The organism is Bradyrhizobium sp. USDA 4504, from assembly GCF_054063995.1.
This window is the reverse complement of record NZ_JBSSGV010000001.1, coordinates 2,393,806-2,450,941: the sequence shown is the minus strand read 5'-3', so window position 1 is coordinate 2,450,941 and position 57,136 is coordinate 2,393,806. Positions and strand designations below refer to the sequence as shown.

Here is a 57,136-nt window from a genome sequence, read left to right as displayed (position 1 = left end):
ATGCGAAAAATTCCGACCAATTCTCGGGAGCCCGCGGCGCGCAAGGCCGAGCTGCCGCTCGATCTCGCCGGCCCGCACGTCACCCCCGGCGCGGCCTCGCAGCAGCGGCTCTATCAGGCGCTGTGCCACGCGATCGTCGGCGGCCTCGTCAAGCCGGGCGAGCCGCTGCCGCCGTCGCGCGCGCTCGCCAAGCAGACCGGCTTCCGCCGCAACGCGGTCACCACGGCCTATGAGCGGCTGATCGCCGACGGCTTTGCGGTGGCAACCACGGGCTCCGGAACTTTCGTCGCGGCGCGCATTCCGGCGCAGGCCGCCGCACCGCGCCGCGCAAGGATCGCGATCGAGCCGCCGCAGCACAATGCGCTGTCGCTCGGCTGCACCCATATCGACGAGCGCGCATTGCAGCGCTTCCGCGCCTTCGCCGGCCGCAGGCTGCGCGCCTTCGGGTCCGAGCATCTGCATTACGGTGATCCCCGCGGCAGCAGCGAGCTGCGCGCGGCGATATCGGACCATCTGCTGTCGGCGCGCGGGCTGCGCTGCGACCCCGACCAAATCATGCTGGCGTCCGGCACGCTGCATGCCCTGCGCATCGTGCTCGGGGCGATCCTCAAGCCCGGCGACCAGGTCTGGTGCGAAGACCCTGGCTATCCGGCGGCGCGGCGCGCGATCGAGCATTGCGGCTATCGTCCGGTGTCGGTGCCGGTCGACATGTCGGGCATGCGCATCGACAAGGGGCGCGCGTCCGCGCCGCAAGCGCGCGCTGCCTATGTCACGCCCTCGCACCAGTTTCCGCTCGGCGTGCAGATGTCGATGCCGCGCCGGCTCGAGCTGCTCGACTGGGCACGGGATGCCGGCGCCTTCGTGTTCGAGGACGACTACGACAGCGAGTTCCGCTACGACGGCGCGCCGCTGTTGTCGCTGGCCGGCATCGATCATCTCCGCCGCGTGATCTACATGGGCACGTTCGCGAAGACGCTGTTTCCCGGATTGCGGATCGGCTATTGCGCCCTGCCCGAAGCCTTGATCGGCCCGGTGACGGCGGCGCGCGCCGCGCTCGACCGCTTTCCCGCCACGTTGATGGAAGGCGCGGTCGCCGACATGCTGAACTCCGGCGCCTTTGCGGCTAACTTACGCAAATCGCGCAAACTCTATCGCGAGGCGCGCGACATCCTGGCGTCGACGCTTGTGAGCGCATCCGAAGGCGAGCTCACAGTTCCCGTGCCCTCGCAGGGCCTGCACCTCGTGGCGCGGCTCGATCCCGCGACCGATCCGCTGATTGCCGCGCAGGCAAAGGCTAATGCCGGCGTCGGCGGCTGGCTGCTCGCCGAGACCTATCATCGCGCGCCGCCTCTGCCCGGCTTCGTGCTGGGATTTTCCGGCCATCCGGTTCCGCAACTCGTTGCATCGGCGGAACGATTGGCGAAGACAACGCTCGCCGCGCTGCGCGCGACGCGCAAGACATCGGTCAAGCCATCCGCCAAGCCGCAGCGCTCTAGGAGAATCGCAGTCACCTGACTAAGGTCGCCCGCGTTCAGTCAGTGTCCGCTTACGGAGATACCGGATGCCAAATCGCAACGTCCTGTATCTCGTGATCGCCGCGCTGGTCGTGATCGCAGGCATGCTCGGCTACAATCTTTATCAGGCGAACAAGCAGCCCGAAGGCCTTCAGATCAATGTCGGCCCCGACGGGCTCAAGATCCAGAACAAGTAAAGGAGGCTGCGATGCTGCGCTTGGGATTCGTCGCGCTGGTCAGCGTCGCAGCTCTTGGCGCGATGACTCAATCCGCCGCAGCAGAGCAGTCCTACATGCGCGAGGGCGACATCGTCGATCTGCGGGTCGGCCAGCGCGTCCTTGTCGATGACGGCTCGTGCCCGGCCGGGCAGATCAAGCAGGTGGTCGGCTCCAGGCTGAGCCAGAACGGCGTGGTGCGGACCAGCAGCTGCGTGCCCCGCCTCGCCAAAAAGTAAAACGCCCCGCTGTCGCGAGGCGCTGCGGTCCTCATTGCTTTGATGCGCGGCTCAGTTCGAGACCGGCTCGAACATGCATTGCAGGGTCGGCTTGGCGATCTTGGTGAAGGTCGGGCCGATCTCACCCTGCTTGGACGGCGGCACCCAATCGGTCTCGATGGTCGGCACGCCGGTCTCGCTGATACCGCGCAGCAGCGCCTGGCGCAGGTCGGGATCGTCCACGGTCGCGGCGGCGTGGTCGTGCAGGCAGCCGCACACCGCCTCGGGATGCGCCCAGCGGCCGAGCATATGCGGCGCGCATTGCCGCACGAACTCGTCGCGCGGTTCAGGCACGCGGTACAGTGAGCGGATCTGCATCGATTCGAGGGGGAGCTGGGATTGGGCCTGCGCGGCGCCCGCCAAAGGCCCCATCAGGACGAGCGATGCCAACATCGCGGCGGAACAGATACGGAGCAGCATGGGGAGCCTTTACCGGCAGTTCTATTTTTTGCGTCGCGCTCAGTTTGCCTGCGCCAGCACCATCGGGGCCGGGGTGACCACCGGCGAGCCGTTATAGGAGAAGGTGCCGATACCGGGCAAACCGCTGTCCGGGGAGCCTGCCATCGACGAACCGGCCATCACAAAGGCGAAGGTGAGGATCAGGCTCATGGTTCGCATCTGACAGTCTCCGTTATTCCGCTCGGCATCCGGCGCCGTTATGTGACGGTCTGATAACGATCTGCCGTTTCCGGAGTTCTGCGGAACAAGCCGAAAATGGTTTCGTCGGAACTCGAATTGTTTCGTCGACCAGCGGTCCACGAAACATTCGGCGGAAAACACCAATGATTTCATCGGCAGGAGCGTGGCTGAAAGGCTGTTGAAAACTTCGCACGACAATGCCGGACCCCGGCCACTGCCGGAGCGACGGCCAATTATGCGTGCAAACTGAACGAGCTAGCGCGCTTTGTTAACTTTCCTTTGCTGAGAGGAGAAGCAGCACAGCAAGGGCGGCGGTGAACCGGGCGGCGGTTTCGTCGACTCATGTCTGGGCGCCGTGCAACCATCTTCGCGGTGGCACGTTGTCGTAATCCCTCCCGATCCAACGAAGGATGTCAGTCGTGGGCAATGGCAACATCGGTGTTGGCAATGAATCCGCGGCGAGCAAATCCGGCCAGCAGCAGATGACGGCCGCGATGCCGCAGCAAGGCGCCTACGTGATGGGCGACAATGAGTGCGCGCCGCAGAAGCTGGTCCGCCTCGTCGGCTGCCGCGACTCGAAGGTCAAATCGGGCCTTGGCATCAGCGCGAAGCAGTTCGGGCAAACCGAGCGCTAGCTCGCCCACCGCCTCAGCCGCCTGGGCCAAGCCCCTGCTCCAGCTATTGAATGAACTCGCCGCACTTCTGCACGGCAGCATCGGCCGCGCCCCACGGCATGATCGGCACCGACGACGTCGAGTTCTTTGGCGAGCCCTCGATCAGGCGGTCCGAATAGACCATGTAGACCAGCACGTTGCGCTTGGCGTCGCAGCCGCGCACGATCTGCATCTTCTTGAAGAACAGCGACCGGCGCTTGCTGAACATGTCATCGCCCTGCCCGAGCTTGGTCTTGAAGCGGATCGGCCCGATCTGCCGGCAAGCCAGCGAGATATCGGAGACTTCCTCGGCAAGGCCAAGCCAGCCCTTGAAGCCGCCCCTCTCCGGCACCGTGAAGTGACAGGCGACGCCCTCGACCTCGGGATCGTCGACGCCATAGGTCGCGAGCTTGTCGTTGGGGCTCACCCATTTGAACACGGTGGAGCGGCGAAAGATCAGGTCCGGCTCGTCGGCCGCGACCGCAGGACCCGCCTGCCCCAAAGCCAGCAACATCAGCAGCACCGCGCATCCCCATCGAGACAACCGTCGCAGGTCACACAAGCTCACAGTTCTCGATGTCATTGAGGTCTCCGCGGGGTGGGTCCCGCCTATGTAGTGCGCAAACGCCGCACAGGAAGGCGCTGACAGTTCGGTGATCGAACGCGGCGCTTTAACCTCTTGTGAGGCTTTTTTGTTACTCTTTCGTCGAAAATACCGCCCTCACGGAAGGGTTAGATCGCTTGCGCTGGTGAACGCTTTGTGCGTCTGCGACAACCAACATGTAGTTTGGACTGGGATTCGGAATATGCGCGCAGGTGGACGGCGGATTTCGGTTTTTGACTTCGCGAATGAGCGGTTCTGGCAGCTGGCAATTCTGACGACCGCCGGCACCGTCGCCGCCTCCACGCAGGCCGATGCAGCGCTCTATTACTGGAACCGCGACTCCGCCTTCTACGGCGACTACGAGCCGATGCCGCAGCCGCACCGGCAAAAGCCGAAGCGCAACACAGCCAAGAAGAATCCGGCGATCGAGAAGGAGGCCGGCAGCAAGCCGCAAGGTCCCCTGATCATCTCGGTCTCGATCGACCAGCAGCGGGTCAGCCTCTACGACGCCAACGGCCTCTATGCCGAGAGCCCGGTGTCGACTGGCATGAAGGGGCATTCGACCCCGATGGGTGTCTTCAGCGTCATCCAGAAGCAGAAGTATCACCAGTCCAACATCTACAGCGGCGCGCCGATGCCGTATATGCAACGCATCACCTGGTCGGGCATCGCCATGCACGCCGGCGTGCTGCCCGGCTATCCGGCGTCCCACGGCTGCATCCGCATGCCGATGTCGTTCGCGGTCAAGATGTACAATTGGACGCGGATGGGCGCCCGCGTCTTCGTCACGCCGGGCACGATCTCGCCGGAAAGTTTCTCGCACCCGCTGCTGGTCACGCAAAAGGTGGCGCCGCAGCAGCCGGTCGCCGACGACATTCTGAAGATGGATGCGCCGCTCGGCGTGAAGAGCGACAAGGGCGCCGACAAGCAGTCTAGTCTCGATTTGCGCAGCAGCGTCGGCCATGCCGCCGCGTCGCTGCGCGACAACACCCACACCGCCGACGCCAGCAGCGCGATGCCGGCAGCGAGTGCGTCAGTGACAATGTCCGATGCATCCTCTTCCACGGCGCGCGACGCCATCGCGGAGAAGATCGCAGCGGACAAGTCCGAGACCGTGAAGCCCGAGACGGCCGCCGCCGACAAGCCGGCCGAGACCAATTCCGCCGGCCACGACAGCAACGCGACCACAGATGACAAGACGGTCGGCGAAACCACCGCCAGCACCGACACGCCAAAGAGCGAGGTCTCCGCAAGCGATCCGGTGAAGGCGGAAGCCAAGGCCGACGAGCCGAAGGCGGACGCCGCCAAGCCTGGTGTTGCCGAGGCGCCCAAGATCGATGCACCGAAGACCGACGCACCGAAGGCCGATGCCTCGAAGGCCGCTGACAAGCCCGCCGAGGCAGCGACTGCAGCCGATGCGCCCGACGCCAAGAAGGATCCGGCGCGGCTGCCGGGCACCGCCAGGATCGACGTGCCGAAGCGCGCCGGCCAGATTGCGGTGTTCATCAGCCGCAAGGATTCCAAGCTCTACGTGCGGCAGAATTTTGCACCTCTGTTCGAGGTGCCGGTGACGATCGCGGCAAGCGACCGGCCGCTCGGCACCCATGTGTTCACCGCACAAGCCGACAAGACCGATACGAACCTGCTGCGCTGGTCGGTGGTGACGCTGCCGACCCGCAACGTCGCCCGCATCGACGTCGAAGAGCGTACCTCGCATCGCCGCAAGGTCGCGGCCGCAGCAGTGGCCGAGGCCAAGCCGCAGCCGGTGACCAACACTCCGGCCGAGGCGCTCGACCGCATCTCCATTCCGGCCGACGTGATGGCGCGGATCAGCGAAGCTCTCGGCACCGGCGGATCGATCATCGTCTCCGACCTCGGTGTGAACCAAGGCGAGACCGGCGAAGGCACTGACTTCATCCTGCCTTTGCGCTGAGGCCATCCGGGCGACCCGCTTCCGGCAATAACGCCTTCTTGAAAGCCTGCGCGTCCCCTCCGGATTATGATCCGGACGAACATCTGTTCCGGGGACGAGACCATGATGGACCGCAGGACCCTGATCGTGACCGCGATCGCCGCAGCCGCGGCATCCCGCCCGCTGCATGCCGAGCAGCCCGCGATAAGCCGGATCACCGCCTACGCCTTCTCATTTCCGGCACTCGGCGGCGGCGATATCAGACTTGCCGACTATGCCGGCCGTCCGCTGATGATCGTGAACACGGCCTCGCTTTGCGGCTTCACGCCGCAATATGCCGGCCTGCAGCAACTCTGGACCGAATTCCGCGATCGCGGCTTCGTCATCATTGGCGTCCCCTCCAATGATTTCGGCGGCCAGGAGCCCGGCGGCCCGACCGAGATCGCCGAGACTGCGCAGCATCAATATGGCGTCACCTTCCCGATCGCGGCGAAAGCAATCGTCCGCGGCGCGAGCGCGCATCCGTTCTACCGCTGGGCGGCGGAGGCCCGGCCGAAGGACGTGCCGCGCTGGAATTTTCACAAATACCTGATCGGCCGCGATGGCTACATCGCCGACGTTTTCGCTGAGTCGGTTGCGCCCGACGACACGCGCATCAAGACCGGGATCGCACGGGCATTGGCGGCCGCCTGAGATATGACGATAATCCCCGGAATTAACTGATCCGACGAGGATTTTGGACACGCGCTCGCCACGTTCATTGCCTTGGCGTCGCCACTGCGACTAGGGTACGATCGGTTGGGGGCGAAGCGACCCGGTCGCGGCAATGCCGGCGTCGGGAGCGCGAGCAGCAGGGAACACGCCATGCGCATTGCGACAGGTCTGATTTTTGCGGGGACCGTATCGTTGCTCGCGTCGAGCGCAGCTTGGTCGCAGACGTCGCCCCCCAAGGGCGCTACTGCGGCACCGACAGCACCAGCACCAGCGGCCGCGGCTCCCGCGCCCGCCGCCGCAGCCCCGGCAGCGGCCACTGCAACCGCAGCCCCGGTTCCGCCGAAGCAACCGCCACAGCCGGCGCGCGCCGCCTGCAACAATCCGAACGCGCTCGGCGTCGGCCGCACGGTCGAGATCGACACCACCGGCGGTCCGGGCTTCGGCTTCGAGCATTTCAAGCAGCTCGACTTCCTGCGCGACCATGAGGTGGTGCTGACCTTCGACGACGGCCCGTGGCCGGGCAACACGCCGGCGGTGCTGAAGGCGCTCGCGGATGAATGCACCACGGGCATCTTCTTCCCGATCGGCAAGCACGCGACCTATCACCCCGAAATCCTGCGGCAGGTCTATGCCGCCGGCCACACGGTCGGCGCCCACACCTGGTCGCACGCCAATCTGAACAACAAGAAGCTGACCGAGGATCAGAAGAAGGACGAGATCGAGCGCGGCTACGCTGCGGTCAAGTGGGCGCTCGAGACCTCACCCTCGCCGTTCTTCCGCTTCCCGGCGCTGCAGCATCCGCCGGAGATGGTGACCTATCTCGGCAACCGCAACATCGCGATCTTCTCCTGCGACCTCGACTCCTTCGACTTCAAGGCGAGCAAGCCGCAGCAGGTGATCGACACCGTGATGAAGAAGCTGAACAAGCTCGGCAAGGGCATCATCCTGATGCACGACTTCCAGAAGCACACCGCGGAAGCGCTGCCCACGCTGCTGACGCAGCTCAAGGCCGGCGGCTACAAGGTGGTCGCGATGCGCGCCAAGTTTCCGGTAACGGTGCTGCCGCAATACGAGCAGGAGCTCGCCAAGGACGTCAAGCTGCCGACCGTAAGCTCGCGCCCGGTGAACAGCGTCGTCACCACCGTCGATCAGCAATAACGCCGGCGACAATCCTGGTGCCGGCGCTGCGTATCGAAGGCTTCGTCATCGTCTCCGCCGATGGCCGGCTGGCGAATGCGCGGAATGTGATGCCCGACGACCTCAAGATCGAGGGCGACAAGCGGTTCTTCACCGCGGCCCTCGACCGCGCCGACCTCGTCGTGCATGGCCGTCACTCCCAGGAAGAGCAGCCAAACGCGCCGAAGCGGCGGCGGCTGATCCTGACCAGCAAGGTCGCGGCCACCGCGCCCGACCCCGACAATCCGAAGGCGCTGTTGTGGAATCCCGCCGGCTGTCCGTTCGAGACGGCGAGCCGCGAGGCCGGCGTGACCTCGGGCATGGTCGCGATCATCGGCGGCCCCGGCGTGTTCGACATGTTCATGGACCGCTACGACACGTTCTGGCTCTCGGTCGCCCCGAAGGTGCGCATCCCCGACGGCGAGCCGTGCTTTCCGGGCGTCCCTGCCCACACCCCGCAACAGGTGCTATCAGCGCACGGCCTGCACGCCGGCGCGCCGCAGCTGATCGATGCCGCGCAGGATGTCAGCGTGACGCCGTGGCGGCGAAGCGCATAGATCCCGAGCAGCTTGCGATGAACAACGGCATGACCTCCGTGGCGAAGGCCGTAGCTCTTGTGGCGATGGCGTCGCTGGTCGCAACCAGCGCAGTCGGCGCCTGCAAAACCACCCTGCGCGGCGAACTCGTGCAAGCGCCCGGCGACCGCAAGGCCTCTGTCGGGGAATTCCTGTACTTCTATCTCGTCGAAATGACGCCGGAGAGCCCGACGGGCTCGGAGAAGCTCTTCCAGTCCTTCGTGGTTCCCAACATGAGCAAGACACTTCCAATTCCGTTCGCCCTGGAGATCGAACAGGCCAAAGACTGCCCAGGCAAACTCGAGCTGCGCGTCGATACCAAAGACCGAGACATCATGCGACTTGGCACGGATGCGTCGTCGGCTGGCAGGAAAACGGTCCGCCTCGAGAGGTTTGAAAGCGTACCTATGTGGGGACCATCTTTCTGAACGTCGCAGAGGGGGTTAGCGCCAGCGTAACCCGCCACCCCTCTTGCCGAATGCGCAGGTCGGCGGGTTACGCCTTCGGCTAACCCGCCCTCCACAGCTGCGTATCGTCCTACACGTCCCCATAGGCCGGGTCGTCGCGGCGCGGGCCGCGGCCGTAGCCGGCGATGATGAACAGCGCGCCGATCAGCGACAGGTTCTTCAGCGCATCGATCAGCGTCCTGAGGTTGTCGGGCGCCGGCTGATTCCAGAAGTCATGGAAGTAGAAGGTGGCGAAGCACACGAAGATGATCAGGAGAATCGCGAAGAACCGCGCCAGCACGTTCACCGCGATCATCAGCCCCGCGACGATCTCGAAGCCGCCGATCGTGACCGCCAGCAGCTGCATGAAGGGCATGCCGACGGCGGTTTCGATCTGCTGCGTATAGGGCGCGACCACGGCCGGGATCGTCACCTTGGCCGCCAGCAGATCCGCCGTCGCCTGGATGCCGAACAGCTTGCTCGCTCCCGAATAGAGGAACAGCACGGCGAACAGGATCCGCCCGAAGGTGATGAACGCTGGCATGGGTCGGCCTCACTGGATGGCGGAAATCGGACGAAGCAGGCGAAGCGATTATGGTCGCTCCGCCTGCCTCGATCAAATCGAATCCATCTCGGTTCAAACACGATGCGGAAAACCGCGCTGCGGTTTTCCGAACATAACGTGCTCAAACAACGGCCGTCAGCCGAACAGCGTCGGCTGCGCGCGGCCGGCGCGCTCCTGGGCTTCGACGGCGGCAACCGCCGTCATGTTGAGGATGCCGCGCGCCGTCACGCCGGGGGTGAGGATGTGCGCCGGGCGCGCCGGACCGATCAGGATCGGCCCCACCGGCAACGCGTTGGCGAGCGATTTGATCATCTGGTAGGCGATGTTGGCGGCATCGAGGTTCGGCATGATCAGGATGTTGGCCTCGCCTTCCAGCCGCGACTGCGGCAGCACCAGGCGCCGCGCCGCCGCCGACAGCGCGGTGTCGCCCTGCATCTCGCCGTCGGCCTCGATCTCCGGATGCTTGTCCTTCAAGAGCTGGGTCGCCCGCCGCATCTTGCGCGAGGAATCCGTGTCATAGCTGCCGAAGTCGGAATGTGACACGAAGGCGACCCTCGGCTTGAAGGCGAAGCGCTGGACGTGGATCGCCGCGAGCGATGCCACTTCAGCGAGTTCCTCCGCGCTCGGGTTCGGCCGCACCTGGGTATCGGCGAGGAAATGGGCGCCGGTGGAGGTGATCATCAGCGCCAGCGCGGCATAGTCGCTGACCCCCGGCAGGAAGCCGATGATCTCGCGGACATGGCGCAGATGGCTCATGTAGCGGCCCTCGACGCCGCACAGCATCGCGTCGGCCTCGCCACGCGACACGGCAAGCGCCGCGATCACGGTATTGTTGGTGCGGACCACGGTCCGCGCGGCCTCCGGTGTCACGCCGCGCCGGCCGGCGACGTCGATATAGGACTGCACATAGGAACGGTAGCGCGGATCGTCCTCGGGATTGATCAGGTCGAAATCGCGGCCGGCCTTGATCGACAGGCCGAAGCGCTTGATCCTGGTCTCGACCACCGACGGCCGGCCGACCAGGATCGGCCGCGCCAGCTTTTCCTCGAGCACCACCTGCGTCGCGCGCAGCACACGCTCGTCCTCGCCTTCGGCGTAGATCACGCGCACCGGCTGGGTCTTCGCCTTGGCGAACACCGGCTTCATGGTGAGGCCGGAGCGGAAGGCGAAGCGTCCGAGATTGGCGGCGTATTCGTCGAAATTGGTGATCGGCCGGGTCGCGACGCCGGACTCGATCGCGGCCCTGGCCACCGCCGGCGCGATGCGCAGGATCAGGCGCGGATCGAACGGGCTCGGGATCAGCGAACCGGGGCCGAACCCCTGGGTCTCGCCGCTCTCGAAACCATGGGCCACCGCATCCGACGGCGGATCGCGCGCGAGCTGCGCGATCGCGTCCACCGCGGCATGCTTCATCGCCTCGTTGATCGCGGTGGCGCCGACGTCGAGCGCGCCGCGGAAGATGAAGGGGAAGCAGAGCACGTTGTTGACCTGGTTCGGAAAGTCCGACCGCCCGGTGCAGATCATCGCGTCGGGACGCGCCAGACGCGCCTCATCCGGCATGATCTCCGGCACTGGATTGGCCAGCGCCATCACCAGCGGCTTGTCGCCCATCTGCTTGACCATTTCGGGCTTCAGCACACCCGGTGCAGACAGTCCGATGAAGATGTCCGCGCCGGGAATGACGTCGGCGAGCACGCGTGCGTCGGTCTTCTGGGTATAGACCGCCTTCCAGCGATCCATCGTGGTGTTGCGGCCCTCATAGACCACACCGTCGATGTCGCAGACCCAGATGTTCTTGCGCTGCGCCCCCATCGAGACCAGCAGATTGAGGGTTGCGATCGCGGCGGCGCCGGCGCCCGAGCAGACGATCTTCACGTCAGACAGTTGCTTGCCGTTCAACAACAGCCCGTTGACGATCGCCGCGGCGACGATGATGGCGGTGCCGTGCTGGTCGTCGTGGAAGACCGGGATCTTCATGCGCTCCTTGAGCTGCGCCTCGATCTCGAAGCACTCAGGTCCGCGGATGTCCTCGAGATTGATGCCGCCGAAGGTCGGCTCCAGCGCGGCAACGGTCTCGACTACGCGCTCGATCGTGTCGGCCTTGATCTCGATGTCGAACACGTCGATGCCGGCGAATTTCTTGAACAGCACCGCCTTGCCTTCCATGACGGGCTTCGAGGCCAGCGGACCGATATTGCCGAGACCGAGCACCGCGGTGCCGTTCGAGACCACGGCGACCAGATTGGCGCGCGCGGTCAGCGTCGCCGCCTCGGCCGGGTTCTTGGCGATCTCGGTGCAGGCGGCGGCCACGCCCGGCGAATAGGCCAGCGCCAGGTCACGCTGGTTGGCAAGCGGCTTGATCGCCTGGATCTCGAGCTTGCCCGGCCGCGGCAGCCGGTGATAGGCGAGCGCCGCGTTGTGGAGTTCTTCAGACGATGACGACATGCGTGCTCCCCGCGTTTCCGGCCCAAATTTCTTGTTTCTGTGCTAATCCAGGCAAAAGTCAGTTGTCCGGCAAATCGAGCCGGATGTGAAGCATGTCCAACCACTTGGATGCAACATCCGATAATATCCCCGTCAATAGGTCCGGGCCGGCCGTTCATCGACGCCTGCCCCTCCCCGCGCCATTCGGCCGGGATTGGCAATTTTTTTCCCTTGATGATCCGGAGTTGACCGAATGAAGAAAATTCTGCTCGGCCTGATCGCCGTGGTTGTGATCGCGGCCGCCGGCTTCTTCGGTTTCGACTTCTACGCCCAGCGCCGGGTCACGCGCGACGTCGAGGCCGCCTTCGAGCAGGTCCGTGCCACTGGCGCCAAGGCGAGCCACGGCAAGATCACGTTCGACGTCAAGAGCCGCACCCTGACGATCGCGGACGTCGCCACCGAGTCGGGGACGCAATCCCCGGTCAGCGTCAAGATTGCCAGTCTCACGATGACCGGCCTCGGTCAAACCGACGCGGCACGGGTCTCCGCCGGCAATGTCGAGTTCAGCGATGTCGAGATCGGCATGTCGGGACCGACCCCGACGATCGCCTCACTGACCTACAAGGCGCCGCGGATCACGGTGAAGGATTATTCCGGCCCCGCCAGCCTGCCCCAGCTTCCGGCGTCGTCGTCGATCTTCGAGCTGTACCGGTCCGCGTTCGGACTGCTCGCGAGCATCAACGCATCATCGGTCGCTGCGCCTAGCCTGACCGGAACGATGACCTTCAGCGCCGCCGCAAAAGCCGGCGACGGCGCCGGCGGCGAATTCGCCTATTCGGGCATCGCCATCGAAAACATGAAGGACGGAAAAATCGCGTCCAGCAAAACCGACAAGGTTGTGTTCACGATCAACCAGCAGGCGGCCGGCAAGCCGATCAAAATGACCGGCGAGCTCGCCAACATCGCCGCGACCGATATCGACGTCGGCGCGATGGCTGCGATATTCGATCCAGGCAAGGCCAACGATGACAGGGAGTATCGGATCCAGGGACACGTTTCGGCCGGTCCTTATGTCATTACCGCCGGGCCCGGTGTGAACATGCGGATCGAGGGAGTGACCGTCGACGACACCAGGATCAATCCGTCACGGATGCAACTGCCGGCGCTGCTGGCAATGATCCCGCCGCAAGGGAGTCCGCCGCCGTCTGCCGCCCAGGCACGCGAACTGCTGGACAAGGTCGCCGGCCTCTATTCGGGCATCGGAATCGCAGATGCCGAGATGCATGGGCTCTCGGTCGAGACGCCGCAGGGCCCGCTCAAGCTCGCCTCGATGCGGTTCAACTTCGAACACGGCAAGATCGGCGAGCTTGCGGTCGAGGGACTCGATACCCGTGCGCCGAACGGTCCCATCAAGGTCGGACGCTTTGCGCTGAAGTCGCTCGACGTCGCCAACTTCATGCGGCTCTCGGCGCAGTTCGCCGCGCAGAAGCCGTCGGCCGAACAGGCGCTGGCGCTATTCCCGCTGATCGAAGGCGTCGAGGTCAAGGGCGTCGCGTCGCCCTACAAGGCCACCGGCAAGCCGGTCAACATCGACGTCCTCAGCCTCGACTGGGGTCAGTTCGTCGGATCGATCCCGAGCAAGCTGCGGCTGACCGCGAAGCTGGCGGCGCCGCTCGATGCGGCCGATCCGCGGCAGCAACCGCTCGTCGCTGCCGGGATCGACCGGGATGGCCGTCGACGCCGATCTCGGCGCCGTCTGGACCGAGACCTCACGCGCGTTCGCGCTCGAGCCGGTCAAGCTCGACATCGCGGGCCTGCTGAGCGCGTCGGCGAAGGTCACGCTCGGCAACGTGCCGCGTGAGGCATTCTCGACCAGCGCCGCGGAAGCAATGGGCGCGGCCGCGCAGATCGAAACCGGCACGATCGAGCTCGCGGTCCACGACCTCGGCGTCATCGATCTCGCCGTCGCTCAATTTGCGCGCACCCGGAACGTCAGCCGCGACGAGGCGCGCAAGGTCATCCTCGACGCCATCAAGGCGCAGGGCGGCGAGATCGGCGGGGGTAATCCCGACGCCACCGCGCTCGTCACCGCGATCGGCCAGTTCATCGAGACGCCGGGACAGACGCTGGTCATCAAGCTCACTCCGCGCGCGAAGGCGCCGGCGCTTCAGCTGATGCAGCTCCTCAAGACCGATCCGCAATCGGCGCTGGCGCAGTTCCGGATCGAGGCCTCGACGGGGTTGTGATTGCTGGGCCCTTACCTGCTTTTCCCTCTCCCCGTTCTTACGGGGAGAGGGTCAGGGTGAGGGGCTGCTTCTGCAAAATTGCTGTCGAACGGACTCGCGGAGGCTCCCCCTCACCCGGATTGCATCTAACGATGCAATCCGACCTCTCCCCGCAGGCGGGGCGAGGTGAAGGCCCGCCTAACCCTTCGCCGGCAGGTTGGTGCGGATGTGCAGCTCCTTAAGCTGCTTCGGCGTTGCTTCCGACGGCGCGCCCATCAGCAGGTCCATGGCCTGCTGGTTCATCGGGAACAGCGAGATCTCGCGCAGATTGTTGGTGCCGCAGAGCAGCATCACGATACGGTCGAGGCCGGCCGCCATGCCGCCATGCGGCGGGGCGCCGTACTGGAACGCACGGTACATGCCGCCGAAGCGGTCGATGACCTCCTGCTCGCCATAGCCTGCGATCTCGAACGCCTTCACCATCGCTTCCGGCTTGTGGTTGCGGATGCCGCCGGAGGCGATCTCGTAGCCGTTGCAGGCGATGTCGTACTGGAACGCCTTAATGGTCAGCGGGTCCTGCGTCGTCAGCGCGTCGAGGCCACCCTGCGGCATCGAGAACGGGTTGTGCGAGAAGTCGACCTTCTTGTTCTCCTCGTCATACTCGTACATCGGGAAGTCGACGATCCAGGCGAGCTCGAACCGGTCCTTGTCGATCAGGTTCAATTCCTCGCCGAGCTTGGTGCGCGCGAGACCCGCAAACTTCCAGAATTTCTCGGGATCGCCGGCGACGAAGAACGCAGCATCGCCCTCCTTGAGGCCGAGTTGATCGCGGATCGCAGCGGTGCGCTCGGGGCCGATGTTGTTCGCCAAGGGGCCTGCGCCCTCGCCGCCCTCGCGCCACATGATGTAGCCGAGACCCGGCTGGCCTTCGCCCTGCGCCCACGAGTTCATGCGGTCGCAGAACGCGCGGCTGCCGCCGCCGGTGCCCGGGATCGCCCAGACCTGGTTCTTCGGGTCTTCGAGCATGCGCGCGAACACCTTGAAGCCGGAGCCGCGGAAGTGCTCGGAGACTTCCTGCATCACGATCTTGTTGCGCAAATCGGGCTTGTCGGAGCCGTATTTGCGCACGGCCTCCGCAAACGGAATCCGCGGCCAGTTCCTCGTGACCGGCTTGCCCTTGGCAAAGTCCTCGAACACGCCGGTGATGACAGGCTCCATCGCCGCGAACACGTCGTCCTGGGTGACGAAGCTCATCTCGACGTCGAGCTGATAGAACTCGCCCGGCAGACGGTCGGCGCGCGGGTCCTCGTCGCGGAAGCACGGCGCGATCTGGAAGTAGCGGTCGAAGCCCGACATCATCAACAGCTGCTTGTACTGCTGCGGCGCCTGCGGCAGCGCGTAGAACTTGCCGGGATGGATGCGCGACGGCACCAGGAAGTCGCGCGCGCCTTCCGGCGAGGATGCCGTCAGGATCGGGGTCTGGAATTCGAAGAAGCCCTGCTCCTTCATCCGCTTGCGCATGGAATCGACCACCGCGCCGCGGGTCATGATGTTCTGGTGCAGCTTCTCGCGACGCAGGTCGAGGAAGCGATATTTCAGCCTGATATCTTCGGGATATTCCTGCTCGCCGAACACCGGCAGCGGCAGCTCGGCCGCCGGGCCCAGCACCTCGATCTCCTTGATGTAGATCTCGACCATGCCGGTCGGCAGCTCCGGATTGTCGGTGCCGGCGGGACGGCGGCGCACCTTGCCGTCGATCCGCACCACCCATTCGGAGCGGAACTTCTCGACCTCGACGAATGCCGGCGAGTCCGGATCTGCCACGCATTGGGTGATGCCGTAATGGTCGCGCAGATCGACGAACAGCACGCCGCCATGGTCGCGGACCCGGTGAACCCAACCCGAAAGCCGGACCGTCTGGTCGATATCGCCCTCTCGGAGCGCGCCGCATGTGTGTGACCGGTAGCGATGCATAGTCGTTCCAAAAACTGATGTCGGAGGAGAATCGCGATAGGAAACTTCCTATCCGAAGGCGCTGGGTTTACCCGAGCCCGCTCGGGGCGGCAACCAAGGGAACGCCCGCTTTTGGCCCGAAACTGCAGATTTTGCTGCGATCCGGCGCCAGATGGGCGCCAATCGTTTGCCTATTCGGCCCGCAGGCCTATCTTCGGGATATGACCATTCATTTCCCGTTCCAGAACACCTATTCGGCGCTGCCGGCGAACTTTTTCGCCCGCGTCGCGCCGACCCCGGTGGCCGCCCCCCGGCTGATCAAGCTGAACCGGCCGCTCGCGGTCCAGCTCGGGCTGGACCCGGACCTGCTGTCGGCGCCGGAGGGCGCCGAGATCCTTGCCGGAAAGCGGCTGCCTGACGGCGCCGACCCGATCGCCATGGCCTATGCCGGCCATCAATTCGGGCACTTTGTTCCGCAGCTCGGCGACGGCCGCGCCATCCTGCTCGGCGAGGTCATCGACAAGGACGGCGTCCGCCGCGACATCCAGCTCAAGGGATCCGGCCCGACCCCGTTCTCCCGCCGCGGCGACGGCCGAGCTGCGCTCGGTCCGGTCTTGCGCGAATACATCGTCAGCGAGGCGATGTTCGCTTTGGGCATCCCGACCACCCGCTCGCTCGCCGCCGTCGTCACCGGCGAGCCCGTGATGCGCGAGACCGCGCTGCCCGGTGCGGTGCTGACCCGCGTCGCCGCGAGCCACATCCGCGTCGGCACCTTCCAGTTCTTCGCCGCCCGCGGCGACACCGACGGCGTGCGCGCGCTCGCCGACCATGTCATCGCCAGGCACTATCCCGAGCTGACGGACGCCGCCCAGCCCTATCACGCGCTGCTCGCCGGCGTCGTGGCGCGGCAGGCCGCGCTGGTCGCGCGCTGGCTCCTGGTCGGCTTCATCCACGGCGTGATGAACACCGACAACACCTCGATCTCGGGCGAAACCATCGATTACGGTCCCTGTGCCTTCCTTGATGCCTACAACCCGGCGCAGGTGTTCTCATCGATCGACGAGATGGGCCGCTACGCCTATGCCAACCAGCCGCGCATCGCGTTGTGGAATCTGACCCGGCTCGCCGAATGCCTGCTGCCGCTGTTCGCAGACGAGCAGGAGAAGGCCATCGAGCAGGCGCAAGTGATCCTCGGCGAATTCCCCGAAAAGTTCACCGCGGCCTACAACGCCGGGCTGCGCGCCAAGGTCGGCCTGTTCACCGCGCGCGACGGTGACGAGGCGCTGATCCAGGACCTGCTCGACGCGATGGCCAAGAACGCGGCCGACTTCACGCTGACCTTCCGCCATCTCGGCGAGGCCGCAAGCGATGACGCCGCGGACGTCCGCGCGCAGTTCACCGATCCCGCGGCGTTCGACGAATGGGCCGCCCGCTGGCGCACCCGCCTCGCGCTGGAGCCGCAAGCGCCGGCCGAGCGCAAGGCCGCGATGCAGGCGGTCAATCCGGCCTTCATCCCGCGCAACCACCGGATCGAGGCGGTGATTGCGGCTGCGGTGAACTCGGATGACTACGCGCCGTTCGAGGAATTGCTGACGGTGCTGGCAAAACCCTATGAGGACCAGCCGCAGTTCGCGGCCTACGCCGATCCGCCGCTCCCCGAGCAGCGCGTGACGCAGACGTTCTGCGGGACGTGAGGTCTTTCCGCCGTCATTGCGAGGAGCGCAGCGACGAAGCAATCCATACCTCCGTGCATGCGAGCCGATGGATTGCTTCGCTTCGCTTGCAATGACGTTGGTGCGACCCTCACACCGTCACCACGATCTTGCCGAACTGCGTGTTCGACTCCAGGTACCGGTGCGCCTCGACGATCTCCTCGAACGCAAACGTCCTGGCGATGATCGGCCTCAAGGTGCCATCGGCAAGCCCGTCGAGGATGAACGCCTTCGCCGCGGTAAGCCGCGCGGGATCGCGCACGATCTCGTGCACGAGGTAGCCGCGCAGGGTCAGGCTCTTGCCGAGCACGTTGGCGAGCGGAAACGGCGTCGGCTCAGGACTGAGTCCACCATATTCGATCAGGATGCCGCCGGGTGCCATCGCCGCCGTCAGCGGCACGAAGGCGGGGCCACCGACGGCATCGAGCACCACGCGCACGCCGTTCGGTCCCGCGATCTGCTCCAGCCTTGATTGCAGATCCTGCTCCGCCGACGCGATCACGTGCGCCGCGCCGGCCTCGCGCAGCGCCTGCGCCTTGGCCGATGTCCGCGTCACCGCTATCGGGACCGCGCCGATCCGGTTGGCGATCTGGATCGCCGCGAGCCCGACGCTGCTCGACGCCGCTGTGATGACGACGAACTCGCCTCGCCCGAGCCTTGCAAGATCGACCAGCGCACCGAACGCGGTGAGATACTGCATCCACACCGCAGCGGCCGTTTCAAAACCGAGCGCGGGCGGATGCTTGACGACAAGCTCCGCCGGAAAGGTCGCGAGCTCGGCATGGGCCGGCCAGCGCACCATCGAGACCGGCGGCACGATGCTCACGGCATCGCCCGGCGCAAATTCTTCGACGCCTTCGCCGATCGCCGCGACAATCCCGGCGGCTTCCAGCCCGAGGCCGGACGGCAGCGTCGCGGTCTCGATATAGCTGCCCCGGCGCAGCGAGGCCTCGGCGCGGTTGAGCCCGAGCGCCTTGACTCGGATCTGAACCTCGCGGGGCGCCGGCGGCGCAACCGCGATCTCCTCGATACGCAGCACCTCGGGACCACCATGCTGGTGAAAGCGGACGCCGCGGGCCATGGGCGAACTCCAAAACAATTGAATGGAATGCCGCTATGCCCGGCGGCGATCGCCGGATAAATCACCCGGTAGCTCCGACAATCGAAACCAGGAGTTTTGAATTGGATCGCCTCACCAGCATGGCCGTCTTCGTCAGGGCGGTCGATCTCGGCTCGTTCGCGGCCGCCGCCGATGCGCTCGAGATGTCGGCCCCGATGGTCGGCAAGCATGTGCGCTTCCTCGAACAACGGCTCGGCGTCCGCCTGCTCCATCGCACCACGCGGCGGCAGAGCCTGACCGATTCAGGGCAAGCCTATTACGAGCGCTGCCGCATCGTGCTCGGCGAGGCCGAGGCGGCCGACGCGCTCGCCTCCGATCAATCGTCGCAGCCGCGCGGGCGGCTGCGGGTGACGATGCCGGCGCTGCTCGGCCGCTACTGCATCGTCCCCACGCTGCTGAAGCTCGCGCAGAAATATCCCGCGCTCGAGCTCGATCTTTCGTTCGGCGATCCGATCGCCGATCTGATGGAGGGCGGTCACGACCTTGCGATCAGGACCGGCGAGCTCAACGAGCAATCCGGCGTGATCGCGCGGCGCATCGCGCGCCAGCGCATGGTGGTGTGCGGCTCGCGCGCCTATCTGAAGGCCCATGGCAGGCCGCGCACGCTCGACGAGCTCGGCCGGCACCAGGCGATCGTCTACCGCCGCTCGGGCCGCGTTCGCCCCTGGCTGTTCCCGCGCGCCGGTCTTGCGCCGCACGAGGTCTGGCCGGCCGGGCGGCTCAGGCTCGACGACCTCGAAGCCATCGCGGATGCCGCAGCGCGCGGCATGGGGCTGGCGTGGCTGCCCTCCTGGCTGGTGCGCGAACGCCTCGACACCGGCGCGCTGGTCCGCGTTCTCGGCGACAGCGGGGAATTTCCCTACGATTGCCACGCGCTGTGGCTGCCGACGCCGCGACTGCCACTCAAGATCCGCTTTGCGGTGGATGCGCTCGCGGCCGCGCTGCCGAAGCTCGTGGCGTAGCGCCGCGCCCCCGATTTGTTTGCAACGATTTCGCGCGCGCATCGTTGGCCGTGCAGCGCGGAACGTGCCGCCTCGTCCGATCCAGGTTCCGTGCCGCCGTGATGATGGAGCGCCAGCATGAACCAGCGCGATGACGACCTGAAAACCGCGATCGAGCGCAGCAACCCGAACGGCGTCGAGCCGCCCTTCTCCGAGGACGATCTGCAGCGACAGCAACTCGGGCCGCGCGGCGTGCCCGGGCAACCGGACCCGGCGAAGATGACGCCACAACGCGCCAAGAAGACGCCGGTCGATTCCGGTTCCGGCGGCCACACCGCCTGAACGCCGAAACAACCTGAACGCCGAAACAAGAAGGGTTTCACGATGAGGATCACCAGCTTCAAGGACATGTATGTCGCCGAGCTTCAGGAACTCGCAAGCGTCGAGGAGCAGCTCGCCGTGGCGCTGGCGCGGATGGCGGAGATCGCCTCGCATCCGTCGCTCAAGGATGCGTTCAGCCGCCATCACCGCGAGACCATCGTGCAGGGCGAGCGGTTGAAGTCGCTGCTGCGGATGCACGGGGCCGATCCGCTGGAGCACACCGACCAGGCCATGCAGGCGCTGATCCACGAGACCGCCAAGATGGTCTCGCTGCTGCCCGACGACAATCTGCGCGATGCCGGCCTCGTCGCGTCGGCGCAGAAGCTCGCGCATTACGAGATCGCCGCCTATGGCAGCGCGGCCGCCCTCGCCGGTCAGCTCAATCTGCGCGACGACCAGCGGCTCCTGCACGACAGTCTCGACGAAGAGCGGCACGTCGACACGCTGCTGACGGCGCTCGCCAAGGGCGAGATCAACCAGGACGCCCTCGCCGCGTGACACGGCAGGATGGGTGGCCCGTAGGATGGGTAGAGCGCAGCGAAACCCATCAGCTCATCTCGCGAGCGGCACCACTATGGGTTTCGCGGAGTTCTATCAACGGGGCCGCGCCTTGCGCGGCCCCGTTGGCTCTACTCATCCTACGCATCGACGCGCGCGGGAAAAATGCTGCTGCAAATTTCGCGCTTCGCGGAGCTGCTGTCGTTTTTATCTCGCGACTATTGCCCTGCATGGGCCGTTCGATCAGCCTCTCGTGATTGATGCCATGGGGAAGACGAACGATGAGCTTCAGGTTCAAGCAGGTTTTCGCAGACACCCAACAGGCGCTCGGCGCCGAACCGGCGCAGGCGCAGGCCGTGTTCCAGGCGACTTCGCAACTCGGCGACGGCGTCAATAGCCGCGTTGCCGTGCGGCAATTCAACGTCAGCGTCGACGAGCCACCGGCGCTGGGCGGCGAGGACACCGCACCGAACCCGGTCGAGTACATTCTCGCCGCGCTCGGCTCGTGCCAGGAGATCACCTATCGGCTCTATGCCGACGCGCTCGGCATTCCCCTCAACGGCGTGTCCGTCAAGCTGTCGGGCGCCATCGATCTGCGCGGCTTCTTCAGCGTCGATCCAGACGTGCGAGCCGGTTTCCAGCAGATCGAGGCCGAGGTCGCCATCGACAGCCCGGCCTCCGCGGCCGACATCGCCCGGCTGAAGGAAACCGTCGACCGTCATTGCCCCGTGCTGGACATCCTGCGCAACCCGACGCCGGTGGATCTGAAGCTGCGCACCGGACCGCTCAGCGTAGCCGTCTAGCTTCGCGATGTGAGCGTTAACTCACTCTCCACCATGCGCCGAGGCCGGCAGCGGTAACCATAAGGCTTAACAGCGCGTCAACGCTCCCCCAACAAGTCTAACTGTTTCTGATGGGGAGAATGGCCCGTGGACGCATTTGCATTCGAATTTATGGGATTGGCGATGATCGCGCTCTGTCTCGTCGTGCTGGCGATGCCCGCCGCGCGCCGGCCGTCGAAGAACATCCGCTACGAGTGAGAGCCGCGAGAAATAACGCGCTCAAACGTCATCGAATGGCGATATGCTCGCGCTGACGAGTCCCGACCTGGGACGCAAATTGCCGGAATTGACGACGCTTGAACGACACCGACGTCCCGCAGCCAGGCCCAGCGCCCGCCACCGCGAGCTCGACGCACTCGCCGCTCGAGGTGCTGCTCATCTTCTTCAAGCTCGGCGTCAGCTGCTTCGGCGGCCCGATCGCCCATATCGGCTATTTCCGCGACGAGTTCGTCACCCGCAGGCGCTGGCTTGACGAACAGGCCTATGCGGATCTGGTCGCGCTCTGCCAATTCCTGCCGGGCCCTGCGAGCAGCCAGGTCGGCTTTTCGCTCGGCCTGATGCGCGCCGGGTACCTGGGGGCGCTGGCCGCCTGGACCGGATTCACGCTGCCCTCGGCGATCGCGCTCGTGCTGTTTGCCTTCGGCGCCAGCGGATTGAGTGGCCCGGTGGGTAGCGGCCTGGTGCATGGCCTCAAGCTGGTTGCGGTGGCGATCGTCGCCCAGGCCGTCTGGGGCATGGCGCGCTCGCTTTGCTCCGATCGCGAACGCGCCTCGATCGCGACGGTCGCAGCACTCGTCATCCTCGCCAGTTCGTCGTCGATCGCGCAGATCGGCGCGATCATTCTCGGCGCCATCGCCGGGCTTTGGTTCTGCCGGGCGCACCAGGCCAACGGAGTCACCCATATCGCGATGCCGGTATCGCGCCGCGTTGGCGTCGCGGCGCTGATCCTGTTTGTCGCGCTGTTGGTCGGACTGCCGCTGCTGTCGCGGACATGGCCCGGCCTCGGCCTGTTCGAGGCCTTCTACCGCTCGGGCGCATTGGTGTTCGGCGGCGGCCACGTCGTGTTGCCGCTGCTGCGCGAAGCCGTGGTGACGCCGGGCTTTATCGGCGACGATGCGTTCCTGACCGGCTACGGCGCCGCGCAGGCGGTGCCGGGCCCGCTGTTCACCTTTGCCGCCTATCTCGGCGCCGTGATCGGCGGCCTGCCGGGCGCGATCGTCGGCCTCGTCGGCGTCTTCCTGCCGGGACTTCTCGTGCTGCTCGCGGCGCTGCCGTTCTGGGATAGCTTTCGCAAACGGCCGGCGGCGCAGGCGATGATGCGCGGCGTCAACGCCGCCGTCGTCGGCCTTCTGGGGGCCGCGCTCTACAATCCGGTGTGGACCAGCAGCGTGCACCGTCCGCTCGATTTCGGCATCGCGCTGGCCGGCTTCGTCCTGCTCACGGCATGGCGCGCGCCGCCGCTCGTGGTGGTCGTGCTCAGCGCGGCCGCCGGCATCGCCACGGGGCTCCTGCAATCGTGAACGATCGCGCGGTCGTTTCGCCGGGTGGATTAAGAACGCCTTCATGCCTCGCCGCCACGATAGCGGATATATGCCGAGCGTTTCTAAACAACCGGATCCGACCCGGGTTCCCGTGCTGGACCTGCTGCGGCTCGCCGCGGTCGGGGCCGTGATCCTGTACCATTACGGCTTCTGGGGCGTGGCATCGAACGGCGTGCAAAAGGTGGCGATGCCGTACCTCGCCCCGGTCGCGCAATACGGCTTCCTCGGCGTCCCCGTGTTCTTCGCGATCTCTGGCTTCGTCATCGCCTATTCCGCCGAAGGCCGCACGCCGGTCGGTTTCGCGATCGCCCGCTTCAGCCGGATCTATCCGACCTTCGTCATCTGCATGACGCTGACCTTCCTCGCGACGCTGCTGTTGGGCCACGCGTACTTCCACGTGACGTGGGGGCAATGGCTGACAAACCTGTTCATCGCGGCCCCGATGCTCGGTCAGCCCTACATGGACGATGCCTACTGGTCGCTGGTGATCGAGGTCGTGTTCTACGTCTGGATCGCGCTGTTCCTGACCTGGGGCGTCTTTCCGCGGCGCATCGACACGATCATCGTGGCGTGGATCGCAATCACCTTCGCCAACGAGCTGACCCTCGACGTTCCGCTGTTCGAAAAGCTGTTCATGGCCGACGACAGCGGCTTCTTCGCCGTCGGGCTCCTGATCTATGAGCATTACCGGGGACGGCGCGACACCAGGCTGTACAGCCTGCTGACGCTGGCGATCGGCACGGCGACGTTCCAGGCCGTGCACAAGCTGGAGCGGCTCGGCGTCCACACCCATGGCAGCTTCGATCCCCGCGTCGTGACGGTGATCTGCATCGTCTCGCTCGGCATCGTGTTCGCCGCCACTCGCATCAAGTCGGTAGCCCTGCCTGCAGGCCTCGTCAGGGCCGTCGGCGGCATCACCTATCCGCTCTATCTGCTGCATCTGCAGCTCGGCTACGTCATCCTGCTCTTGATCACACCAACGCCGGACGCGCTGTCGACCGCGCTGGTCGTGACGGGCATGGTGGTGCTGGCATGGCTCGTCTGGCGCTTCCTCGAAGGCCCCGCGCATTATCTCGTCAGGGACAGGCTGACGACGCTGGCCTCGCGGCACGGATGGCCGTCACGCGTTCGCGCGAACGAAGCCCGGATCGATCGGGACGACGTTGCCTCGCCAATCGAGGCCAGCATCGCCAACCGCTGATCAGTTCGGCGCACATCGCCGGAACAGCATCCACCCAACGTTGCCGCCGCCGCGAACTTGGGCCGAAGCGAGCACCATCATTCATCTGCGATGCGTGGAGACGACGGTCAGGCGCAAGCGGGCGGACGGGCCCCGGGGCGCCTCTGTATCCTTAGACCCGCCCGCTCCATTCTTGATCTCCGGGCATTTCCATTGCCAGTTCATTCGCCAGCTCGAGCGCTTCCTTGACGTCAGGCGTACCTAGACCTTCCGTGAACGTTCGAACGACGGGTAGCAACAGCTCGGCTGCTCGCGCCTGTTTGCCGGAATGTCGCCATAAGCGCGCCAGGCTGACAGCTGACCGTAATTCAAAGGACCGCGCGCTTTGCCTGCGCGCCAGCTCGATCGAGGCGAGGAACATTCGCTCGGCGGATTCAACGGACGATGATCTCGAATCATTGAGCGTCATCTCACCTTGCAGACGATAGATCTCAGCTTCGTAAAAATGCTCTCCCGTTCTTCTCCCGATCGCCAGTGCGCTGTCGAGTTCGTGCAAGGCAGCATCCGGCAAGCCGGCACTTGCATAAGCCTTCGCGAGCAGGCTTCTGAACCAGCAACTGGCTAGCCGGGCGCTCATGCCCTCGTAGGCGTCGATAGCCATTCGCATCTGGTTCAATCCCTCATCGACATTCCCGAGCTCGGTCATCGCCCATCCTCGCAGGATGGTTGTCTGATGCTTCCAGTGCAGGAAGCCGTGTTCCGATGAGAGAGCCAGTGCCCTGTTGGTGTAGTCGTGGGTCCCTTCGACATCGCGGAGATGCTGGCAAACGTAAGCGCCGAATGTCAGCGCAAATGATAACGTGAAGGGGTGGCGAAGGTCTTCCGCTTCCGAAATAGCCTGCTGGCTATATCGGCGCGCCGCGTCAGGACGGCCCAGAAACCACGACACGTACCCGAGATACGAGAGCGAGACGATGCCAGGATGGATGCCATGCGTTGCCGTCAGGGCGCCGTGTAGATCAGGACTGTACAGATTCCTGAAGCGATGAAGGTGATGTTCGGCAGCGACAAACCGCCCGCGGTACAGCATCGTCATCGCGATGGCCCGATGCGCCTCGATCAGATATCCCGTCTGTTGCGTCGCGGACGAACTTTGGTTCGACGCCTCGCGCCTTGCGAACTGCAGGAGCTCCGCGCTCAGCTCATGCGCCCGTGCGAGATCGCCGCGGATGAAGTGGCACACCCAAAGTCCGCGCGTCGCCGCAAAGACCTTCGCCATGTTGCCAAGATTCCGGCCGAGTTCGAGCGCGCGAACATAGTTCTCCTCGACTTCCTGCACGGCGTATCCCTTTGCCGCGATCAGGGCAGTGCCCAGGGCGATGCGAAGCTCAAGCTCGGACTCGTTTCGGCCCTGCATGCCGGGTGAGGCTTGCAGAACCCCGAGCCCACGACGCAAATGACCGATCGCCTCCAGAGTCGCACCCTTCATTGCGGCCTGCTTTCCGGCCTTGAGCCAGAAACCCGCGGCCGGCTCGCTTTGTCCAGATTCGGTCAGGTGGTAGGCGAGAAGCTCCGGTTCGCGCTCGATCTTTTCCGGATATTTTTCGGCGAGCACGCGTCCGATCTTGGCGTGCAGCGTCCGTCTTTCCCTGTGCAACAAGCTTTCATGCGCCGCATTCTGGATCATCACGTGCTTGAACGAGTACAGCGCCTCCGGCAGAAAGCCGAAGCGGACGATTAATCCGGCTGCCTCCAGATGGTTCAGGGCGGCTTCGATCTGGTCCGCCGGCGCTTCGGCAACCTCGCGAAGGATCTCATAAGAAAACTCGCGGCCGATGGTGGCGCCGATCTGCGCGATTTTCTTGAATGATCCCATCCGGTCGAGGCGGGCCATCAGGGAATCGTTCAATGTCGCGGGAATAGCGAGCTGATGCCACGGACCGGACAAGACGTAACGTCCATGCTGCTCAGTCAAGACGTCGGATTCGAGAACGGCCTTGGTCAGCTCTTCAAGGAAGAGCGGCACACCATCGGTTTTGACAATGATGTCCTCAATCACCTCTCGGGGAAGCTCCTTTTCTCCAGCCACACGTTCGACCAATAACGTGCGGACCTGTCGGCCGAGACGCTTGAGGTTCGCACTGATGGTGTGCGCGTGATCCTTCCAACCCGGCTGAAACTCCGGACGACCGGTGATCACGACAAGGATCGACGTGGTGCGAACGTTCTCCACCAGCAGATCGAGTACGGCCCGCGAGGTGGGATCGATCCAATGTGCGTCCTCAAAATCGATCAGGAGCGTCTGCCCGCGCGCTTGCGCGAGCAGATGGTTGACGAGCGTGGCGATCGTCGCATCCTTCAGCTGTTGCGGCGAGAGATCCAGGGCCGCGTAGCGGTCCCCGGTGGGAATTGAAAGCAACGCCGCAAGGATCGGCACCACTGTGTCCGCCTCGCCGTTCGAGGCGGCGACACCAGCTTCAAGCTTTGTCAGCCAAAGCGCAGACGCGTTCTCGCCGTCAAGGCCGAGCGCGAATTTGAGATGCTCGATGAAGGGGTGAAAAGCGGTGCTGCTGTAATAGGGAGAGCACTGGAACGAAACTTGTCCGTGCTGATCACCTGCGATCCGCTCCCGCAATTCCTGAACGATCCTGGACTTTCCAATTCCCGGCTCGCCGGTCAGCAGCACGACCTGCCCCTCATGGGCTTTCGCTTGCTGCCAACGCGTGAGCAGCAGCGCAACCTCTTCGGTGCGGTTGACCAGCGGCGTCAATCGGGAGCCCATGGCTGCGGCAAATCGCGTCTCGGCGCGGCAGGGCCGAACCACGAGCCAGGCCTGGGCCTTCGCGGATATCCCCTTCAGCGCGTGAAATCCGAAGTCCTGGTAGTCGAACTTTCCTCTCAGCAGGGATTGCGTCGAAGACGCAATCACGACGCCGTCCGGAGGCGCCAAGGCCTGCAGACGGGCAGCCAGATTTGGCGTCTCGCCGACTGCGGAATCGTGCTCCTCGGTGTCCTGTCCAACCAGGTCTCCGACGACAACAAGGCCGGTCGCAATCCCGATGCGCACACTGGGCTCATGACTTGCAACGTCGCGGGCGTCACTCGCTCTCGCCGACGACAGGCTCCGTACAATTTCGAGCGCCGCGCGCACCGACCGCTCGGCGTCATCCTCATGCGCATTCGGATAGCCGAAATAGACCAGAATGCCGTCCCCGAGGTAGCGGGCCGCGAAGCCTTCGTACCGCTTGACCACGCTGACGCACTTTTCCCTGAAGCTCGCGATCACGTCGCGGACGTCTTCGGGATCGAACTGCTCGGACAGCGAGGTCGAACCGACCATGTCGCAGAACATCACGGTCAGCTGGCGCCGCTCGGCGCTCACCGCCGCGCTTTCCGCGACGCTCCTACCGCCGGCGGGACCTTTTGCCGAACGGGTCAGGGAAGCAACCGCGCGCTGCAAGCGCTTGCGGTCTCCCAGCGGAAGTCCAAGTTCGACCAGATCCTGCTCGGTCAAATCGGGCAGGATGTCCAAACCGATGCGATGCAGGACAAAGAGGTCGCTATACTGGCCGAGATCAACGGTTTCGAGCCAGTGCTTGAGAGCAGCCTCCATATCGGCGCTTGGCTGTTTCTCCGGCATTGTGATCCGTCCGACTGCGGGCCATTGGCGACAATGGGCCTCGTTCGACGATGCCAAGGGACCTGTTTACCCCAGACTGGACGCGTTCACAAAGTGCGAAAACAAGGAGCAGACCGATCGAAGACGCACTCTGCCCTCGGTCACTCGGATATTCGAGATAGCGCACGCGCTGGTATTTTGGCCCCTTCGCCGACTGCGATGGCGCTGTAGGCGAAACCAGAGTCGCCCCCTCGGGCGCCATCATCCAACCTCCGGCATGTTCGGTACTCGGCGCGACAAAGGCGCTCGGCGAACGACGGCGTGACTCACGAATTTGCGCGCGGAGCCATTCGATTTTGCGCGCTATGACAGGCAGCCCCTGCCACCGAGTTGCCCGTCTGGGGCTATCCAGTCCTTGGCAACGCTGCCCGGTGCCGTGACCAGCGATTGCTCGCCAATCCGGCACAGAACACCGCGTCAGCGCTGTTGGGGATGGTCTGCGCGAACCATCGGTCGACATCCGGCGAGGTTTGGGTCGTCGGCTCATCGCGATAGCGAAGCCGGCCATAGGCCCTCCGCATCACCATCGTCGTCTTCTCGACGGTTTGACGAGGGTACAGGGTTGCAGCCAGTTTGAGACAGAGATCGTCGAGATCATCCGCGTGCGTGTCGTCCGAGATAGCCGGCACGACGCTGCGGCACTGCGCGCGACCCAGCACGTAGATGACGGGATTTCTCGTTCGCCAGCACAAGCAGAATTCAGCCGGCGCCGCCGGGTGACCGAACTCCGCCGTCATAGCGGTATCGAACATCCGCTTGAAAGAGCCGCGACCACGATGCGTGTCTCTGACGGCGGTACCCGAGAGATAGATCACCGACGTGCTGGCAAGGGCGAGGCGCTGAATGATGAGGTAAGCCACGCATTCACCGCCGTGATGGAGCAGGACAATGCCGTGGTCGGGCTTGAACGGAGAGTGTTCGCGGGACCAGAACTTTTCCTTCGTCAACCAATTCGTGTCGATGATGCTGTTGATGCTCTCGAGCACTGCATCGCGGCGTTGTTCCGGGACTTCAGAGGCGATTTGAAACAGCTCGCTGGTGACAGCCCCGGGCTGCGTCGCGATCACGATAGCGGCTCCTCGTTGGTCATCGACTTCAGGTTGCTTTGGCAGAATACGGCACCCATGATCGGCCAGGCAAGCCGGCCCCGAGAAAGCTCAGCACTCCGGTTGACCCAAATCGCCATCCCGACGGCGCAAGCTCCCGCAGCGGCGCGCCCCCACTACGACTGTCATCGTCCGCGAAAGCGGGCGATCCAGTACGCCGCGGCCTCTCGGTTCGAGCACAACTGTCTCTGGAATACTGGGCGGATTCAACCGGTCGAGCCGGGCGATCAAAGCTGCAAGTGGGGACGCAATGACGGCGCGGTGCGCCTCGTCACCATGACGGGTCGGTTGCAGAAGTCCGCAAATGTCACAGCCCCAAGCGTGGCGACGCATGACTTCGGAATAATGGAAAAATATCGCTGATTTGCCCGACGTGTCAAGTTGCCGTGTCGAACACGCTAGCTGTCGGCTCCTTTGCATGGGGTTGTTTTCGATATTTTGGTCGTGCGCCCCGGCGCCAGCGGGCTATCGCCTGTGGCGCTCAGCCCCCGATCGTCATGCCCGGTCAAGCCGGGCGGTGACACCGAAGGTGGCGGACGACCGACGAACTGCCGGCACGACCGGGCCGAAAACACCCTCGAATCACGCCCAATCAATTCAAAAATGGCCCGTCCCTCACCCCGCGCAGGGCCAAAATCCCTGCAAGACCCTTGACATAGCTGCCCTTTCGGCAGAACGCGTGTGGTCAAGCCGTTATGGACACTTCATGGATTTGATTAGCACGACCTCCGACCTCGCCGCCGCCTGCGACCGGCTCGCCAAACACAAGGTCATCACTGTCGACACCGAGTTCCTGCGGGAGACGACCTACTATCCGCTGCTCTGCGTCGTGCAGATGGCGAGCGCGGACGAAGCCGTCGTGGTCGACGCGCTGGCACCCGGCATCGACCTCAAGCCGTTCTTCGACCTGATGTCGAACGAGGCCGTGCTCAAGGTATTCCACGCCGCGCGGCAGGACATCGAAATCGTCTGGCACCTGTCCGGCACGATCCCGCATCCGATCTTCGACACCCAGGTCGCCGCCATGGTGCTCGGCTATGGCGACAGCATCGCCTACGACCAGCTCGTCGACCGCGTCACCGGCCACCGCCCCGACAAGACCCACCGCTTCACCGACTGGTCGCGCCGCCCGCTGACCGACGAGCAGCTCCACTACGCCGTCTCCGACGTGACGCATCTGCGCGAAGTGTTCGCAGCCCTCGATGCCGATCTGAAGAAGCGCGACCGTAGTGACTGGGTCAGCGAGGAGATGGAGGTCCTGACCTCGCCGAAGACCTACGACTTCCATCCCGAGCGCGCCTGGGAGCGGCTCAAGACCCGCGTGCGTAAGCCGCGCGAGCTCGCGGTGCTGATCGAGGTCGCGGCCTGGCGCGAGCAGGAGGCGCAGAGCCGCGACGTGCCGCGTTCGCGCGTGCTCAAGGACGATGCGGTCGGCGATATCGCCACCCATGCGCCGACCTCGCTGGAGAAGCTCGGCAATCTGCGCTCGCTGCCGAAGGGCTTTGAGCGCTCGAAATGGGGCGCTGACATCATTGCCGCCGTGCAGCGCGGGCTCGCCCGCGACCAGGCCATGCTGCCCAAGCTGGAGAAGCCGAGAAACAATTCCAACGGCGCGGCGACCGTCGAGCTGTTGAAGGTGCTGCTGCGCATGACCTCGGAGCGCCACGGCGTCGCCAGCAAGGTGATCGCCACCGTCGACGACCTCGAGCAGATCGCGGCCAGCGATCAGGCCGAGGTCGGCGCCCTGCACGGCTGGCGCCGCGAACTGTTCGGCGAGGCCGCGCTCAAGCTCAAGCACGGCCAGCTTGCGCTGGCGATCGACAAGGGCCGCGTGGTGCGGGTGGACCGGGGTTAGCGCGTCCGCCTGGTGCCCGCCAGGTTCCACCGGCAGTCGGCCAGTGGCCGAACGTGTTGCCCCGGAGTTCGACCGGCACAGGCTGAGGTTGCGTCACGCAAAACCACCGCGCTTGCTAAGGCGCAATTTTCGTGTTGCAATCCGTTCACAATCGGATTTGCGGCCGTTCGACTGTGCGTTTCGCGACGTTGATATCCAAGGCTTCGATGTACAGGGCCTCGAGAGGCGAAACTTCGGACTTGAAGACTTTGGATCTGACGACCCGGGAAGTGAACAGACAGCGCAAAGTCCGCTTGTGGCGTGGCACGTGGAAAACGTGGCCGCGTCTTTTTTATGTCTAAACTGGGAGAGAGACGATGCCGAAGGGTACCGTCAAATGGTTCAACCCGACCAAAGGTTACGGGTTCATCAAGCCAGCCGTCGGCGACAAGGACGTGTTCGTCCACATCTCGGCGGTCGAGCGCGCGGGCCTCAGCACATTGAACGAGAACCAGTCCGTCGAGTACGAGCTGGTGGAGAACCGCGGCAAGGCGTCGGCAGAGAACCTCAAGGTTCACTGAACGCCGCTGCCAGCGGAATTCATCCTGATGCCTCCCCCGGCCGCATCACCCCGGGGGATGTCTCCTGCAACCGCGCGCTAAGGCGCCGGCGCGATCAGGGTATGGTCGGTTGCGCCGCTGCCCAGGGTCTTGCAGAGATCGCCTTCCAGCTCGAGCCGGCCGCTCGCCAGCAGCCGCAGCGCCTCCGGATAGATGCGATGCTCGATGGTGATCACGCGCGCGGCGAGCGTCTCGGCCGTGTCGTCGTCAGCGACCGTGACCGCGCCCTGCATCACGATCGGTCCGGCGTCGGTCTCCGGGATCACGAAATGCACCGTCGCTCCGGACAGCTTGACCCCTGCACGCAACGCCTGGCCGTGCGGATCGAGACCCGGAAAGCAAGGCAGCAGCGAGGGATGGATGTTGAGCATCCGCCCGTACCAGTGCCGCGCGAACTCGGCGGTGAACAGCCGCATGAAGCCGCCGAGGCAGATCAACTCGACCTGCCTGTCGTCGAGCGCCCGCTGCAGCACGGCCTCGAAGCCGGCGCGGTCCTTGCCGAACGGCTTGCTCTCGATGACGATGGTCGCAATGCCGCTCGCGGCCGCCTTCTCGAGCCCGGCGGCATCGGCACGGTTCGAGATCACGGCCACGATCTCGGCCGGGAAATCCTCAGCCTTCGCAGCCTCGATCAGCGCGGCCATGTTGGAGCCGCGGCCGGAGATCAGGATGGCGACGCGGCGCTTCATCGCGAGAGATCGAGATGACCGTTATAGACCACGCGATGCTCGCCTTTGGCCTCGATCACCTCGCCGAGCAGTGTCACCGTCTCGCCGCCGGCGGTAAACGCCTCGGTCACGGCGTCGACCGCATCAGCCTTGACGATCGCGATCATGCCGATGCCGCAGTTGAAGGTGCGCAGCAGCTCGAGCTCGGCGATGCCGCCCTGCTCGGCCAGCCATTTGAACACCGGCAGCACCGGCAGCCGCGCCAGATCGATGCCGACGCCGAGATGCTTCGGCAGCACGCGCGGAATGTTGTCGGTGAAGCCGCCGCCGGTGATGTGGGCGAGGCCTTTCACCGCGCCGGTGTCGCGGATCGCGCGCAGGCAGGATTTCACATAGAGCCGGGTCGGCGTCAGCAGCGCGGCGCCAAGCGTCATGACCGGCGCGAACGGCGCCGGCGCGTCATAGGCAACGCCGGACTGCTCGACGATCTTGCGCACCAGCGAATAGCCGTTGGAGTGCACGCCGGAGGAAGCCAGCCCGATCACGGCATCGCCCGCCGCGATATCCGCGGTCGGCAGCAGCGTGCCGCGCTCGGCCGCGCCGACCGCAAAGCCGCCGAGGTCGTAATCGCCATCCTTGTAGAGGCCGGGCATCTCGGCGGTTTCGCCGCCGATCAGCGCGCAGCCGGATTCGCGGCAACCCTCGGCGATACCAGCGACGATCTGCGCGGTGGCCTCCGGGTGCAGCTTGCCGCAGGCGAAATAGTCGAGGAAGAACAGCGGTTCCGCGCCCTGCACGACGAGGTCGTTGACCGACATCGCGACCAGATCGATGCCGATGCCGCCATGAATGCCGGTCTCGATCGCGATCTTCAGCTTGGTGCCGACGCCATCGGTCGCGGCCACCAGGACCGGATCCTTGAAGCCGGCGGCCTTGAGGTCGAACAGCCCGCCGAAACCACCGATCTCGGCGTCCGCGCCAGGCCGCGCGGTGGCCCGCACCATCGGCTTGATCAGATCGACCAGTCGATTGCCGGCGTCGATATCGACACCCGAATCCGCGTAAGTGAGCCCGTTTTTGCGCTCGGTCATGCCCAATTCCAGATGATCAGGGGCTGGTTACGAGGAATTCCGCCCCCGCGCAATGGCTCGCGGCGCTGCTGCCGCGATACTATGTAGATAACACAAGGCGGCTGCGCAAAAGAGCCGGATATCGAGTAAAATCAGGCTTCTAGCCGGGAAGCGATCCAAGTTGAGCATTCCGAACATCATCACCCTCGGCCGCATCATCCTGGTGCCGGTGATCGTCTGGGCCATCGTGTCCAGCCAGATGGAGATTGCGTTCGCGATCTTCGTGATCGCCGGCGTCTCGGACGCGGTCGACGGTTTCCTCGCCAAGCGCTTCAACATGACGAGCGAGCTCGGCGCCCTGCTCGATCCGCTCGCCGACAAGGCGCTCCTGGTGTCGATCTATGTCGCGCTCGGAATCTGGGGCGCGGTGCCGCGCTGGATCGTGATTCTGGTGGTGTCACGCGACATCATGATCGTCTCCGCCGTGATTGTGTCATGGTTGTTCGACAAGCCGGTCGAGATGAAGCCGCTGATGGTGTCGAAGCTGAACACGGTGGCGCAGGTCGCGTTCGCAGCGCTGGTGCTGGCCTCGCTCGGCTTCGGCTTTCAGCCACACCCTTACGACCTGATCCTGATGGGCCTGGTCACGATCTTTACTTTGGGTTCGGTGTCCCTCTATCTCGTGGAGTGGGTGCGGCACATGAGCACGATCGAAGCTCGGTAGGCGGGATCCGGAAAAGTGGAAGCCGGTTTTCCCGCGACAAACGCGACGCGTTTGCGCATGGCTAAAATGAAGTTGTTTGGAGACTTGCGTGGCCAGTAGCGTTCAACCTCGTCAATTGGCCTTGGCCCTGCCGCACGAGGAGAAGCTGACCCGCGACGATTTCCTTGAGGGCCCTGCCAATGAGGCGGCGCTGGCGCTGATCGACGGCTGGCCGGACTGGCCAAACCGAATCATGCTGCTGGTCGGGCCTGACGGCTCCGGCAAAAGCCACCTCGCCGCGATCTGGGCCGAGAGCGCCGGCGCGCGCTCGACCGCGGCGCATGCGCTGACCGCCGACACGGTGCCGACCGCGCTTGCGACCGGTGCGCTCGTCGTCGAAGACCTGAGGCCGGCGGATTTCGACGAGCGCGCGATGTTTCATCTTTTAAATCTGGCGCGCCAGGACGATGCCTACGTGCTGATCACGGCGCGCATTCCGCCCTCGGCGTTCGAGATCGAATTGCGCGACCTGCGGTCGCGGCTCCGCGCGGTGCCGACCGTGACGCTGCTGCCGCCGGACGACCAGCTGTTCCGCGGCCTGATCGTCAAGTTCTGCGCCGACCGCCAGATGAGCGTGGACGAACCGCTGGTCAGCTATCTGAGCAACCGGATCGAGCGTTCCTACGTTGCCGTCCGGCAGGCGGTCGAGCTCCTGGATACCGAGGCACTCCGGCTCGGCCGTCCCGTCACGCGGGCGCTGGCGGCGGAGCTGTTGCGCGACGCCTGATCCATCCCGCGGCTTGACGGCGCAGGCGAGCGGAACATCAATGTCATCGAAACGTCATCGCAATATCACATGGTCTCTGCGGCTCTCGGCTACACCGCCCCGGCCCCTGCCCTGAATTGGACCAGCACTTTATGGACTCGGCACAAGCTACTGAAATCAAAGAAAAAGAGGCGGAGTTTCCCGCCATTCCCGCAATCGCGACCAGCCCCGAACGCTTCATCAACCGGGAGCTCTCTTGGCTGCACTTCAACCGGCGGGTGCTCGAGGAATCGGTCAATCTCGGCCATCCCGTGCTGGAGCGGGTCCGCTTCCTGTCGATTTCGGCGAATAACCTCGACGAGTTCTTCATGGTCCGTGTCGCCGGCATCAAGGCGCAGGTCCGCGAGGGCATTACCGAGCGCAGCCCGGACGGCCTGCTGCCGGCCGATCAGCTCGTGATGATCAACAAGACCGTCTCGCAGCTCGCCTCCGACCAGCAGGCGATCTGGAGCGACCTGCGGGATATCCTGGCCAAGGTCGGCATCCAGCTGGTCGACGGCCGCGACGTCACCAAGTCCGAGCGCAGCTGGATCGAGGATCACTTCCTCCACAGCATCTTCCCGCTGCTGACGCCGCTGGCGATCGACCCGGCGCATCCCTTCCCGTTCATCCCGAATCTCGGATTCACGGTGGCGCTGCAATTGTCGCGGATCTCCGACGGCAAGGCGATGAACGCGCTGATCCGCATGCCCGGCAAGATCGACCGCTTCATCCGCATCCCCTCCACCAAGGAAGGCGCGCCGGCGCGGCTGATCACGCTGGAGCAGGCCACCGGTCTCTTCATCGGCCGCCTGTTCCCCGGCTACACCGTCAAGGGCCAAGGCGCATTCCGCATCATCAGAGACTCCGAACTCGAAATCGAGGAAGAGGCCGAAGACCTCGTTCGCCTGTTCGAGACCGCGCTCAAGCGGCGACGCCGCGGGTCGGTGATCCGGCTCGAGATCGAGGCCACGATGCCAGAGGAGCTGCGCATCTTCGTGCAGCACGCCTTGTCGGCCGCAGACGACGAAGTGATCCTGGTCGACGGCGTGCTGGCGATGAACGAGCTGTCGCAGCTCACCCGCCTCAATCGCCCCGACCTCGAATTCCCGCCCTATGTGCCGCGCCACCCCGAGCGGGTGCGCGATCATGGCGGCGATATCTTCGCCGCCATCCGCCAGAAGGACCTCGTGGTCCATCACCCCTACGAATCCTTCGACGTCGTGGTGCAGTTCCTGCAGCAGGCGGCACGCGATCCCGACGTGGTCGCGATCAAGCAGACGCTCTATCGCACCTCGAACAATTCGCCGATCGTGCGCGCGCTGGCGGAAGCCGCCGAGGCCGGCAAGTCGGTGACCGCGCTGATCGAGCTGAAGGCGCGCTTCGACGAGGAAGCCAATATCCGCTGGGCCCGCGACCTCGAACGCGCCGGCGTGCAGGTGGTCTACGGCTTCATCGAATTGAAGACGCATGCCAAGCTGTCGATGGTGGTGCGCCGCGAGGGCGGCAATCTCACGACCTATGTGCACACCGGCACCGGCAACTATCACCCGGTCACCGCGCGCATCTACACCGACCTCTCCTACTTCACTTCGGATCCGATCATCGGCCGCGACGTCGCGCGGGTCTTCAACTACATCACCGGCTATGCCGAGCCGAGCGACATCGAGAAGATGGCGGTGTCGCCGCTGACGCTGCGCAAGCGGATCATCGAGCACATCCACGGCGAGATCGCCCACGTCAAGCACGGCCGGCCCGGCGCGGTCTGGATGAAGATGAATGCGCTGGTCGACCCTGATATCATCGACGCGCTGTACGAGGCCTCGCAGGCCGGCGTCTCGGTCGAGCTCGTGGTGCGCGGCATCTGCTGCCTGCGGCCGGGGCTGCCGGGACTGTCGGAGAACATCCGCGTCAAATCGGTGATCGGCCGGTTCCTGGAACACGGCCGAATCTATTGCTTCGGCATGGGTCAGGGCCTGCCGAGCACAAAAGCTGCTGTGTATATCTCGTCCGCTGACATGATGCCGCGAAACCTCGACCGCCGCGTCGAGGTTCTCTGTCCGCTGCAAAATCCCACGGTGCATCAGCAGGTTCTCGAACAGATCATGGTCGCGAACCTGAAGGACACCGAGCAAAGCTGGCAATTGTTGCCGGATGGGTCGTCAACGCGTATGAAGGCCGCGAAAGGCGAAGAGCCCTTCAATCTGCATGACTACTTTATGACAAATCCGAGTCTGTCCGGCCGTGGTAAGTCTCTCAAGGAATCTTCACCGCGCCGTCTCACGCGTCGCAACGAGCGTCAGCAGCCATCGTCTTAAGGGGGCCTTACGGTGAAGCGGCCGCGGAATCGCGCTTCCAGCGTCGCTGTCATCGATATCGGCTCGAACTCGGTTCGTCTCGTGGTCTACGAGGCGATGGCGCGCAGCCTCATCACAATCTTCAACGAGAAGGCGCTGTGCGGGCTCGGGCGCGAGGTGCAGAGCACCGGCCTGCTCGCAACCGATGCCGTCAACAAGGCGCTCACCGCGCTGCGCCGTTTTCGTGCGCTGTGCAAGATCCAGCAAGTCGGCCGCGTCTACGCGATCGCGACCGCGGCCTGCCGCGACGCCAAGAACGGTCCGGACTTCATCGCCAAGGCCGAGCGCATCTGCGGCGCCAAGATCGAGATCCTCACCGGGCCGCGTGAAGCGAAGCTATCCGCGCTCGGCGTCGTCTCGGGCGTGCACAATCCGAACGGCATCGTCGGCGATCTCGGCGGCGGCTCGCTTGAACTGATCGATGTCAAGGGCAGCCGCGTGCGCAGCGGCGTGACGCTGCCGCTCGGCAGCCTCGCGCTGCAGGACCTCTCCAACAAATCGCTCAAGCGCGCCGAACGCATCGTCAAGAACGAGCTGCTCGGCGTCGCCCAGCTCAAGACCGGCCGCGGCCGCACCTTCTATGCCGTCGGCGGCACCTGGCGTGCGCTGGCGCGCATTCACATCATCCAGAGCGGCTACCCGCTCAAGGTGATGCACGGCTATTCGATCCCGGCGGCCGACGCACTCGACTTCGCGCAGCGGCTGCGACGGCTGGCGGCCACCAACATGCTGGCCAATATCGAGTCGGTCGCCGACGCGCGGCGGCCGCTATTGGCCTATGCCGCGCTCGTGCTCGAATACATCATCCGCGTGGCCCAGCCGAAGACCATCGTGTTCTCGACCTTCGGCGTACGCGAGGGCCTGCTCTACGAGATGCTGCCGCAGGCCGAACGCGCCAAGGACGGACTGCTCTGCGCCGCGCAGAATCTCAACGAATTGCTGTCGCGCTCGGCCCGCCACGCCCAGGAGCTGACGGCGTGGACCGACCGGCTGGTGCGCGTCGTCAGGCTACGCGAGACCGAGGAAGACCGCAGGCTGCGGCACGTCGCCTGCCTGCTCTCCGACATCGGCTGGCGGGTGCATCCCGATCATCGCGGCGAGGAAACCCTCAGCCTGATCATGAACGGCAATTTCGGCTCGATCACGCATCAGGGCCGCGCCTTCGTCGCGCTCTCGGTGTTCTATCGCTACGCCGGGCTCAGCGAGGAAAACGAGCCGCCGCCGCAGATCCGCGCGCTGGTGACGCCGGCGATGGACGAGCGCGCCCGCGTGCTCGGCGCCGCATTCCGCGTCGCGCATCTGATCACGGCGGCGCGCACCGGCGTGCTGCCGGCAACCCATTTCCGCACCCAGGGCCGCAAGCTGATGCTGGTGTTCGAGCACCGGATGGTGGATCTGGTCGCCGACCGCGTCGGCAGCCGCTTCAAGCAATTGGCGCGGCTGGTCGGGCGCGCCGGCTCGATCGTGCGGCGCTAGACCTCACGCCGCCTTGGCGGCGTGCTTGGCCTTGCGGAGTGCGTGGCGGCGCCAGATCGACCCCACGACCAGCACCACGATGATGCCGAGCACCGCGAGCGCGATCTCGCCGCCATTGCCGCCATGGGCGAATTGCGGCGACATCCCGACCGACGTCAGCCAGGAATCGAGCTTGGTACCGAGCGGTCCGGCGAACAGCGCGTCCAGCTTCGGATGCACGGCGGGATCGGTCGCGATGACGTCGCCCGCGATCCAGCCGAGCAGCGCGGCGCCGGCCCAGACCAGGACCGGCAGCTTGGTGAGCAGCGCCATGATCAGCGCCGCGCCGGCAACGATCAGGGGAACGCTGATCGCAAGTCCGAGCACCAGCAGCGGCACGCTGCCGTTGGCGGCGGCGGCCACCGCGATCACATTGTCGAGGCTCATCACGATGTCGGCGACGACGACGATCTGAACCGCGGCCCACAGATGCGCGGCCGCGTGCACGCTGTCCTCGTCCTCCTGCTCCGGCACCAGCAGCTTGGCGGCAATCACGATCAGCGCCAGCCCGCCGACCAGCTTCAAATAGGGAAGCTCCATCAGGCTGGCGACGATGCCGGTAAAGATGACGCGCAGCAGCACTGCCGCGGCGGCGCCGAGAATCATGCCCCACAGGCGCTGGCGCGGCGCGAGCCCGCGGCAGGCGAGCGCGATCACGAGCGCGTTGTCGCCCGACAGCAGGACGTTGATCCAGATGATCTTGCCGACGGCGACCCAGAACGTCGGCGTCGCCATCTCGTTCTTGAATTCGGTGAAGAACGCGCCGATGTACGCCGGATCAAAGATCTGCCACAGCCAGTCCACAGCGAGTCCTATTCGGCCTTGCGGCCGCCCCTGGCGGCGGTCGTCCGCCGCTCCCCGGTTCTACTTCGACGCGGTCTCCTCGGGAGACCGCGCCACTTTCAGCAATACGGTGTCAGCCGACGATCTCGTTGCCGGCGAAGAACTGCGCGATCTCGATCACCGCGGTCTCCGGCGCATCCGAACCGTGCACCGAGTTCTCGCCGATCGACTTCGCATAGAGCTTGCGGATGGTGCCTTCAGCGGCCTTCGACGGGTCGGTCGCGCCCATCACGTCGCGATATTTCAGGATAGCGCCCTCGCCTTCCAGCACCTGGACCACAACCGGGCCCGAAGTCATGAAGTCGACCAGCTCGCCGAAGAACGGACGCGCCTTGTGGACGGCGTAGAAGGTCTCGGCCTGGCCGCGGGTCATGCGGATGCGCTTCTGCGCCACGACCCGCAGGCCCGCCTTCTCGATCACCGCATTGACCGCGCCGGTCAGGTTGCGCTCGGTGGCGTCGGGTTTGATGATCGAAAAGGTGCGTTCAATCGCCATGATTTCGTCCTTGTAAACTTGGCTGGGAGTTGCCGGGGCTTATATCGGCGCGACGGGATAACGGCAAGCGACCCTGTGACGCGTTAGCCTTTAGTTTTGACGCATTTTCACGACGAAAACCGTCGTTAGGGCGCCCTCCGGACAGCGGCCGGCTCGGCCAACTTACCGCGATTTCACCTAGGTGAACCCATTCTGTCAGCGCCGTGCCGCTGCCGTTCAGCTCAAGTCACATAGGCTCTGCAGCGATCGGACGCCTTGCTGGCCCCCCATCCGCAAGCCTCACAGGACGTCTCGGGAAATGTCACCGCGGGCGCGTCGCGCGCGCCCATACCTCGAGGAGACGATCATGTTACGCAAACTCTCGCTTGCCGCCGTCGCCGCGGTTTCGCTCGGTGCCGCCGCGCTCGCCCCGACCTCCGCTTCTGCGTGGGGTGGTTGGCATGGCGGCTGGCACGGTGGATGGCACCACGGCTGGTGGGGCGGTCCGCGCGTCATCGTCGGCGGCCCGGCCTATTACGGCGGTTATGGCTACGGCGGCGGCTGCTACGTGCGCCGCGTGGTGCCGACCCCGTGGGGGCCCCGCTGGCGCCTGGTCAACCGCTGCTACTGATCCATCGAATCTACGACTGCTCCCCTGACTTGCTTCTCGCCCCGGCCCTCGCGCCGGGGCTTTTTTCGGGTCCGCCGGGGGAACCCGGGCATATATGGGACCCACTACCTCAAGGCGAGAGCAAGGCGCGGAAACCAAATTCGGGGTCGCGACTTGTCATGGCGAGGAGCTACTCGAACATGCGAGGTGGAACTCGCCAAGAGACATGCCATGACGATGACAATGAGCAAGATCGACAAGGACGCCGATCAGATTGATCACAAGACCTGCCGTTACATCTGCGATGCCGTAGGCGAACGGCTTCAGCAAAGCATGCGGCCAGAGCCCGCACTTTCGTCTCGCCTGCAGCAACTCCTCGACGAGATGCAACGACGGGAAGGCGATCGCCATTAGATGTTGAGGGCTGACCAGCAGCCCAATTGCGTTTTTGCAACAGCTCCGGGAGAGATTTTACGAACAGACGGGGTTGCGTTTGGCGGCGGGTCCGGTGACAACGCTGCATGCTCTCCATCACTGACATCTCGGTCCGGATCGCCGGACGGCTGTTGATCGATCACAGTTCGGTGCAAATTGTACCCGGAGCCCGCGTCGGATTTGTCGGCCGCAACGGCGTCGGCAAATCGACGCTGTTTCACGCCATCCGGGGCGACATCCCGACCGAGAGCGGCAGCATCGCGCTGCCGCCGCGCTGGCGTATCGGCAGCCTCGCGCAAGAAGCGCCCGACGGGCCCGAAAGCCTGATCAACGTCGTGCTGAAGGCCGATCTCGAGCGCGACGCGCTGCTGCGCGAGGCCGAGACGGCGCACGATCCGCACCGGATTGCCGAAATCCAGACCCGGCTGGTCGACATCGACGCCCATTCCGCGCCCGCCCGTGCCGCGGCGATCCTCTCCGGCCTCGGCTTCTCGACATCAGACCAGGCGCGGCCGTGCGCGGAATTTTCCGGCGGCTGGCGCATGCGCGTGGCGCTGGCGGCGACGCTGTTCTCCGCGCCCGACCTCCTGCTGCTGGACGAGCCGACCAACTATCTCGATCTCGAAGGCACCTTGTGGCTCGAGAACCACCTCGCCAACTATCCGCGCACCGTGATCGTGATCAGCCACGACCGCGACCTGCTGGACACCTCGGTCGATCAGATCCTGCACCTCGATCGCGGCCGGCTGACGCTCTACAAGGGCACCTATTCCTCGTTCGAGGACCAGCGCGCCGCGCGCGAATTGCTCGACGCCAAGCACGCCAAGCGGCAGGCCGATGAGCGCAAGCGCTTGCAGGACTTCGTCGACCGCTTCAAGGCCAAGGCCTCGAAGGCGCGGCAGGCGCAGTCGCGCGTGAAGATGCTGGAGCGGATGAAGCCGATCACCGCGCTGGTGACCCAGGATGTTCATGAGATCTCGTTCCCGGCGCCGGAGAAGCTGCTGTCGCCGCCGATCATCGCGGTCGATGACGTCTCGGTCGGCTACGAGCCCGGCAAGCCGGTGCTCAATCGCGTGACGCTGCGCGTCGATACCGACGACCGCATCGCGCTGTTAGGGGCCAACGGCAACGGCAAGTCGACGCTGGTCAAGCTGCTGGCGGGCAAGCTCGCGCCGTTTGCCGGCCGGATCACGAGGGCCGACAAGCTGTCGGTCGGCTATTTCGCCCAACACCAGGTCGACGAGCTCAATCTCGACGGCTCGCCCTATGATCACATCCGCAAGCTGATGCCGGAGGCGCCGGAGAGCAAGGTGCGCGGCCGCGTCGGTGCGATCGGCTTCTCCGGCAAGGCCGGCGACACGCTGGTGAGGAGCCTGTCGGGTGGCGAGAAGGCGCGGCTGCTGCTGGGGCTTGCCACGTTCTACGGCCCGAACATGATCATCCTGGACGAGCCGACCAACCACCTCGATATCGACAGCCGTGCGGCGCTCGCGGAGGCGATCAACGAATTCCCCGGCGCCATCATCATGGTCTCGCATGATCGCTATCTGATCGAGGCCTGCGCCGACCGCCTGTGGGTCGTGGCCAACCAGACCGTCACGGCCTATGACGGCGATCTCGACGAATATCGACGCATGATCCTGTCGGCCAATGACGGCCGGCCGGCCTCGCGCGAGCGCGTCAAGGAGGCCGCGAAGCCGGAGCGCATCCGCAACGAGAAGCGTGCTTCACCCAGGCAGCGGGTCGCGCAAGCTGAGGCCGAGATCGAGCGCATCAACGCCATCATCGCCAAGATCGATACCGCACTCGCATTGCCCGATATTTTTACCCGCGACCCCAAGCAGGCCGCGCAACTGACCAAGGCGCGCGCCGGCGCCGAGAGCGCGCTACAGCGCGCCGAGGAAGACTGGCTGGAAGCCAGCGCCGAACTCGACGAAGCGGCGAGTTAGACCGGGCGGAGCCACATATCCGATGTCGTCCCTGCGAAAGCAGGGACCCATAACCACAGATGGTCGTTGCTGCACGATCGTCGAACGACGAGTCCCCATAACCACATCCGCCGCGGCGTATGGGTCCCTGCTCCCGTGCGCAATTGCGCACTAGGCAGGGACGACCCGTGGAGGGAGCCGAGGCTCTCATTCTGTCCGGTGTGATGTCCGCGCGTCCGGTGTCATGCCCGCGCATACAGGCATCGATCTGCCGCTGCGGCGAAAACACTCTAGCCGTGCGAGGTCTTTTTCTTCTTCGGCTTCGCCTGCTTCGGCTCGGGCACGGGATCCGGGCCGCGCTCGACGGACGACAGGCGCCCCGAGGTAAAGGTGTAGATGCCGGCGCGCGCGCCGCGCGACCAGGTCACGACCGCAACGCGCCCGCCGCCCGGAGCGCTGGACAGGTTGACGCTGTCGGGCGCGCCGATGCCGCGCACGACGTCGCATTCAGTGTGGCCGAGTGCAACGCTGCCGCCCGTTGGCTGCGGCGGTGGTGCACCGCCGGCCTGTGCGTTGGCATCGGTGGCGCCCGGCGGCGGTGCCATGCCTGGACAGCTGCCGTCGGCACTGACGAGATCGTCGTTCGTCACCGGCTTGTCCGGCGTCAGTGGCGGCGATTCGATCGAGATGTTGCGGATGAACACCCGCCCGGGACGCGAGAACCATTCCGCATCGCGCGAAAACAAGTCGGATCCGGCGCCCGAACAGCCGGCAAGTCCCGGTGCAAGCACCAGCAACGCCAGCAGCGACTTCCGACTGAATGTTCCGTCCCGCACGATCGACAAAGCTCCTACCCTTACCTAAGGGCTTGTCCGAACATCACTTTGCGGCATGACAGTGGCCCGCCCCAAGAAACGTCGAATTATCATTAATTAGTAGCTATCGCTATTGGCGCCGCTGCCAGCGTCCCCGCTCGTCGGTCTGCCAATAGGTGACCTCGAAGCCGCGCGCCTTGCAAGCGGTCCAGCTTTCCCTGGCCGAGGCCACCGCGTCGGGGTCGTCGCCGTTGAACACGAGGACCACCCGCTCGTAGCTGTCGCAGTCGGCCGGCAGCGCCGCATTATCGACCAGGAAGCGGACATTGGCCCGATTCGGATTGCTCTCCTCGATCGACAGGATGATCGGCTGGTCCTGCGCGTCGGCGACGCGCGAGGTCGCGTGCGGCAGGAACGAATCGTCACTGTAGGTCCACAGATGCGCGTCGAGCGTCTCGGCACGGTCCTGTGACGTCGATTGCACGACCACGCGCCAGCCGCGCTCGAGCGACTTCTCGAGCAGCGGCGGCAGCACGCTCTCCAGCGTGATGTTCTGCAGGTGGTAGAACAGAACCTCGGTCATGCGCTGGCCGACACTCTATTTCCTGGCTTCATAATAGTCGGAGACCAGCCGCTCGAGCAGCCGGACGCCATAACCCGAACCCCAGCTCTGATTGATCTCGGTCTTCGGCGCGCCCATCGCGGTGCCGGCGATGTCGAGATGCGCCCACGGCGTGCCGTCGACGAAACGCTGCAGGAATTGCGCTGCTGTGATCGAGCCGCCGTTGCGCCCGCCGGTGTTCTTCATGTCGGCGAATTGCGAATCGATCTGCTTGTCGTATTCGGGACCGAGCGGCATGCGCCACACCTTCTCGCCGGTCTCGAGCCCGACCTTGGCCAGCCGCTCGGCGAGCTCGTCATTGTTGGAGAACATGCCGGCGTGATCGGTGCCGAGCGCGACCATGATCGCGCCGGTCAGCGTGGCCAGATCGACCATGAATTTCGGCTTGAACTTCTTGGCGACGTACCAGAGCACGTCGGCGAGCACGAGGCGTCCCTCGGCGTCGGTGTTGATGATTTCGATGGTCTGGCCGGACATTGAGGTGACGATGTCTCCCGGACGCTGCGCATTGCCGTCGGGCATGTTCTCGACAAGGCCGATGGCACCGACCGCATTGACGCGGGCCTTGCGCGCCGCCAGCGCGTGCATCAGCCCGACCACGCAGGCCGCACCGCCCATGTCACCCTTCATATCCTCCATGCCGCCGGCCGACTTGATGGAGATACCGCCGGTGTCGAAGCAGACGCCCTTGCCGACGAACGCGACCGGCGCCTCGCTCTTCTTGCCGCCGTTCCAGCGCATGATCACGGTGCGGCCGGGTCGCGCCGATCCCTGCGCGACGCCGAGCAGCGCGCCCATGCCGAGCTTGGTCATCGCCTTGACGTCGAGCACCTCGACGCTGACGCCGAGCTTGCGAAGCTGGCTGGCGCGGCGTGCGAATTCCTCGGGATACAGCACGTTCGGCGGCTCGTTGACGAGCTCACGCGCCAAATACACACCGTCGACGACGGACGCTTCAGGCGCGTAGGCCTTCCTGGCGGCGGCAACATCGTCGACGGCGATCGAGACGTCGGCCCGCAGGGCGCCGTCCTCGCCGTCTTTCTTCTTGGTCTTGTAGCGGTCGAACTTGTAGGCGCGCAGACGGATGCCGGTGGCGATCGCGGCGGCCTGGCCGGCGGCCATCGCGGCTTCGGGCAGTTCCGCGACCACGGTCATCGAACCGCTGCCGGCATTGAGCTTGCCGGCCGCCACGCCGCCAAACTTGAGAAAATCCTTCTCCTTGAGGTCGGCCGCCTTGCCGGTGCCGATCACGATCAGCCGCTCGACCTTGATTCCCTCCGGCGCCAGGATGTCGAGGACCGCCCCACTCTTGCCCTTGAACTGGTTGGCGGCCGCGGCCCGCTTGACCGTCTCGGCGGCAACTCCCAGCGCCTTCCGGGTGGCGGCTCCCAGCTTCAATTGGTCGTCGCAAAAGACCACCAGAATACCGCGAGCGGACGCGGAGATCGGAACAAAGCCGACCTTGACGGCGTCGGACATAGGAAAATCCTCCAGAACTCAGGGTGTTGCTCGGACCTGAGGCGGTCCTTCCGGCACGCGGGGTGAGCATTGCGATGGCGGTCCGGAACCAGTCCGGACCGGGCTTGTCATACACTATGACCTGCCGGCTGCGCCGCTGCCAAGCGCCGGAGTGGCCGGAAGGCCACAAAAGCGATTAATTAACCATAAATTAAGCGTGCCTTGGCCCGGCCATTTTGTTGACGGATCAAAGGGATGGTAGTGAGAGAGTGACTAGAGAGTGAGCCGGACGGGTCCGCGGCTCGACCATAGGGGAACCCGGGTTGACGGGGATGGTCGAGAGCCGTGCGTTTGGTTGCGTGCAGGGGGCCTTGGGGGTCGTGCGGTAGCGATGGGGTCGATCGACAAGTACATCTTTAAGACGACGCTGGCGTCGTTTGCGCTTGTCCTGGTCAGCCTCACCGGCGTGATCTGGATTACGCAGGCGCTGCGCGGCATCGACCTGATGACCAGCCAGGGTCAGACCATCCTCACCTTCCTTGGCATCACCGGTCTCGTGATTCCCGCCCTGGTGCTGATCATCGCCCCGATCGCGCTGATGATTGCGATCTCCCATACGCTGAACAAGCTCGCGACCGATTCCGAAATCATCGTCATGAACGCGGCGGGCTTCTCGCCGATCCGGCTGTTCCGGCCGTTCTTCCTTGCCACCTGCGTGGTGGCGGCGCTGGTCGCCTTCATCGGCGCCTATCTCGCCCCCGACGGCATGCGCCGAATCAAGCAGTGGGACGCCGAGATCACCGCCGACGTGCTGACCAACATCCTGCAGCCCGGCCGCTTCGCCCAGCTCGACCAGAACTTGACGATCCGGATCCGCGAGCGCCTGCCCGGCGGCGTGCTCGGCGGCGTCTTCGTCGACGATCGCCGCGATCCGCAGGAGCGCGTCACCATCATCGCCGACCACGGCACCGTGCAGAAGACCGACCGAGGCTCGTACCTCGTGCTCTATGATGGCAATCTGCAACGGTTCGAGGTTGGCAAGCGTGATCCGGCGCTGGTCGCGTTCGCCCGTTACGCCTTTGACATGTCGAAATTCTCGCAGGGCCGCGACGTCACGCTCGGGATTCGCGAGCGCTATCTCTGGGAGCTGATGTGGCCGGACGAGGAAGACAAGACCTATCAGCAGCTGTCGGGCCAGTTCTTCGCGGAGCTGCATGATCGCTTCATGGCGCCGATCTATCCATTTGCGTTCGCTGCCCTCACCTTCGCCTTCCTCGGCGCGCCGCGCACCACGCGCCAGAGCCGCAATTTCTCGATCGGCGGCTCGGTATTCGCGGTGTTCGGCCTGCGCATGGTCGGGTTCGCCTGCTCTGTCATGGCGGTGAAGACGCCGCTCGCGGCGCTGGTGCAGTATCTGATGCTGTTCGGCGGCATCGGCGTCGGCATCTGGATGATCGTCGGAGGCGTGGTCGTCGAACCGCCGCCGCGGCTGATGGAAGCGATCAACAGGAACAACGAGCGCATTGCGCGCCTCTTCCGGAGGCCGGCAACCGCATGAGCATGGTCACAAACACGCTCGGGCGTTATTTCGCCGGCCGCTTCGTGGTCGCGGCGGTGGGCGTGTTCGCGGGCATCTTCGTGCTGCTCGTGCTGGTCGACTACATCGAGATGGTGCGCAAGACGTCGGGCCTCGTCTCGGCCTCCGCGATCACGGTCGCGGAAACTTCGCTATTCCGGGTGCCGCAGCTGCTCGAGAAGCTGATGCCGTTCTGCGTGCTGATCGGCGCCATGACCTGCTACCTCGCCTTGTCGCGTCGGCTGGAGCTCGTCGTGGCCCGCGCCGCCGGCGTCTCGGCCTGGCAATTCATCTCGCCGGCGCTGGCCAGTGCGATCATGCTCGGCATCTTCGCGACCACCGCCTACAATCCAGTATCGGCCAATCTGCGCGAGCTGTCCAAACGGATGGAAGCCGAGCTGTTCGGCTCGGCGCCCGGCGGCGGCATTCAGGACGCGTCCGGCTTCTGGCTGAACCAGATCAACGACGAGGGTCAGGCGATCATCAATGCGGCGCGCAGCGAGCAGCAGGGCGTGCGGCTGACCGGCCTCACCGTGTTTCGATTCGATACGGCGCTCCAGTTCAAGGAGCGAATCGAAGCGCGCGAAGCGGCGCTCGAAGACGGCCGTTGGGTGTTCAAGGGCGTGCGCCGATTCACCCTCGATAAGCCTCCGGTGGATCAGGACACCTTCTACCTGACCACCACCCTTACCCCGGCACAGGTGCGCAACAGTTTCTCCACCCCGGAAACTGTGTCCTTTTGGCAACTGCCGAACTACATCCGTTCGTCGGAGAGCTCAGGGTTCGCGACGGCCGGCTATCGCTTGCAGTATCACAAGCTCATCGCACAGCCGTTTTTGCTGGCTGCGATGGTGATGTTGGCGGCTTCTGTGAGCCTCCGCTTCTTTCGGATGGGCGGCGTGCAGAAGATGGTTTTGAGTGGCGTGGGCGCAGGCTTTCTGCTCTACGTGCTGTCGAAAGTAACTGAAGATTTGAGCAAGGCTGAGTTGATGCATCCCATCGCTGCGGCGTGGTTGCCTGTCGTTGTGGGCAGCCTCACCGGTTTCTTAGCCTTGCTGTACCAGGAGGACGGGTAGTGGCTATCGTCGCCGCCCGCCAGTTGAGGTCGCCTGCTCTCGGGCGGCGCAGTGTCCTGCGCCGTCAACGGAGCCGCATGGCCGCGTTTGGCGTTTCGATCTCAGCTCTCCTCGCCGCGTTCGTCGTGGTCAGCGCGCTCGACGTTGTCGCGTCGACGCCGGCTGCCGCGCAGGCCTTCACCTACAATCCGCGTCCGCCGAAGCCGCCCCGCCCGCCGGCCAAGAATGACGGGCAGATGCTGGTTCAGGCGACCGAGGTCGATTACGACTACAACAACCAGCGCATCTCGGCCGTCGGCAACGTCCAGATGTTCTACAACGGCACCAGCGTCGAGGCCGACAAGGTCATCTACGATCAGAAGACCAAGCGTCTTCATGCCGAAGGCAACATCCGCATGACCGATGCGGAAGGCAAGATCACCTACGCCAACATCCTTGATCTCAGCGACGACTACCGCGACGGGTTCGTCGATTCGCTGCGCGTCGACACCGAAGACCAGACCCGCATGGCGGCGACCCGCGCCGATCGGTCCAGCGGCAATTACACGGTGTTCGACAACGGCGTTTATACCGCCTGCGCGCCCTGTAAGGATGATCCGAAGAAGCCGCCGCTCTGGCAGGTCAAGGGCGCGCGCATCATCCATAACCAGACCGAGAAGATGCTCTATTTCGAGAACGCCCAGCTCGAATTCTTCGGCGTTCCGATGGCGTATCTGCCCTATTTCTCGACGCCCGATCCGACCGTGAAGCGCAAGAGCGGCTTCCTGATGCCGGGCTTCACCACCTATTCGGCGTTCGGCGTCGGCGTCGAAATCCCCTATTACTTCGCGCTCGCGCCGGACTTCGACGCGACGTTCAATCCGCGCATCACGTCGAAGCAGGGCGTGCTGTTCCAAGGCGAATTCCGCCAGCGTCTGTCGAACGGCGCTTACCAGATCCGGCTCTACGGCATCGACCAACTCGATCAGGACGCTTTCAAGGGCCAGCCCGGTGACCGCCAGTTCCGCGGCGGCATCGAGACCAAGGGTCAGTTCGCGCTGAACGACAAGTGGACCTGGGGCTGGGACGGCGTGCTGCTGTCCGACTACTACTTCATGTCCGATTACCGGCTGGCCCAGTACAAGGACCCGTTCGGGTCGTTCCTGTCGCTGCCGACCGAGGCGATCTCGCAGCTCTATCTGACCGGCGTCGGCAACCGCAGCTTCTTCGACGCACGCGCGATCTATTATCTCAGCTACTCGGGCAACCAGAACCAGGTTCCGGTGGTCGCGCCCGTTATCGACTACAACAACGTGATCAACAGCCCGATCTTCGGTGGCGAGTTCAGCTACAAGGTGAACTTCACCAACCTGACCCGCGAAACCGCGGTGTTCGACCCGATCACGGCACAGGCCGCCAACCCACTTAACCCGTTGTGCACGACCACGTCCGCTGATCCGATGGCGCGGACGCCGTCGCAGTGCCTGCTGCGCGGCATGCCGGGCACCTACACGAGGCTGACCGCCGAGGCGCAGTGGCGTAAATCCTATACCGACCCGCTCGGCCAGATCTGGACGCCGTTCGTCGGCGTCCGCGCCGACGCCATCAACGCCGACATCTCGAACCAGCCGGGCGTTTCCAACTTCCTGCCGGTCGGCGACACTCAGACGGTCCGCCTGATGCCGACCGTCGGCTTCGAATACCGCTACCCGTTCATCAACGTGCAGCCGTGGGGCACGACGACCGTCGAGCCGATCGCGCAGGTCATCATCCGGCCCAACGAACCCGACGCCGGCAAGCTTCCGAACGAGGACGCGCAGAGCCTGGTGTTCGATACCTCGAACCTGTTCGCGGTCGACAAGTTCTCCGGCTACGACCGCGTCGAGGGCGGCAGCCGCGCCAATGTCGGCGTGCAGGCCACCACGCAGTTCGATCGCGGCGGCAGCGTCAAGGCGATGTTCGGACAGTCCTACCAGATGTTCGGGTTGAACTCGTTCGCGGTCGCGGACGTCACCAACACCGGCATAGATTCCGGCCTGCAGAACCCGCGTTCGGATTATGTCGCAAGCCTCGCCTACTCGCCGAACCGCACCTACACGTTCAGCGTCCGCTCGCGGATGGACGAGGCGACCTGGAACATCAACCGGTTCGAGGCCCAGGCCAGCGCGAACTTCGACCGCTGGTCGGTCAGCCTGATGTACGGCGACTATGCCGCGCAGCCGGAGCTTGGCTATTTGACGCGCCGCGAAGGCATCCTCGCCAGCGGATCGGTCAAGGTGGCGGCGAACTGGGTGGTTCAGGGCGCGGCGCGCTGGGACCTTGAAGCGAACAAAATCAACCAGTACGCGTTCGGCGCGGGCTATGTGGACGACTGCTTCGTGCTGGCCGCCAACTATGTCACGTCCTATACCTATCAGGCCGGCTCGACGCCGCCCGTCCTCAGCCACGCGTTCATGTTCCAGATCGGGCTGCGGACGATCGCGCAGACCTCCACGTCCAGCAGTTCGGCTGGCATGCAGTAGCGAGCGAGCGGTCTGGCGGGGGGCTTGGATTGCCTGCGGGCCTGTGGCTCCGGCTTGAATTGGTTTAAACGGCTGACATGACGATAATGACGACCGCTAGCCTGCCAACGCGCCGCTATCAGCTAGTGTTGAGTTCCCTGCTGGCTCTTTTCCTTCTGCTGGGAGGCAGTGTGCGACTGCATGCCCAGACCATCGCCGTGATGGTCAATGGCGAGCCCATCACCAATTACGACATCGAGCAGCGCGCCAAGCTGAACGCTCTGACCGGCGGCAAGACGCCTGATCGGAAGACCGTCCTCGACGAGCTGATCGACGAGAAGCTGAAGATCAAGGAAGCCAAGAAGTTCGGCGTCGACCCCTCCGCCGGCGATATCGAACAGTCCTTCGGCGGCATGGCGCAGCGGATGCGGCTTTCCGGCGACCAGCTCACCAAGGTGCTCGAGGGCAAGGGCATCCGCCCGGATACGCTGAAGCAACGCATCAGGGCCGACATGGTCTGGACCAGCCTGGTCCGCGGCCGCTTCAAGGAAAGCCTGCAGGTTGGCGAAAAGGACGTGGCCAACGCGGTCAAGGAGACCGGAGGGGCGGCTGAGGCCGAGGCGTTCGAATACAGGATGCAGCCGGTCGTTCTGATCGTGCCCCGCGGCGCGCCGCAGTCGGAGTTCGAGGGGCGCCGCAAGGAAGCCGACAGCCTGCGCGAGCGCGTCACCAGTTGCGAGGAAGCCAACACCTTCTTCAAGTCGATGCGCAACGCCGCGATCCGCGAGATCGTCGTGAAGACCTCGGCTGACCTGCCGCAGTCGCTGCGCGACATCCTGGACAAGACCCCGGTCGGCCACCTCACCCCTCCCGAGGTCACCAAGCAGGGCGTCGAAATGGTCGCCCTCTGCGGCAGGAAGGCAACCACCGTCGACACGCCGAAGAAGCGCGAGATGCGCGACAAGATGTACGTGCAGAAGTACGAGGCGAAGTCGAAGGCCTACCTGCAGGAAGTCCGAAAAGCCGCGATGATCGAATATCCAGGCGGGCGATGATCGACTATCGTTGACGCATGGCTCAACCTCTCGCACTGACATCCGGCGAGCCCGCAGGCATCGGCCCCGACATCACGCTCGCCGCATGGCTGCGCCGCCGCGAACTCGATCTCCCGCCGTTCTATCTGCTCGGCGACCGCGCCGCGCTTGCCGAACGCGCCAAGGCGCTCGGGCTTGCCGTCGAGTTGGCCGAGGTCAGCGCCGCGGAGGCATCCGCGACGTTCGCACGCGCCCTCCCCGTGGTTGCGACCGGCAAGACAGCGACGGCGCGACCGGGCCAGCCCGACGGCACGAGTGCCGATGCGGCGCTGGCATCGATCCGGCAGGCCGTCGCCGATGTCGCCGCCGGCAAGGCCAGCGCCGTCGTCACCAATCCGATCGCCAAGAACGTGCTGTACCGCGCCGGCTTCCGACATCCCGGCCATACAGAGTTCTTGGCCGAGCTTGCCGCAAGCGGCGGGCGCGCGCCGCAGCCGGTGATGATGCTGTGGTCACCGGCGCTCGCCGTTGTCCCGGTGACGATCCATGTGTCGGTCCGCGAGGCGCTGGCGCAATTGACGACCGACCTGATCGTGTCGACCGCGCGGATCGTGGTCGCGGACATGAAGGCGCGGTTCGGCCTCGCAGCGCCGCGGCTCGCCATTGCCGGCCTCAATCCGCATGCCGGCGAAGACGGCACGCTCGGCATGGAAGACGTCGAGATCGTCGCGCCCGCGGTCGAGATCCTGCGCCGCGACGGCATTGCCGTCCGAGGCCCGCTGCCGGCCGACACCATGTTCCACGCAGCCGCGCGCAAGACCTACGACTGCGCGATCTGCATGTATCACGACCAGGCGCTGATCCCGATCAAGACCGTCGCGTTCGAGGACGCCGTCAACGTCACGCTGGGGCTGCCCTTCATCCGGACCTCGCCCGATCACGGCACCGCATTCGATATCGCCGGCACCGGCAAGGCCAATCCGTCGAGCCTGATCGCCGCCCTCCGGCTCGCCGCGCGCATGGCCGCGGCATCAAGCTAAGTGAGCACGATCGACGATCTGCCGCCGCTGCGCGACGTCATTCGCGAGCATTCGCTGTCGGCGCGCAAATCGCTCGGCCAGAATTTTCTGCTCGATCTCAACCTCACCGCGCGCATTGCCCGCGCCGCGGGCCCGCTGGAAGACTCCACCGTGATCGAGGTCGGCCCCGGTCCCGGCGGCTTGACGCGCGCGCTGCTTGCGCTGGGTGCCAAGCGCGTGATCGCCATCGAGCGCGACGAGCGGGCGCTGGCTGCGCTCGACTATATCGCCAAGCGCTATCCCGGCCGCATCGAGATCGTGCATGGCGACGCGCAGCGCTTTGACCCGCGTCCCTTGCTCGATGGCGCCAAGGCCAAGATCGTCGCCAACCTGCCCTACAACATCGCGACCCAGCTGCTGGTCGACTGGCTGTCGATCGAGCCGTGGCCGCCCTGGTACGACATGATGGTCCTGATGTTCCAGCGCGAGGTCGCCGAGCGCATCGTCGCCCATGAGGACGAGGAGGCGTATGGCCGGCTCGCGGTGCTCGCCAACTGGCGCGCCGAGACCAAGATCCTGTTCGACATCTCGCCCGCGGCCTTCGTGCCGCAACCGAAGGTCACGTCCTCGGTGGTACGATTGATACCGCGCGCCGCGCCCGAGCCGTGCGACCGCCGCATGCTCGAGCAGGTCGCAGCCGCCGCCTTCGGCCAGCGCCGCAAGATGCTGCGCCAGAGTTTGAAATCGCTGTCGGTCGATCCGGCGCGGCTTGCTGCCGCAGCCGATATCGACGCGACACGGCGCGCCGAAACCATTCCGGTCGCGGGCTTTGTTGCCATGGCCCGGGAATTGGCCGATATACGGGCCACAAAATAGAACAACAGGAGAAAACGTAATGGCGCGTATGGTTCGCCAATCCCTCGTCAAATTCGACGCACCGCTGTGCGAAACCATCGTCGACACGCCGAAGCCCCAGGGACGCGAAGTGCTGGTGCGCATCGAGCGCTGCGGCCTGTGCCATTCCGATCTCCACATCCAGGACGGCTACGCCGATCTCGGCGGCGGCAAGAAGCTCGACACCACCCGCGGCATGACCCTGCCCTTCACGCTCGGCCATGAGATCGCGGGCGTGGTCGACGAGGTCGGCCCCGATGCGCCGAAGGATCTGATCGGGACGAAGAAGGCCGTCTTCCCCTGGATCGGCTGCGGCCAGTGCCGCGACTGCCTCGCCGGCGACGAGAATCTCTGCGTCAAGCAGCGCTTCCTCGGCGTCTCGATCGACGGCGGCTTCGCCACCCACGTGCTGGTGCCCGACGCAAAATACCTGCTCGATTACGATCCGCTGCCGGTCAACCAGGCCGCCACCCTGATGTGCTCCGGCGTCACCGCCTATGGCGCGCTGAAGCGCCTGGTCGATCGTCCGCGCCAGCGCAATCTGCTGCTGATCGGTCTCGGCGGCGTCGGAATGATGGGCCTGTCATTCGCGCAGGCGATGTTCAAGCAGCCGATCACGGTTGCCGATCTCAGCCCCGCGGCGCGCGAGACCGCGCTGAAGAACGGCGCGGCGGCCGCCTATGACCCGGCAGAGCCCGATGTCGTCAAGCGCATGCTGAAGGAGAGCGACGGCGGCTTCGACGGCGTCGTCGACTTTGCCGGCAACGAGAAGTCGATGGCGTTTGCGGTGTCGACGGTCGCGCGCGGCGGCAAGATCGTGGTGTCCGGCCTGATGGGCGGCCAGTTCACGCTGCCGATGGTGCAGTGGGTGTACAAGCGCATGACCATCGAAGGCTTCATGGTCGGCACGCTGGCCGAAGGTCAGGAATTGATGGCGCTCGCCCGCGCTGGCAAGATCAAGCCGACGCCGATGAAGGAAGAGCCGATGGCCGACGTCCAGAAATGGATCGACGAGCTGCGCGCCGGCAAGGTCGTCGGACGCATCGTCCTGAAGAACTAGAGCATGATCCGGAAGAGCGTGACGCGTTTTTCCGAAAGATCACGCTGAGACATGACGTCCCGCCGGTGCTGCTACCGCCGGCGGGACGCGGCCGCTCCGATGGAACCTGACGGTCGAACCAAGCCATCGTTCGGTTCACGTTCCTCGGGCTCGCCGCAATTGCGGCACGCCGCGAGCCCCAATTAAGCCCCACCCGTTCCGGATTTGCGGCGCATTGCGACCCAACTCTTTGCCGAGATTGGGATCTCCAGCGTTTGCGTTAAAAAAGAGATACCGGGGACGCGTATGTCAAATCGTTCAGCGAAATTCGCTGCGGCGCTTGCCGCCAGCATCCTGGCCGGCGCCAGTTGCAGCGCCATGGCCCAGACCGCCGCCAATACGGCCAATAGCACCAACAACACGGCGGACACCTGCCTGGCCGCGCCCAAGGGAACCGCGCCTGCGGGAAGCCACTGGTTCTACCATCTCGATCGCAGCAAGAAGAAGTGCTGGTATCTCGGCGAGGCCAAGAACGAGGCCAAGAACAAGGCCGCCAAGACGGCGACGACGAGCACGCAGCAGCCGCCGGCGGCAGCAGCGCCCGATACCACAACGGCCGACGCGACGCCGCCACAGAGCCAGCCGACGCCGCAGAGCCAGCCCGCGCCGCAGCAGCCGGCGATGCGCAGATCAGTCGCCGATGCCCATGCCGAATGGCCCTCGCCCCAGGTCGCAGCCGTACCTGCGCCAAGCGCCGACGCCGGCCAGGCCGGCGGAACGGCAGCGACGCTCGACCCGGCAGCCACGCCCACCGGTACCAACGCGCAGCCGTCCGACGTGAACGCCAGATGGCTGGATGCATCGAGCATGGCCGGAACCAACGGAACCAGACGCGCCGCAGACCAGCCGACCGCGGTTGCGCAGGCAGACACGACGCCGCAACCGGCGGCCGCGCCGGCGCCTGCCGCCCCCGCCACGGCCGAAGCGTCCGTGGAGAAGTCACCGTCGTCGACGCAGATGCTGCTGATCGTGATGGTTGGAGCCCTGGCGCTGGCCGGCCTGGTCAGCACGCTGGTTTTCCGGCTGACCCGCACGCGTACGCCGCCTTACGAGACCGAGGATGAGTGGCAGGCGCCGTGGGATTCGCTGCACACCGAGCCGGCGCCCCCGATGGCAGTTGTCAGCCGGGATCGTCCGCTGCGGCTGTCCGAGGCTGCGCCGCGCCGCGCCGAGACGCCCGTTCCGCGCCGTGCGGAGACGCCCGCTCCACGTCGCGCGGAGACGCCCGCTCCACGCCGCGCCGAGAAGCCTGCTCCACGTCGCGAGACTACGCGTGATCGGGATCAAAGGGAGCAGGACAACAAGCAGATCGCCGCGATGCTACAGCGGCTTGCGCGCAGCGCGACGAACTAAGGTCCGCTTAGGAAAAAATGCAAACGGACGTGATGCGCTCGCATCACGTCCGCAACGCGCTACTTCTCGAGCTGACGCTGCAGGCCGCGCACGAATTCGGTAAGGCCGGTGCGGCGCTCGCGCTTGAGGCGCTCGGCCTTCAGGATCGACTGCACCTCGGCAAAGGCATCGTCGACGTTGTGGTTGACGACGATGTAGTCGTATTCCGCCCAATGGCTCAGCTCATGACTGGCGCGGCTCATCCGTCCGCGGATGACCTCTTCCGAATCCTGCGCCCGGGTATGCAGCCGCCTCTCGAGATCGGCGGCCGACGGCGGCAGGATGAACACCCGCACCACATCAGCGCTGGCTTTCTGGTGGAGCTGTTGCGTGCCCTGCCAGTCGATATCGAACAGAACATCCTGCCCCACCGCTAGGGCGGCCTCGACCGGCGCACTCGGCGTGCCGTAGCGGTTGTCGAATACGGTGGCCCATTCGAGCAGTTCACCCTGCTCGACCATCTTCTCGAATTTCTTCTTGTCGACGAAGAAATAGTCGCGGCCCTCGACCTCGCCCGGCCGCATCGGCCGCGTGGTCGCCGACACCGACATCTTCAGGCCCGGCTCGCGCTCCAGCAGCATGCGCGACAGCGTCGTCTTGCCGGCGCCCGACGGCGACGACAGGACGAACATCAGTCCGCGCCGCTCAACGCCGTCAAAACCCTGCGCCGTCATCATTCACTCCAGATTCTGGACCTGTTCGCGGAACTGCTCGACCACGTTCTTCATTTCAAGCCCGGTGTTGGTCAGCTCGACGTCGTTCGACTTCGAGCAGCAGGTGTTCACCTCGCGATTGAATTCCTGGGCGAGGAAGTCGAGCCGGCGCCCGACCGGACCGCCCTTGCCGATCATCTCGCGCGCCTGGGCGATGTGCGAGGCGATGCGGTCGAGTTCCTCGCGGATGTCGGCCTTGGTG

The 57,136-nt window shown here is 65.1% G+C and carries 52 protein-coding genes (1 of these 52 cut by a window edge); 34 read left to right on the top strand and 18 right to left on the bottom strand.

The genetic code is table 11. From position 1 onward, the window contains the following. From pdxR to ACVMB1_RS10950, 3 genes are read left to right on the top strand one after another with little or no spacing between them, the layout of a single operon-like run. Complete coding sequence (gene pdxR / locus ACVMB1_RS10960; protein ID WP_456827518.1) at positions 1 to 1,515, top strand: MocR-like pyridoxine biosynthesis transcription factor PdxR; 1,515 nt, start codon at positions 1 to 3, stop codon at positions 1,513 to 1,515. A gap of 46 nt (positions 1,516 to 1,561) precedes the next feature. Then, entirely contained in the window at positions 1,562 to 1,711 is a 150-nt protein-coding gene (locus ACVMB1_RS10955; protein ID WP_167350431.1) for a hypothetical protein, read from the top strand. An 11-nt stretch (positions 1,712 to 1,722) separates the two neighbouring features. Then, positions 1,723 to 1,968, top strand: a complete 246-nt coding sequence (locus ACVMB1_RS10950; RefSeq protein WP_210262764.1) for a DUF6719 family protein — start codon at positions 1,723 to 1,725, stop codon at positions 1,966 to 1,968. A 51-nt stretch (positions 1,969 to 2,019) separates the two neighbouring features. Here ACVMB1_RS10950 and ACVMB1_RS10945 read toward each other — a convergent pair whose 3' ends face one another. Both ACVMB1_RS10945 and ACVMB1_RS10940 read right to left on the bottom strand, forming a co-directional pair. Beyond that, positions 2,020 to 2,427, bottom strand: a complete 408-nt coding sequence (locus ACVMB1_RS10945; RefSeq protein WP_057019915.1) for a hypothetical protein — start codon at positions 2,425 to 2,427, stop codon at positions 2,020 to 2,022. Positions 2,428 to 2,466: 39 nt separating this feature from the next. Beyond that, the gene (locus ACVMB1_RS10940) at positions 2,467 to 2,616 is read right to left on the bottom strand and encodes a hypothetical protein (protein ID WP_456827517.1); all 150 of its coding nucleotides are present in this window, start codon (positions 2,614 to 2,616) and stop codon (positions 2,467 to 2,469) included. Between the two features lie 440 nt (positions 2,617 to 3,056). On the opposite strand from ACVMB1_RS10940, the gene ACVMB1_RS10935 reads away from it, so the two are divergent. After that, a complete protein-coding gene (locus ACVMB1_RS10935; RefSeq protein WP_456827516.1) occupies positions 3,057 to 3,281 on the top strand; it encodes a hypothetical protein in 225 nt (74 codons plus the stop codon). 43 nt (positions 3,282 to 3,324) lie between these two features. Here ACVMB1_RS10935 and ACVMB1_RS10930 read toward each other — a convergent pair whose 3' ends face one another. Beyond that, on the bottom strand, positions 3,325 to 3,882 hold the full coding sequence (locus ACVMB1_RS10930; protein ID WP_028332339.1) for a CreA family protein: 558 nt from the start codon (positions 3,880 to 3,882) through the stop codon (positions 3,325 to 3,327). Positions 3,883 to 4,105: 223 nt separating this feature from the next. Here ACVMB1_RS10930 and ACVMB1_RS10925 point away from each other — a divergent pair, with 223 nt between their 5' ends. From ACVMB1_RS10925 to ACVMB1_RS10905, 5 genes are all read left to right on the top strand, one after another. Beyond that, on the top strand, positions 4,106 to 5,836 hold the full coding sequence (locus tag ACVMB1_RS10925; RefSeq protein WP_456827515.1) for a L,D-transpeptidase family protein: 1,731 nt from the start codon (positions 4,106 to 4,108) through the stop codon (positions 5,834 to 5,836). Between the two features lie 102 nt (positions 5,837 to 5,938). Continuing rightward, positions 5,939 to 6,508, top strand: coding sequence for a glutathione peroxidase (locus ACVMB1_RS10920; protein ID WP_057019911.1), 570 nt, complete (start codon positions 5,939 to 5,941; stop codon positions 6,506 to 6,508). A gap of 171 nt (positions 6,509 to 6,679) precedes the next feature. Continuing rightward, a complete protein-coding gene (locus ACVMB1_RS10915; protein ID WP_076832034.1) occupies positions 6,680 to 7,687 on the top strand; it encodes a polysaccharide deacetylase family protein in 1,008 nt (335 codons plus the stop codon). A 17-nt stretch (positions 7,688 to 7,704) separates the two neighbouring features. Next, complete coding sequence (locus tag ACVMB1_RS10910) at positions 7,705 to 8,262, top strand: dihydrofolate reductase (RefSeq protein ID WP_456827514.1); 558 nt, start codon at positions 7,705 to 7,707, stop codon at positions 8,260 to 8,262. Between the two features lie 17 nt (positions 8,263 to 8,279). Continuing rightward, positions 8,280 to 8,708 (top strand): hypothetical protein, encoded by a 429-nt coding sequence (locus ACVMB1_RS10905; protein WP_456835114.1) that lies wholly within the window; start codon positions 8,280 to 8,282, stop codon positions 8,706 to 8,708. A gap of 109 nt (positions 8,709 to 8,817) precedes the next feature. On the opposite strand, the gene ACVMB1_RS10900 is transcribed toward ACVMB1_RS10905, so the two are convergent. Together ACVMB1_RS10900 and ACVMB1_RS10895 are read right to left on the bottom strand one after the other, a co-directional pair. Beyond that, the gene (locus ACVMB1_RS10900; protein ID WP_057019907.1) at positions 8,818 to 9,270 is read right to left on the bottom strand and encodes a DoxX family protein; all 453 of its coding nucleotides are present in this window, start codon (positions 9,268 to 9,270) and stop codon (positions 8,818 to 8,820) included. A 156-nt stretch (positions 9,271 to 9,426) separates the two neighbouring features. Next, positions 9,427 to 11,736: an NADP-dependent malic enzyme gene (locus ACVMB1_RS10895; RefSeq protein WP_456827513.1), complete on the bottom strand. Its 2,310-nt coding sequence runs from the start codon at positions 11,734 to 11,736 to the stop codon at positions 9,427 to 9,429. Between the two features lie 232 nt (positions 11,737 to 11,968). On the opposite strand from ACVMB1_RS10895, the gene ACVMB1_RS10890 reads away from it, so the two are divergent. Beyond that, on the top strand, positions 11,969 to 13,576 hold the full coding sequence (locus tag ACVMB1_RS10890; RefSeq protein WP_456848542.1) for a hypothetical protein: 1,608 nt from the start codon (positions 11,969 to 11,971) through the stop codon (positions 13,574 to 13,576). A 562-nt stretch (positions 13,577 to 14,138) separates the two neighbouring features. Here the strand turns inward: ACVMB1_RS10890 and aspS are convergent. Further along, positions 14,139 to 15,914: an aspartate--tRNA ligase gene (gene aspS / locus ACVMB1_RS10885; RefSeq protein WP_456827511.1), complete on the bottom strand. Its 1,776-nt coding sequence runs from the start codon at positions 15,912 to 15,914 to the stop codon at positions 14,139 to 14,141. Between the two features lie 200 nt (positions 15,915 to 16,114). Here aspS and ACVMB1_RS10880 point away from each other — a divergent pair, with 200 nt between their 5' ends. Beyond that, complete coding sequence (locus tag ACVMB1_RS10880; RefSeq protein WP_456835115.1) at positions 16,115 to 17,587, top strand: protein adenylyltransferase SelO; 1,473 nt, start codon at positions 16,115 to 16,117, stop codon at positions 17,585 to 17,587. 109 nt (positions 17,588 to 17,696) lie between these two features. Here ACVMB1_RS10880 and ACVMB1_RS10875 read toward each other — a convergent pair whose 3' ends face one another. Further along, positions 17,697 to 18,686, bottom strand: a complete 990-nt coding sequence (locus ACVMB1_RS10875) for a zinc-dependent alcohol dehydrogenase family protein (protein ID WP_456835116.1) — start codon at positions 18,684 to 18,686, stop codon at positions 17,697 to 17,699. Positions 18,687 to 18,787: 101 nt separating this feature from the next. On the opposite strand from ACVMB1_RS10875, the gene ACVMB1_RS10870 reads away from it, so the two are divergent. From ACVMB1_RS10870 to ACVMB1_RS10845, 6 genes are all read left to right on the top strand, one after another. Further along, a complete protein-coding gene (locus ACVMB1_RS10870) occupies positions 18,788 to 19,687 on the top strand; it encodes a LysR family transcriptional regulator (protein WP_310884757.1) in 900 nt (299 codons plus the stop codon). Between the two features lie 117 nt (positions 19,688 to 19,804). Further along, on the top strand, positions 19,805 to 20,008 hold the full coding sequence (locus ACVMB1_RS10865; protein ID WP_253590428.1) for a hypothetical protein: 204 nt from the start codon (positions 19,805 to 19,807) through the stop codon (positions 20,006 to 20,008). 42 nt (positions 20,009 to 20,050) lie between these two features. After that, the gene (locus ACVMB1_RS10860; RefSeq protein ID WP_028344824.1) at positions 20,051 to 20,545 is read left to right on the top strand and encodes a YciE/YciF ferroxidase family protein; all 495 of its coding nucleotides are present in this window, start codon (positions 20,051 to 20,053) and stop codon (positions 20,543 to 20,545) included. Between the two features lie 281 nt (positions 20,546 to 20,826). Beyond that, positions 20,827 to 21,348: an OsmC family protein gene (locus tag ACVMB1_RS10855; protein ID WP_456827508.1), complete on the top strand. Its 522-nt coding sequence runs from the start codon at positions 20,827 to 20,829 to the stop codon at positions 21,346 to 21,348. 335 nt (positions 21,349 to 21,683) lie between these two features. Further along, positions 21,684 to 22,907, top strand: a complete 1,224-nt coding sequence (gene chrA, locus ACVMB1_RS10850; RefSeq protein ID WP_456827507.1) for a chromate efflux transporter — start codon at positions 21,684 to 21,686, stop codon at positions 22,905 to 22,907. A 70-nt stretch (positions 22,908 to 22,977) separates the two neighbouring features. Further along, a complete protein-coding gene (locus ACVMB1_RS10845; protein WP_456827506.1) occupies positions 22,978 to 24,129 on the top strand; it encodes an acyltransferase family protein in 1,152 nt (383 codons plus the stop codon). Between the two features lie 151 nt (positions 24,130 to 24,280). Here the strand turns inward: ACVMB1_RS10845 and ACVMB1_RS10840 are convergent, their stop codons facing one another. Both ACVMB1_RS10840 and ACVMB1_RS10835 read right to left on the bottom strand, forming a co-directional pair. Continuing rightward, positions 24,281 to 27,748: an ATP-binding protein gene (locus ACVMB1_RS10840; protein ID WP_456827505.1), complete on the bottom strand. Its 3,468-nt coding sequence runs from the start codon at positions 27,746 to 27,748 to the stop codon at positions 24,281 to 24,283. A 383-nt stretch (positions 27,749 to 28,131) separates the two neighbouring features. Beyond that, positions 28,132 to 28,854, bottom strand: a complete 723-nt coding sequence (locus tag ACVMB1_RS10835) for a hypothetical protein (RefSeq protein ID WP_456827504.1) — start codon at positions 28,852 to 28,854, stop codon at positions 28,132 to 28,134. A 745-nt stretch (positions 28,855 to 29,599) separates the two neighbouring features. On the opposite strand from ACVMB1_RS10835, the gene rnd reads away from it, so the two are divergent. Both rnd and ACVMB1_RS10825 read left to right on the top strand, forming a co-directional pair. Beyond that, on the top strand, positions 29,600 to 30,748 hold the full coding sequence (gene rnd, locus ACVMB1_RS10830; protein ID WP_057019895.1) for a ribonuclease D: 1,149 nt from the start codon (positions 29,600 to 29,602) through the stop codon (positions 30,746 to 30,748). 356 nt (positions 30,749 to 31,104) lie between these two features. Continuing rightward, positions 31,105 to 31,308, top strand: coding sequence for a cold-shock protein (locus ACVMB1_RS10825; RefSeq protein ID WP_016847412.1), 204 nt, complete (start codon positions 31,105 to 31,107; stop codon positions 31,306 to 31,308). A gap of 77 nt (positions 31,309 to 31,385) precedes the next feature. Here the strand turns inward: ACVMB1_RS10825 and purN are convergent, their stop codons facing one another. Together purN and purM are read right to left on the bottom strand one after the other, a co-directional pair. Continuing rightward, on the bottom strand, positions 31,386 to 32,036 hold the full coding sequence (gene purN, locus ACVMB1_RS10820; protein ID WP_229190833.1) for a phosphoribosylglycinamide formyltransferase: 651 nt from the start codon (positions 32,034 to 32,036) through the stop codon (positions 31,386 to 31,388). Then, a complete protein-coding gene (purM, locus tag ACVMB1_RS10815; RefSeq protein ID WP_141340454.1) occupies positions 32,033 to 33,106 on the bottom strand; it encodes a phosphoribosylformylglycinamidine cyclo-ligase in 1,074 nt (357 codons plus the stop codon). The genes purN and purM overlap by 4 nt, the downstream gene beginning before the upstream one ends. Positions 33,107 to 33,266: 160 nt before the next feature. On the opposite strand from purM, the gene ACVMB1_RS10810 reads away from it, so the two are divergent. The 4 genes from ACVMB1_RS10810 (at position 33,267) to ppx (ending at position 38,426) form a co-directional block, all read left to right on the top strand. After that, on the top strand, positions 33,267 to 33,809 hold the full coding sequence (locus ACVMB1_RS10810; RefSeq protein ID WP_028332358.1) for a CDP-alcohol phosphatidyltransferase family protein: 543 nt from the start codon (positions 33,267 to 33,269) through the stop codon (positions 33,807 to 33,809). Between the two features lie 88 nt (positions 33,810 to 33,897). After that, the gene (locus ACVMB1_RS10805; RefSeq protein WP_168856980.1) at positions 33,898 to 34,575 is read left to right on the top strand and encodes a P-loop NTPase family protein; all 678 of its coding nucleotides are present in this window, start codon (positions 33,898 to 33,900) and stop codon (positions 34,573 to 34,575) included. Positions 34,576 to 34,706: 131 nt separating this feature from the next. Continuing rightward, positions 34,707 to 36,911, top strand: a complete 2,205-nt coding sequence (locus ACVMB1_RS10800; RefSeq protein ID WP_076831991.1) for an RNA degradosome polyphosphate kinase — start codon at positions 34,707 to 34,709, stop codon at positions 36,909 to 36,911. A gap of 12 nt (positions 36,912 to 36,923) precedes the next feature. After that, positions 36,924 to 38,426, top strand: a complete 1,503-nt coding sequence (gene ppx, locus ACVMB1_RS10795; RefSeq protein ID WP_310884761.1) for an exopolyphosphatase — start codon at positions 36,924 to 36,926, stop codon at positions 38,424 to 38,426. A 3-nt stretch (positions 38,427 to 38,429) separates the two neighbouring features. On the opposite strand, the gene ACVMB1_RS10790 is transcribed toward ppx, so the two are convergent. Beyond that, positions 38,430 to 39,269, bottom strand: a complete 840-nt coding sequence (locus ACVMB1_RS10790) for a TerC family protein (RefSeq protein WP_076831988.1) — start codon at positions 39,267 to 39,269, stop codon at positions 38,430 to 38,432. Between the two features lie 112 nt (positions 39,270 to 39,381). Next, positions 39,382 to 39,804, bottom strand: coding sequence for a nucleoside-diphosphate kinase (gene ndk, locus ACVMB1_RS10785; protein ID WP_016847423.1), 423 nt, complete (start codon positions 39,802 to 39,804; stop codon positions 39,382 to 39,384). A 346-nt stretch (positions 39,805 to 40,150) separates the two neighbouring features. On the opposite strand from ndk, the gene ACVMB1_RS10780 reads away from it, so the two are divergent. From ACVMB1_RS10780 to ACVMB1_RS10770, 3 genes are all read left to right on the top strand, one after another. Beyond that, complete coding sequence (locus tag ACVMB1_RS10780) at positions 40,151 to 40,414, top strand: hypothetical protein (RefSeq protein WP_018271306.1); 264 nt, start codon at positions 40,151 to 40,153, stop codon at positions 40,412 to 40,414. Between the two features lie 222 nt (positions 40,415 to 40,636). Then, a complete protein-coding gene (locus tag ACVMB1_RS10775; RefSeq protein ID WP_167350433.1) occupies positions 40,637 to 40,807 on the top strand; it encodes a hypothetical protein in 171 nt (56 codons plus the stop codon). 107 nt (positions 40,808 to 40,914) lie between these two features. Further along, positions 40,915 to 42,777: an ABC-F family ATP-binding cassette domain-containing protein gene (locus tag ACVMB1_RS10770; RefSeq protein WP_456827502.1), complete on the top strand. Its 1,863-nt coding sequence runs from the start codon at positions 40,915 to 40,917 to the stop codon at positions 42,775 to 42,777. 269 nt (positions 42,778 to 43,046) lie between these two features. Here ACVMB1_RS10770 and ACVMB1_RS10765 read toward each other — a convergent pair whose 3' ends face one another. The 3 genes from ACVMB1_RS10765 to ACVMB1_RS10755 all read right to left on the bottom strand — a co-directional run bounded on the left by ACVMB1_RS10765 (position 43,047) and on the right by ACVMB1_RS10755 (position 45,672). Next, positions 43,047 to 43,601 carry a hypothetical protein gene (locus ACVMB1_RS10765; protein ID WP_083715152.1) on the bottom strand — a complete coding sequence of 185 codons (555 nt, stop codon included), beginning with the start codon at positions 43,599 to 43,601 and terminating at the stop codon, positions 43,047 to 43,049. A 100-nt stretch (positions 43,602 to 43,701) separates the two neighbouring features. Then, positions 43,702 to 44,154, bottom strand: a complete 453-nt coding sequence (locus ACVMB1_RS10760; protein ID WP_456827501.1) for a DNA polymerase III subunit chi — start codon at positions 44,152 to 44,154, stop codon at positions 43,702 to 43,704. A 15-nt stretch (positions 44,155 to 44,169) separates the two neighbouring features. Beyond that, entirely contained in the window at positions 44,170 to 45,672 is a 1,503-nt protein-coding gene (locus ACVMB1_RS10755; RefSeq protein ID WP_310884763.1) for a leucyl aminopeptidase, read from the bottom strand. A gap of 370 nt (positions 45,673 to 46,042) precedes the next feature. On the opposite strand from ACVMB1_RS10755, the gene lptF reads away from it, so the two are divergent. The 8 genes from lptF (at position 46,043) to ACVMB1_RS10715 (ending at position 56,182) form a co-directional block, all read left to right on the top strand. Next, positions 46,043 to 47,209: an LPS export ABC transporter permease LptF gene (gene lptF, locus ACVMB1_RS10750; protein ID WP_028335174.1), complete on the top strand. Its 1,167-nt coding sequence runs from the start codon at positions 46,043 to 46,045 to the stop codon at positions 47,207 to 47,209. Next, on the top strand, positions 47,206 to 48,303 hold the full coding sequence (lptG, locus tag ACVMB1_RS10745; RefSeq protein WP_028335173.1) for an LPS export ABC transporter permease LptG: 1,098 nt from the start codon (positions 47,206 to 47,208) through the stop codon (positions 48,301 to 48,303). The genes lptF and lptG overlap by 4 nt, the downstream gene beginning before the upstream one ends. A 77-nt stretch (positions 48,304 to 48,380) precedes the next feature. Then, a complete protein-coding gene (locus tag ACVMB1_RS10740) occupies positions 48,381 to 50,804 on the top strand; it encodes an LPS-assembly protein LptD (RefSeq protein WP_456827500.1) in 2,424 nt (807 codons plus the stop codon). Positions 50,805 to 50,890: 86 nt separating this feature from the next. Beyond that, positions 50,891 to 51,838, top strand: a complete 948-nt coding sequence (locus ACVMB1_RS10735) for a SurA N-terminal domain-containing protein (protein ID WP_456827499.1) — start codon at positions 50,891 to 50,893, stop codon at positions 51,836 to 51,838. Positions 51,839 to 51,855: 17 nt separating this feature from the next. Next, on the top strand, positions 51,856 to 52,857 hold the full coding sequence (gene pdxA / locus ACVMB1_RS10730; protein ID WP_456827498.1) for a 4-hydroxythreonine-4-phosphate dehydrogenase PdxA: 1,002 nt from the start codon (positions 51,856 to 51,858) through the stop codon (positions 52,855 to 52,857). Continuing rightward, a complete protein-coding gene (gene rsmA / locus ACVMB1_RS10725; RefSeq protein WP_057019884.1) occupies positions 52,858 to 53,712 on the top strand; it encodes a 16S rRNA (adenine(1518)-N(6)/adenine(1519)-N(6))-dimethyltransferase RsmA in 855 nt (284 codons plus the stop codon). It begins immediately after the preceding gene. Between the two features lie 19 nt (positions 53,713 to 53,731). Beyond that, on the top strand, positions 53,732 to 54,790 hold the full coding sequence (locus ACVMB1_RS10720; protein ID WP_028344804.1) for an alcohol dehydrogenase: 1,059 nt from the start codon (positions 53,732 to 53,734) through the stop codon (positions 54,788 to 54,790). A gap of 285 nt (positions 54,791 to 55,075) precedes the next feature. Then, complete coding sequence (locus ACVMB1_RS10715) at positions 55,076 to 56,182, top strand: hypothetical protein (RefSeq protein ID WP_253623932.1); 1,107 nt, start codon at positions 55,076 to 55,078, stop codon at positions 56,180 to 56,182. Between the two features lie 59 nt (positions 56,183 to 56,241). On the opposite strand, the gene gmk is transcribed toward ACVMB1_RS10715, so the two are convergent. Further along, complete coding sequence (gene gmk / locus ACVMB1_RS10710) at positions 56,242 to 56,895, bottom strand: guanylate kinase (protein ID WP_076832200.1); 654 nt, start codon at positions 56,893 to 56,895, stop codon at positions 56,242 to 56,244. Positions 56,896 to 56,898: 3 nt separating this feature from the next. Further along, positions 56,899 to 57,136, bottom strand: the end of a protein-coding gene (locus ACVMB1_RS10705) for a YicC/YloC family endoribonuclease (RefSeq protein WP_141343071.1). It continues 650 nt past the right edge of the window; the window shows 238 of its 888 coding nt (coding positions 651-888); its start codon lies off the right edge, out of view — the gene reads right to left on this strand; its stop codon occupies positions 56,899 to 56,901.

Bases quoted from the DNA above. Each gene is read 5' to 3' on its own strand.
- pdxR (WP_456827518.1), top strand. From the start codon at position 1: ATGCGAAAAATTCCGACCAATTCTCGGGAGCCCGCGGCGCGCAAGGCC.
- ACVMB1_RS10955 (WP_167350431.1), top strand. From the start codon at position 1,562: ATGCCAAATCGCAACGTCCTGTATCTCGTGATCGCCGCGCTGGTCGTG.
- ACVMB1_RS10950 (WP_210262764.1), top strand. From the start codon at position 1,723: ATGCTGCGCTTGGGATTCGTCGCGCTGGTCAGCGTCGCAGCTCTTGGC.
- ACVMB1_RS10945 (WP_057019915.1), bottom strand. From the start codon at position 2,427: ATGCTGCTCCGTATCTGTTCCGCCGCGATGTTGGCATCGCTCGTCCTG.
- ACVMB1_RS10940 (WP_456827517.1), bottom strand. From the start codon at position 2,616: ATGAGCCTGATCCTCACCTTCGCCTTTGTGATGGCCGGTTCGTCGATG.
- ACVMB1_RS10935 (WP_456827516.1), top strand. From the start codon at position 3,057: ATGTCAGTCGTGGGCAATGGCAACATCGGTGTTGGCAATGAATCCGCG.
- ACVMB1_RS10930 (WP_028332339.1), bottom strand. From the start codon at position 3,882: ATGACATCGAGAACTGTGAGCTTGTGTGACCTGCGACGGTTGTCTCGA.
- ACVMB1_RS10925 (WP_456827515.1), top strand. From the start codon at position 4,106: ATGCGCGCAGGTGGACGGCGGATTTCGGTTTTTGACTTCGCGAATGAG.
- ACVMB1_RS10920 (WP_057019911.1), top strand. From the start codon at position 5,939: ATGATGGACCGCAGGACCCTGATCGTGACCGCGATCGCCGCAGCCGCG.
- ACVMB1_RS10915 (WP_076832034.1), top strand. From the start codon at position 6,680: ATGCGCATTGCGACAGGTCTGATTTTTGCGGGGACCGTATCGTTGCTC.
- ACVMB1_RS10905 (WP_456835114.1), top strand. From the start codon at position 8,280: ATGAACAACGGCATGACCTCCGTGGCGAAGGCCGTAGCTCTTGTGGCG.
- ACVMB1_RS10900 (WP_057019907.1), bottom strand. From the start codon at position 9,270: ATGCCAGCGTTCATCACCTTCGGGCGGATCCTGTTCGCCGTGCTGTTC.
- ACVMB1_RS10895 (WP_456827513.1), bottom strand. From the start codon at position 11,736: ATGTCGTCATCGTCTGAAGAACTCCACAACGCGGCGCTCGCCTATCAC.
- ACVMB1_RS10890 (WP_456848542.1), top strand. From the start codon at position 11,969: ATGAAGAAAATTCTGCTCGGCCTGATCGCCGTGGTTGTGATCGCGGCC.
- aspS (WP_456827511.1), bottom strand. From the start codon at position 15,914: ATGCATCGCTACCGGTCACACACATGCGGCGCGCTCCGAGAGGGCGAT.
- ACVMB1_RS10880 (WP_456835115.1), top strand. From the start codon at position 16,115: ATGACCATTCATTTCCCGTTCCAGAACACCTATTCGGCGCTGCCGGCG.
- ACVMB1_RS10875 (WP_456835116.1), bottom strand. From the start codon at position 18,686: ATGGCCCGCGGCGTCCGCTTTCACCAGCATGGTGGTCCCGAGGTGCTG.
- ACVMB1_RS10865 (WP_253590428.1), top strand. From the start codon at position 19,805: ATGAACCAGCGCGATGACGACCTGAAAACCGCGATCGAGCGCAGCAAC.
- ACVMB1_RS10860 (WP_028344824.1), top strand. From the start codon at position 20,051: ATGAGGATCACCAGCTTCAAGGACATGTATGTCGCCGAGCTTCAGGAA.
- ACVMB1_RS10855 (WP_456827508.1), top strand. From the start codon at position 20,827: ATGAGCTTCAGGTTCAAGCAGGTTTTCGCAGACACCCAACAGGCGCTC.
- ACVMB1_RS10845 (WP_456827506.1), top strand. From the start codon at position 22,978: ATGCCGAGCGTTTCTAAACAACCGGATCCGACCCGGGTTCCCGTGCTG.
- ACVMB1_RS10840 (WP_456827505.1), bottom strand. From the start codon at position 27,748: ATGCCGGAGAAACAGCCAAGCGCCGATATGGAGGCTGCTCTCAAGCAC.
- rnd (WP_057019895.1), top strand. From the start codon at position 29,600: ATGGATTTGATTAGCACGACCTCCGACCTCGCCGCCGCCTGCGACCGG.
- ACVMB1_RS10825 (WP_016847412.1), top strand. From the start codon at position 31,105: ATGCCGAAGGGTACCGTCAAATGGTTCAACCCGACCAAAGGTTACGGG.
- purN (WP_229190833.1), bottom strand. From the start codon at position 32,036: ATGAAGCGCCGCGTCGCCATCCTGATCTCCGGCCGCGGCTCCAACATG.
- purM (WP_141340454.1), bottom strand. From the start codon at position 33,106: ATGACCGAGCGCAAAAACGGGCTCACTTACGCGGATTCGGGTGTCGAT.
- ACVMB1_RS10800 (WP_076831991.1), top strand. From the start codon at position 34,707: ATGGACTCGGCACAAGCTACTGAAATCAAAGAAAAAGAGGCGGAGTTT.
- ndk (WP_016847423.1), bottom strand. From the start codon at position 39,804: ATGGCGATTGAACGCACCTTTTCGATCATCAAACCCGACGCCACCGAG.
- ACVMB1_RS10780 (WP_018271306.1), top strand. From the start codon at position 40,151: ATGTTACGCAAACTCTCGCTTGCCGCCGTCGCCGCGGTTTCGCTCGGT.
- ACVMB1_RS10775 (WP_167350433.1), top strand. From the start codon at position 40,637: ATGAGCAAGATCGACAAGGACGCCGATCAGATTGATCACAAGACCTGC.
- ACVMB1_RS10770 (WP_456827502.1), top strand. From the start codon at position 40,915: ATGCTCTCCATCACTGACATCTCGGTCCGGATCGCCGGACGGCTGTTG.
- ACVMB1_RS10760 (WP_456827501.1), bottom strand. From the start codon at position 44,154: ATGACCGAGGTTCTGTTCTACCACCTGCAGAACATCACGCTGGAGAGC.
- ACVMB1_RS10755 (WP_310884763.1), bottom strand. From the start codon at position 45,672: ATGTCCGACGCCGTCAAGGTCGGCTTTGTTCCGATCTCCGCGTCCGCT.
- lptF (WP_028335174.1), top strand. From the start codon at position 46,043: ATGGGGTCGATCGACAAGTACATCTTTAAGACGACGCTGGCGTCGTTT.
- lptG (WP_028335173.1), top strand. From the start codon at position 47,206: ATGAGCATGGTCACAAACACGCTCGGGCGTTATTTCGCCGGCCGCTTC.
- ACVMB1_RS10740 (WP_456827500.1), top strand. From the start codon at position 48,381: ATGGCCGCGTTTGGCGTTTCGATCTCAGCTCTCCTCGCCGCGTTCGTC.
- ACVMB1_RS10735 (WP_456827499.1), top strand. From the start codon at position 50,891: ATGACGACCGCTAGCCTGCCAACGCGCCGCTATCAGCTAGTGTTGAGT.
- pdxA (WP_456827498.1), top strand. From the start codon at position 51,856: ATGGCTCAACCTCTCGCACTGACATCCGGCGAGCCCGCAGGCATCGGC.
- ACVMB1_RS10720 (WP_028344804.1), top strand. From the start codon at position 53,732: ATGGCGCGTATGGTTCGCCAATCCCTCGTCAAATTCGACGCACCGCTG.
- ACVMB1_RS10715 (WP_253623932.1), top strand. From the start codon at position 55,076: ATGTCAAATCGTTCAGCGAAATTCGCTGCGGCGCTTGCCGCCAGCATC.
- gmk (WP_076832200.1), bottom strand. From the start codon at position 56,895: ATGACGGCGCAGGGTTTTGACGGCGTTGAGCGGCGCGGACTGATGTTC.